Genomic DNA, 56393 nt, shown 5'->3' on the forward strand with positions numbered 1-56393 from the left:
TGCGGGTCGCAGATGCGGTAGGACTGGAGCCGCTTGTCCTGGATGACCAGCATCTCGCCCGGGGCCACCGACCGGATGGCCTCGGCCTCCATGAGGTCGAAGGCGCAGGTCTCGGAAGCGATCACGTAGGCGTCGCCCATGCGCCCGAGCATGAGCGGCCGCACGCCATGGGGGTCACGCACGGCAATGATCTTGTCGTTGACCAGAAGCAATATGGAATACGCGCCCTTGACCTTGTTGCAGGCCTTGATGACCGCCTCTTCCAGGGAACACGAGCCCAGGAACTTGGCGATCAGGTGCACGAACACCTCGGAGTCGATGGTGGTCTGGAAGATGGACCCCGTGGCCTCAAGCTCCTGACGCAACTCCAGGGTGTTGACCAGGTTGCCGTTGTGGGCAATGGCCATGTGGTAGTCGCCGAAGCGCACCAGAAAGGGCTGACAGTTGCGCAAAAGCGAGGCGCCGGTGGTGGAATAGCGGATATGCCCCACCGCCACCGTGCCCTTGAGCTCCTTGCCCAGATGCCGCTCGGAGAAGACATCGGCCACGAGCCCCATGCCGCGCTGTTCGCGGATACGGGTGCCGTCCCAGGTCACGATGCCGGCCGATTCCTGCCCCCGGTGCTGGAGGGCGTAGAGGCCGAAATAGGTCATCCGCGCGGCCTCGGGATGGCCGTAGATGCCGAACAGTCCGCAGTATTCCTTTTTCATGATGCGCCGTGGTCGGGACTAATTGCCCGCGTAATATTCCTGCAAGCTTTTGACGGTAAGCCCCTGCCCGCCCCCCATCTCCCGGATGGCCTGGGCCATGGCCTTGGCCCCGGCCGCCGTGGTCGTATAGGGGATGCCGTAGAGAAGCGCCGTCTGTCGAATGACCATAGAGTCGCGCACCGTGCGCTTGTCCGAAATAAGGTTGATGACCAGGTCGATTTCCCGGTTCTTCATGTGGTCGACCACATGGGGCCGGCCCTCGAACACCTTCATGACCGGGGTCACGGCGATGCCCTTGCCTTCGAGATAGGCGGCCGTGCCCTTGGTGGCCATGATCCTAAATCCCACCTGGCTGAGGATACGCGCCGCGGGCAGCACGTCGTCCTTGGCCCCATCGGCCACGGAAATAAACACCGTTCCCGACAGGGGAAGGTTCTGTCCCGCGCCGAGTTGGCTTTTCATGAAGGCCAGCCCCACCGAGGCGTCGACGCCCATGACCTCGCCCGTGGAGCGCATTTCCGGTCCGAGAAGCACGTCCACGCCCGGAAAGCGGTTGAACGGGAAGACCGATTCCTTGACCGCGTAGTAGCCGGTCTTGCGCATGGTCCAGGGAGCCAGATCCTTGAGCTTCTGGCCCATGATGACTTGCGTCGCGAGTTTCGGCAGGGGCACGCCCGTGGCCTTGGACACGAAGGGCGAGGTGCGCGAGGCCCGGGGGTTGACCTCAAGGATATAGATATCGCCGTCCTTGACCGCGAACTGGATGTTCATGAGTCCGATGACGCCCAACTCCTGGGCCAGGGCCACGGTCTGGCGCTCAATTTCGGCAACCAGCTCCGGCGACAGGCTGTGGGGCGGCAGCACGCAGGCGGAGTCGCCCGAGTGGATGCCGGCCTCCTCGATGTGCTCCATGACGCCGGCCACGTAGGTGTCCGTACCGTCGGAAACGGCGTCCACGTCCACCTCGATGGCGTTGACCAGGAACTTGTCGATGAGGATGGGGTGCTTGCCCGAAGCGACCACCGCCACCTTGAAGTAGTTCTCCAGGTCGCCCCGGTCGTAGACGATCTCCATGGCCCGGCCGCCGAGGACGTAGGAGGGGCGCACCACCACGGGATAGCCGATCTTGTCCGCGATGACGGTCGCCTCGTCCACGGTGAACGCCGTGCCGTTGGCCGGCTGGCGCAGCTTGAGCTTTATCAAAAGCTCCTGAAAGCGCTCGCGGTCCTCGGCCCGGTCGATGCTGTCCGGCGAGGTGCCGAGGATGCGCACCCCGGCATTTAAAAGCGGCACGGCCAGGTTGAGCGGGGTCTGGCCGCCGAACTGGACGATGACGCCCTCGGGCTTTTCGGTTTCGATGATGTTGAGGACATCCTCGAAGGTGAGCGGTTCGAAATAGAGGCGGTCGGAGGTGTCGTAGTCCGTGGACACGGTTTCGGGGTTGGAGTTGACCATGATCGACTCCACGCCCATGGCCCGAAGCGCGTAGGAGGCGTGGCAGCAGCAGTAGTCGAATTCGATGCCCTGGCCGATGCGGTTAGGGCCGCCGCCGAGGATGACCACCTTGCGGGCGGGCTTGACCGCCACTTCGCGGCCGGTCTCGTAGGTGGAGTAATAATACGGCGTGTAGGCCTCGAATTCGGCGGCGCAGGTGTCGACCAGATAATAGGTCGGGGAAACGCCCATGTCCTGGCGGAGCTTTCGCGCGTCAAGCGGCGAGGCCAGCCGCAGCAGGCTTGCGATCTGCGGATCGGAGAAGCCGTCTTTCTTGGCGGCCAGCACCAGTTCCCGGCACTCCGGATCGCCGGCGGCGACCTTTTCCCTGGGGAAGGTCTCCAGCACGGACTCCATGTCCACGATTTCCTTGATCTGGCGCAGAAACCACGGATCGATCCAGGTGGCGTCGAAAATCTCCTCCAGGCTCACGCCGCAGCGCATGGCCTGGCGCAGCTGGAAGAGGCGCTGGGAATTGGGCTTGCGCATGTCGGCCAGCAGCTGCTCGCGGTCGGGCTCGCAGGACACCGCGTCCGGACCAAGGCCCGTGGCCCCGATCTCGAGGGAGCGCAGGCCCTTTTGCAGGGCTTCCTTGAAGTTGCGGCCGATGCTCATGGCCTCGCCCACGCTTTTCATGGCCGTGGTCAGGTAATCCTCGGAGCCGGGGAACTTCTCGAAGGTGAAGCGCGGGATCTTCACCACGCAGTAGTCGATGGTCGGCTCGAAGGAGGCCATGGTCTCGCGGGTGATGTCGTTGGGAATCTCGTCGAGGGTATAGCCGACAGCCAGCTTGGCCGCGATCTTGGCGATGGGGAAGCCCGTGGCCTTGCTCGCCAGGGCCGAGGAGCGCGACACGCGCGGGTTCATCTCGATGATGACCATCTCGCCGTCCGCCGGGTTGACGGCGAACTGGACGTTGGACCCGCCGGTTTCCACGCCGATCTCGCGCATGATGGCGATGGCGGCGTTGCGCATCTTCTGGTATTCGTCGTCGGTGAGCGTCTGGATCGGAGCGACGGTGGCCGAGTCGCCGGTATGCACGCCCATGGGATCAATGTTCTCAATGGAACAGATGATCACGCAGTTGTCGGCCCGGTCGCGCATGACCTCGAGCTCGAATTCCTTCCAGCCGAGCACCGAGCGCTCCAGCATGATTTCGCTCTTCATGCTGCAGGCCAGTCCCCGCGCGGCGATCTTCTCCAGATCTTCCATGTTGTAGGCCACGCCTCCGCCCGTGCCGCCGAGCGTGAACGCCGGGCGCACGATGATGGGGAAGGCGATCTTCTTGCCCCACTCGCGCACGTCGTCCATGGTATGGCAGATGCCGCTCTGGGGGATGACGAGGCCGATATTTTCCATGGCCTCGCGAAAAAGCTCCCGGGATTCGGCTTTTTTGATCACGTCCAGGGACGCGCCGATCAGCTCCACCCCGTGCTCGGCCAAAACGCCGGACTCGGCCAAAGCCACGGCCGTATTGAGCCCGGTCTGACCGCCAAGCGTCGGCAGCACGGCGTCGGGTTTTTCCCGGGCGATGATGCGGGCCACCGTGCCGGGCTCGATGGGCTCGACATAGGTGCGGTCGGCCAGCTCCGGGTCGGTCATGATGGTGGCCGGGTTGGAATTGACCAGGACCACCTCGTACCCCTCTTCTTTGAGGGCCTTGGCCGCCTGGGAACCGGAATAGTCGAACTCGCAGGCCTGTCCGATGACGATGGGCCCGGAGCCGATGATCATGATCTTCTTGATATCCGTCCGTTTGGGCATGAGTGTATTTTTTGTAGAGGGTGGAACGAAAAAAGCGGAACCGGCAACAAGTAAGCCACTTCGGCCCGATGGGCAAGGAATTTAGGAAGGGGGGCGTGCAAGAGGGGAACCCTATACAAGGAGTGCCCCCTCCCGCAACGGCCCCTGCCCCTTATGCGGCGCTTTGCCTCCGACGTTTCTTGACTTCCCGGCGGCCTTGTTTCAAACAGGCGGTTTCTCCGGCATCGTATGGACGCCGGGACAAGCGCAAGGAAACCAGGCCATGAGCAGCGACTATAAAAAGACCCTGAAACTTCCCAAGACCTCCTTTCCCATGAAGGCCAACCTCAAGGAAAAGGAGCCGGAAACCCTCAAATTCTGGGCGGAAAACGACATCTACCGCCAGATGCTGGCCGCCCGCGAGGGCGCCCCCCGCTACGTGCTCCACGACGGGCCGCCCTACGCCAACGGCCACCTGCACATGGGCCATGCGCTCAACAAGATTTTAAAGGATATCATCGTCAAATCCCGCCACATGGCCGGCAACCAGGCCCCGTACGTGCCGGGCTGGGACTGCCATGGGCTGCCTATCGAGCACAAGGTGTCCCAGGAGCTCAAGGCCAAGGGCAAGACGAATCTGCCGGCCGTGACCGTGCGCCGGCTGTGCCGGGACTACGCCACCAAGTTCGTGGATATCCAGCGCAAGGAATTCAAGCGTCTGGGCGTCTTCGGCGACTGGGACGATCCCTACCTGACCATGCGCCCGTCCTACGAGGCGGCAACCGCCCTGGCCCTTTGCGATTTCGTGGAAAAGGGCTCGGTCTACCGGGGCAAAAAGCCCATCCACTGGTGCCTGTCCTGCCAGACCGCCCTGGCCGAGGCCGAAGTGGAATACGCCGACGAGACCTCGCCCTCGGTCTTCGTGCGCTTTCCCCTGCCCGACCCGAAAATAAAAGACGTCTTCCCCATGGCCGATCCGGCGAGGACCTACGCCGCCATCTGGACCACCACGCCCTGGACCCTGCCGGACAACATGGCCGTGGCCGCCCACCCCGAGTTCGACTACGCGCTTATCGCGGCGGGCGACGCCCAGTACGTGCTGGCCGCCGAACTCCTGGAAAGCGTGCGCGAACTTTTCGGCTGGACCGACGCCACCGTCCTGGCCACGGCCCCGGGCTCGGCGCTCGAAGGACTCAAGGCGCGCCATCCTTTTTATGACCGGGAGTCGCCCTTCGTCCTGGCCGACTACGTGACCCTCGACGCCGGCACCGGCCTTGTCCACACCGCGCCGGGCCACGGCCGCGAGGACTACGACACGGGGCTTCGCTACGGCCTGGACGTGCTCTCGCCCATGGACGACGCCGGCCGGTTCCTGGACGTGGTGCCCTATTTCGCCGGGCTGACCGTGTGGGAGGCCAACCCCAAGGTTATCGAAAAGCTCAAGGAAGTCGGCAATCTTCTGGCCGAGCGCAAGATCCGCCACTCCTATCCCCACTGCTGGCGCTGCAAGGAGCCGGTCATCTTCCGGGCCACCACCCAGTGGTTCATTTCCATGGAGGTGGGCGACCTGCGCAGCCGCGCCCTGACCGCCATCGACAGCGAGGTGGAATGGATTCCCTCCTGGGGCAAGGAACGCATCCATAATATGATCGCCGGCCGGCCGGACTGGTGCATCTCGCGCCAGCGCACCTGGGGCGTGCCTATCCTGGCCCTTATCTGCGAGTCCTGCGACACGGCCTACAACGACGCGGCCTGGATGCGCTCGGTGGCGGAAAAATTCGCCGGCCACGAGCGCGGCTGCGACTACTGGTTCGAGGCGGACCTGGCCGACATCGTGCCGGCCGGGCTCACCTGCCCCAACTGCGGCGGGACCCACTGGCGCAAGGAGACCGACATCCTGGACGTGTGGTTCGACTCGGGCACGAGCTTTGCCGCGGTGCTGGAAAAGCGCCCGGAACTGGCCTTCCCGGCCAACCTGTACCTGGAGGGCTCGGACCAGCACCGGGGCTGGTTTCACAGCTCGCTTCTGGCCTCCCTCGGCACGCGCGGCCTGCCCCCCTACCGGCAGGTGCTCACCCACGGCTACGTGGTCGACGGCGAAGGCCGCAAGATGTCCAAGTCCCTTGGCAACGGCATTGAGCCCCAGGAGATCATCGACAAGCACGGCGCGGAAATCCTGCGTCTGTGGACGTCGGCCGTGGACTACCGCGACGACATCCGCATCTCCGAGGAAATCCTGGCCCGTCTGGTCGAGGCCTACCGCCGCATCCGCAACACCTGCCGCTTCGTGCTCGGCAACCTGTCCGACTTCGACCCGGCCGTAAACGACGTGGCCCCGCAGGCCATGCTGCCCCTCGACCGCTACGCCGTGGACACGGCCGCCCGGGCCCACGCCCGCATGGCCGAGGCCTACGAAGCCTACGAATTCCACAAGGTCTTCCACGCGCTACACAACCTGTGCGTCACCGACCTTTCAGCATTTTATCTCGACATCCTGAAAGACCGGCTTTACGTCTCGGCCAAGGATAGCCGGGAGCGCCGCTCGGCCCAGGCGGCCCTGTGGCGCATCCTGCGCGTGCTTGTTCGCGACATGGCCCCGATTCTCTCCTTTACGGCCGAAGAGGTCTTTCGCCATACGCCTGTCTGCCAGCGGGGCGACGGCGTTTCGGTCTTCTCCCTGCCGCCCCTCGACACGGCCGGCTGGGAGCTCGATCCGGAGTTGCGGGAAAAGCTCGACCTGGTGGCCACGCTTCGCGGCGAGGTGACCCGGGCCATCGAGCCCAAGCGCAAGGCCGGCGACGTGGGACACTCCCTGGAGACGGCGGTAACGCTGTACCTGCCCGAGGCCGTGGGCGCATCGGTGGCGTCGCTCGGCATGGACCTGCGCGAAGTGTTCATCGTGTCCCAGGCGACGCTGGCCCCGGCTTCCGGGGTTCCGGCCGAGGCCGTACCCTGCGAGGGCGTGGAAGGCGCGTTCGTGGGCGTGGCCCGCGCCACTGGCGAGAAATGCGCCCGCTGCTGGGTGTACGACAAACTGGGCACCGAGCCCGAGTATCCGGACCTGTGCCCGCGCTGCGCCGCGGTCATGGCGACCGAGGCCAACTGACCCATGCGTCCAAGTTTCAAGATCGCGATTCCCCTCGCCTTGGTGCTGATCGTCCTCGACCAGGCCGCCAAGCTGTGGATCGTCGGCAACATGACGCTCTACACCACCCGGCAGGTCATCCCCGGGTTCTTCAATATCGTCTACGTGCTCAACCGCGGCGCGGCCTTCGGTTTTTTGAACCGCAACGACATCAAGTGGCAGACCTACTTCTTCTTCGCGGCCACGGCCCTGGCCGTGCTCATCATCTTCCATCTGCTGCGCATGGCCAAGGACGACAACAAGCTGCTCATCATCGGCCTCGGCTCGATCCTGGGCGGGGCCGTCGGCAACCTCATCGACCGCATCAAGACGGGCGAGGTCGTGGACTTCCTGGATTTCCACTATAAAGCCTACCACTGGCCGGCCTTCAATGTGGCCGATATCGCCATTTTTCTCGGTTCGCTGGCGCTCCTTGCGGCCTTTTACCGCATGCGCCGCCCCTCTTCCCGCAAATAACGGGCGCACCGCCGCCAACATCCGAAACGAGGTCCGCATGCCCCCCTTGCCAGCGCTGCCGCCCATGACCACCGGCCAGTTGGTTTTCGCCCTCGCCATTTTGGCCCTGGCGATCCTTCCCAATTACATCGCGATATGGCAAAGTTTTCACCGCGTGTTTCCAACCCCCCTGGAGAGGATGTTCTGGTTTCTCCTGGCCATCTTCGTCCCCGTACTCGGGGGCGTGGTCTACCTCATCTGGGGACGCAAGCGAGGTCGCAAGCCGTTATGAAGACCCGTCACAGCAAAGGTACATTTCTGGCCGCAGCCATGCTCACCGCCCTGGTCGGCGGCTGCGCGCCCAAGCCCAATACCCCGGCCCCCCTCAACACGCCCGCCGACATGTGGGCGGAACTGGAGAACACCAAGGGTGAACTGCGGCGATTAAACGCCAAGGTCGAGGAGCTCTCCCAGCAGGTGCAGGCCAACAAGAACGACCCCGAGTTGTCCGGACGCGTGGCCCGACTGGAAGGCAACGTCAGCCGCATCGCCTCCCAACTGGCCATCGACCTCGGCCCCGCCGCCGGACCGGCTGCCGCCGCGCCCCAGGCCGCCGCCCAGCAGCCCCAGGCGGGCTATGCCCAACAGCCGCAGGCCGGTTACGCACAGCCGCAAACCGGCTATGCCCAGCAACCCCAGGCCGGCTACGCGCAGCAGCCCCAGACGGGTTACGCGCAGCAGCCGCAAGCCGGGTACGCGCAACAGCAAACCGGCTACGGCGCGCCCACCCCGGGCGGCGCGGGTCCGGACGAGTCCGAACCGACCATCCCGCCCTACACAGCCCCGGGCACAGCGGCCGCGCCGGCCGCCCAGGCGCCGGCCGTTCAGGCCCAACCGCCGGCGGTCCAGGCGCAAAGCCCGGCCGACGCCGTCTATGCCAAGGGCCTTTCCAGCTTCAACGCCCGCCAGTACCAGCAGGCGCTGGGGATTTTCCAGGAATTCGCCCGCAATTTCAAAACCAGTTCGCTGATGCCCAATGCCCTCTTCTGGACCGGCGAGTGCTATTTCCAGCTCGGCGACTTCGCCAACGCGGCCCTGGCCTACCAGGAAGTCATCGAGAAATACCCCAAAAGCCCCAAGCATGCCGATGCGCTGTTCAAACGCGGCGTGGCCTTCATGAAGCTCGGCAACGCCGGCGCGGCCAAATTGTCCTTCAAGGAAGTCATCGACAAATATCCCGATTCCGCCTTCGCCACCCGGGCCAAATCCATGATGCCCAAGTAGCGCCGGCCAACAAGCGACGGAACGCATGGAAACTCCTCAAGAAAAAACACTGCGGAAGATCATCTACCTGACCTTCCCCCCCGAATCCTCGAACAAGCCCGTGGTCTGCGATCTGGCCCGGATCTACGGACTGGTGTTCAACATCTCCAAGGCCCAGATCACCCCGCGCCACGAGGGCCAGATGACCATGGACATCACCGGGCCGAGGGAAGCCTTCGAGGCCGGCATGGCCTACCTCAAGGAGCATGGCGTGGGCGTGGTGCCGGCCGCCCAGCGCGTCTCCAGGGACGAGGAGCGCTGCATCCACTGCGGCGTGTGCACGGCCCTTTGCCCGACCAAGGCGCTTATGCTCAACATCGAGACCCGGCTGGTGGAATTTCACGAAGACACCTGCTCGGCCTGTGGCATGTGCACCAAGGTCTGCCCGGTGGCGGCCATGGAGATTTTACTGGAAAACGGCGTCATGTAGCCGGCGGGGGGGAAGCCTGCGTGGAAGAAAAACGGGCCTTCATGCGTATTCCCACGCGCCTGGCCGGCTATCTGCGGCCGTTGCCGGGACCGGACGACATCCAGATCTTCCGGGAATCGCCGTTTCTCGGCGGCGGCTCGGGAGCTTGCCACGATCCTCGCGAGGCGGGCATGAGCGAGGCGCTGCACGCCATGCTGTGCTCGATCAACGCCAAGCTCGACATGCTGCTCTCCATGCAAAGCCGCGACGAACTCACGGCCGATTTTCCGGTGACCCTGGAAATCCTTGAGATAAGCGGCGCTGGCGTGCGGTTTGTGGCCTCGCAGGAACTGGACGTGGACCAATACGTGGAGGCGGTCATCGTGCTGGCGCGGTTTCCGCTCCGCATGGCCGGCGCCGTGGGGCGCATCCTGCGCCATGAGGATGACCTGGATGGCCGCGTCGTTTACGCCCTCGATTTCACACGCATCCGGGAACGGGATCTGGAAAGCATCGTACAATTTGTCTTCCAAAGCCAGCGCGACGACCTGCGCGGAAAGAAATGGGACTAACGCCGCATGATCAATGACGAAGAACTTCTCGAACGCATGTTGGACAGGCTTCTCACCGAGGTCGTCCCGGACCTGCGCCGCAGCATCAGCGCCAGCATTGAAAAGGAAGTCGCCAAGACCCTGTCCCGTTCGCTTTTGGAAAGCGAGTTCCATCAGCGCCTAAACGAGGAGATGCGTCAGGGCCTCCAGGATATCTACAAGGAAATCAACCAGGCGGCCAAGACCGAGGGCGAAGCCCATGCCGACGACCGCCAGCAGGCCGACCAGCTGTTCCAGGAAGCGGCCCAGCAGCTCGACAAGATCCTTGAGACCACGGAAACCGCCACCACCGAAATCATGGACATCGTGGAAAAGCACCTGGACCTGCAAGCCGACGCGGCCGGACTCCTCGGGACCATGCAAAACGGTGTGGCCGACCCCGAAGCCGTGGAAAAACTGCGCGCGGGCAACGCAGCCCTCGGCGAAGACCTCATGCGCATCATGACCACCCTGAGCTTCCAGGACCTCACCGGCCAGCGCATCAAACGCATCATCACCGCCATCAAAAAGGTCGAACAGATCGTGCTCGACCTCTACCTGTCCACGGGCATCCAGCTCAAGGCCCGGGCCGAAGCCCCGGACAAGACCATCTCCGAACTCCAGGCCGAGGCCAAACAAAAGGTCTCCGAACTCAAAGGCCCCCAGACCAAGGTCCAACAAGGCGCGGTGGACGACCTCCTCGCTCAGCTTGGGCTGGATTAGGGGGAGAATGGCAAGAGAAGTGCGAGAGGGGAAACCCTTTCAAAAGGGTTCTCCCCTCTCGCGCTCTCCCCTTCCTAAAGTTTTCGACTTTACGGGAGCAACACCGATAACATCCCATCACCATTGGAAGTCTTTGGAAAGGGGGCCGGGGGGAAACTTTTCTACAGAAAAGTTTCCCCCCGGTTCCATTTTATCCCTCGCCCTACCCTACTCCGTGGCGTGATGGTGGTGGGCCTGGTCGCCCAGGGGATGGCCGTGGACGTGGCGGTGGATGATGAAGTGCGGATCATGCACGAGCCTGCCCGCCTCGATGGTATAGAAGGTATCGGTCACCTCGAAGAGAAAATCCCAGTCGTGGGAAATGACGATCAGCGGCTTGCCCAGGCGCTTGAGGATATCCGCGATACGCTCCCGCGTCCCCGGATCGAGGCCGTTGGTCGGCTCGTCGAGTAAAAGCGCCTCGGGCTCCATGGCCAGCACCCCGGCCAGGGACACGAGCTTTTTCTCCCCGCCCGAAAGCCGGTGCGACAGCCGTTCGCCAAAACCGGCCAAGCCGAGCATGTCCAGGGCATGTTCGGCCGCCTCCCGGGCGCGCGACGGCGAGAGACCGCAATTGAGCGGCCCGAAGGCCACGTCGTCGAGCACGGTCGGGTAGATGATCTGGTCGTCGGCGTTTTGCAGAAGCAGTCCGACACCTCGCCGCACGGCCCGGAAATCCTTTTCCGTGGCGGCGAGGGCCCCTTTGTAGTGCACCTCGCCGGCATCGGGCCGGACAAGCCCCATCATCACGTGCAACAGCGTGGTTTTGCCCGAGCCGTTGGGCCCGAAAAGTCCGATTCGCTCTCCGGCCGAAAACGTAAAATCGACATCGGCCAGCACCGGACGGTCGCTGCCGGGATAGGCGTAGCCCACCCCGGAAAGGCGTAGCAGCGGCGCATCAGAAGACATATCCCCTCCGCAAAACGAAATCGAGCGCGCCGGCCGCCGCGGATACGACCAGACACAGGCTCAGAAAAACCATATCGCCGCGCCGGGCCGCAAACCGGTCCAGACTGGGAAATTCGCCGTGGAACCCGCGCAGCAGCATGGCTTGGTAGACTCGCTGGGAACGGTCGAAGCTGCGCACCAGCACCATGGCGACCAGGGCGGCATAGGTACGGTAGGTGCGCGCGTCCGTGGCCGGGACAAAGCCCCGCAGCCTCGCCGCCGTGGCCAGCCGGGCGTACTCCTCGGCGATGACGTGCAGGTAACGGTAGGTGAAAAGAAAAAGAAAGGAAAATTTGGCCGGCACGTGCAGCGCCGTCATGGCCCGCCCCAGGGCCGGCACCGGGATGGTGGCGACCAGGGATACGATGCAAAAAAAGATGGCGTTGGTCTTGACCGTGATGACGGACGCCAGGGCCACGCCTTCCCGGGTCGCCGTGAAGCCGAAAAGCCGCCAGCCAGCCTCTCCCGGCGCGGTAAAGGGCAACACGAACCACAAGAACAGCACAAAGGCGTTGACCGCGACAAACCGGCCCCAGACCACCCGCCAGGACGGGCGGGCGGCAATGGTCAAGAAAAGCCCGCAGACAAGCACCAGCCCGGCGGCGGCCGGTGTTGCGGCCAGGGCGGCGACCACGGACAGGGCCAGGCAGGCGACGAGTTTGGAACGGGGGTCCAGGGAGTGGATGGACGAGGTTCCCCGGGCGAGCGGTTCGTCGATCATGCGCCCCGTCCGCCCTTGCGACAGCGGACATAGGCCAAAAGCCCGGCAATGCCGACCAGCCAGCCGATGCCCCCGGCGATCCCGGCCAGCCCCGGGCCTTTTTCCTCCTGATCCAGCAGCATCTTGCGGATGGGCGCGATCTTGACTTCAACGGCCTGCTCCACCACGGCCTGCAAGGCGGCCTTGTCCATGGGCACGACCGCGGCGGAGGCTGCCGGAGCAGGCGCGGCGGCTGTCACGGCCGGCGTAGCGGGCGTGGGCGCCGTTGCCGTCGCAGCGACGGGGGCGGCCGGGGCGGCGCTTTGTTCGGCCGGGGCGGCGGACAGATATTCCTCGGCCTTGACGCTCGTATTGTTCTGGTGGCCCTCGCCTGCTTTGAGGGTGATGTCGAGATCGGCCTTCTCGTTGCGGGCGGCCGTGGGCACGGGAAAGACGAAATTGCCCTTGTCGTCCGTCTTGCCGGTCAGATAGACCTGCCCGGTGGCGGCGTTTTTGACGGTGATCTCCCCGAAGCGCACCCGGTCGGAGCGGCTGTAGCTGCACTCCACATGCACATCGTTGCCCTCGACATAGGCGAACACGTTGACTCTGTGGGCCAGGGCCGGCGCGGCCGCACCCAGGCAAAGCGCCAAGGCTATAATGAAAATATGCTTATATTTCATAAAGATAATCCCTTATACGAGAGGGGAACTCCTTTGAAAATGGTAGTAGCCCTCTTGCGCTCTCCCCTTCCTAGAGTTTTTAACTTTACGGACGCAACGCCGATAACATCCCCTCACCGTTAAAAGTCTTGGGAAGGGGGGGCCTGGGGGGAAACCTTTCTCCAGAAAGGTTTCCCCCCAGTTCTTCCCAACTCACCCAGCCAGACGGATGGCCAGCATCTCGGGGCGCACCTTGGCCAGGAAGGCCACGGCCATGGCCGTCAGCACCCCTTCGATGAGCATAATGGGGATATGGGCGAGCAGAATCACCTTGGCCGTGCCGATAAACGCCTCGCCGGAAAGAGCAAGCGCGCCGGCGGTCAGGCAGCCGGCCAGAAGCACCGCGAAAAAGCCGCAGCAAAAGGCCCCCACCGCCCGCTTGGTGCCCCCGGCCCGCAGCAGCGGCCCGAAGACCAGGAAACAAAACACGGCCGGCAGCGCCATGTCGCAGGTGTTGACGCCAAGCACCACCAGCCCGCCGAACTGAAACAGCACGGCTTGCAAAAGGAGCGCCACACAGATGGCCGGAAAGGCGGCATAGCCGAGAATCGCGCCGATCAGGCCGTTTAATATCAGGTGGACGCTGACCGGTCCGATGGGCACATGGATGAGCGAAGCAACGAAAAAAGCGGCCGAAAGGATAGCCACGGTCATCAGCTTGTCGTAGTCCAGGCGCTTGAGGCCCACAGCCATGCCCACGGCCGTGATCGTCCAGCCGCCGGCCAGCACCGGCCCGGAAAGCACCCCTTCGGAAATATGCATGCTGCCCGCCTGTCGCGCCAATGCGCGCACGGTTATGGGAGACGCGGCCGAGACGGTCCCGGCCGGACTCCCGGATCGTCAAGCGAAAATCCCGCAAACGAGTCGCAAGGCCTTACTTCTTCTTGTGCTTGGGATCAACGAACTTGGCCCACATGACGGCCCCACGCTCCACCTTCTTGGCCACGCCGTCCTTTTCGATGGTCTGCGGCGCGTCGGTCAGGGCGGCGAATCCCCACCAGCCGGCAAAGGGCACGGCATAGGTGAAAACGCCGTTGGCGTCTGTCTTGACCACCTGGGTCACCAGATATTCGTTAGGCGGGGTGTAGGCATTGTCCTTGTTATAGTATTCCACTTCCACATCGACCCCGGCGGCCGGCTTCCCGTCCACGAGCAACTTGCCCGTGAAGACGTTGCCGACATAATTGCCGAAGGGACGCGAGAGGGGAATGATCTCGGCCGGCAGCCCCACGGGCTCGTCCCAGCCCTCTTCCTCGCCGAAGGCCGGCACCACGACCTTGGTCAGGTGCTCGATGTACTTGTCCTCGGCCGGTTCGAAATAGGGCTCGGGCACCACGTAGAAAATTCCCACGCCCGGCCGCTTGAAGGTATATTCGGACTTCCAGGCGTCATGGTCCATGACCTTAGTGGGCTTCAGCGTCGCCAGCAGATCGGTCTTCTTGCCGCCGTCCACCACGCCGAAGGCCTTGGGCTTGGCCATGTTCATGCCCTTTCCCTCCATGGGATGGGAAAAGGACACGACCAGATCCACCTTGGCTTTTTCCTTGCTCGTAACCACATCCTGGGACGGGATGACCATGCCGAAATGGGCCAGGGCCGGTGCGGCCGTCAGCACCACCGTCGCCAGCGCGACAAGAACGCGGGAAATGGATACCATGGAGCCCCCTTTTTTATGGAAGATTACCAATACATAGTAAGAACAAAAAAATCATAACACGCAGCAAGAACGCATGGCAACCATTGGCATACGGAAATTGTCGGGAAAGAGGCACCCTCAGAAGGTAAGCGCCAGGGACAGCGCGCAGTCGGGCTGCGCGGCGGGGCGCAGTTCCGCCGCCAGGCGCAGGCGGGACACGGGCCGAAACGTCACGGCCAGATACGGCGCGACAAGGCTTTTGGGTTCGTAGCCATATTGGCCGGGCCGGGCATTGAGCGCCAGGATGGCGGCCAGGGCCGTTCCCGTGGCCCCGCCGGGATCGATGTGGTGGGTGAGGCGCTTGTCCAGGCGAAACGCGGTGAGCGTCGCCCCGGCGGCCACCGCCACCTTGCCCCAGTCGTAGCCCAGGGCCAGCGTGGCCTCGTGACTCTGCCAGGAAAAGGTCGCATCGCGCTGGGACGGCGGCGTGCCCGTGCCCGAGGAACTCACCACGTCCTCGCGGGCCTCGGGCGCGTTGGCGATAAAAAGCTCGTAGCGGGCCAGCAGAAAAGCGCCATACCCCGGCTCCCGGCGCAGGAGCAGCCGGACGGAAGGCCCCCAAAGCAGGGCCGGCCGGGTTTCCCAGGCTTCATAATAGCCGATGCCGATGTTCTTGGCCTCGAAACGGCCGATGGACGTGCCCAGGTGGAAACCCGGGGCGACAACGACGTGTCGCGAGTCCAGCAGACGCCAGGAAAGCGCTACATAGGCCCGCGTCTCGGACCAGTTGCGGGTCCAGCCGCCGTGTTCCGGCAGGATGCCGGCCGAGGGGTTGGAACAACGGGGTTCGCCCAGGTCCCGATAGCCCAGGCTGCGGTAGACGGCGGCGATTTCCAGGCGTTCGTCGGCAACGGCGGGACAGACCATGGCGGCGAAAATCCCCCAGGCGAGGCCTGCCGCCGCCAGGATGCGCCTTGCCGTTCCGGTCATGATCGCCGCGCCGTCAGGAGCCGGGCCGGGTAGGCGTCCCTTCTGCCACCGGAGAGCCGGTCACGTCGGATCTGCCGTTCGTCCGCCCCTGGGTACCGTCCGGGGCGGCACCGGGGAAAAACGCCGTTTCCACCGGCGCAGTCGGGAGATAGTGCGCGAACCAGTCGCGATTGCGGACCATGAGGTCACGGATCAACGAGGGCTCGGTCACGTCGTGGCCGCTCCGGGGATAGGCGGCCAGCTTGGTCGGCACCCCGAGGCGCGACAGGGCGGTGTAGAGCTCGAGGGACTGGGTGAACGGCACCCGCTCGTCGGCCACGCCGTGCTGAAAGAGCGTCGGCGTTTTGATGGAGGCGGCGTACTTGAGCGGCGAATGGTCGAAAAGCGTCTGGAACCGTTCATAGGCCTCGCCGCCGAAATACAGCGGAATGAAATCGGGCAGGTCCATGCTGCCGGATTGGCTGACCAGATCGGTAATGCCCGCGCCGATGGAGGCGGCGGCGAAGCGGTCGGTGTGGCCGATGGCCCAGGCGGTCAGGAAGCCGCCATAGCTCCAGCCCATAACGCCCATGCGCTTGGGATCGGCCAGCTTGCGCGCGACCAGGGCGTCGAGCCCGCTTTGCAGGTCGGCGAAGTCCACTCCGCCCCAATCGCCCCGGATGGCCATGCGAAAAGCCGGTCCATAGCCGTCCGAACCCCGGACATTGGGCTGGAAAAGGGCGTAGCCGCGCTCACTGAAAACCGCCAGCGGGTAATAGTTGAGCGCCCCCAGATACTGCCGGTCGGCGGCCACGGCCGGCCCGCCGTGGAGCTCGACCAGAAGGGGCGGCGGCCCGGCGCCGGGGGTGACGGGATAGGTGTAGAGGCCCTCGAGGACGGTGCCGTCGGAAGCCTTCCAGCGCACCACCTCGGTTTTGCCCAGGCGGTAGCCGGCAAACTCCCGGTTGACCGTGGACACGGCTTTGGGCGCGAAACGGGCGGCCGGGGTCAGGTAGGTCTCCGGAGGCAGGTCGCTGTCGACCAGCACCATGCCCAGGGTATTGCCCGAGGCGGAAACGGCGGCCTGGGACACCATGCGGGGGGTATCGGACACCACGCGCGGCGCGGCGCCGGAAACAGGCAGGGCCAGAATCACCGCACCCGTGCCTTCGACCTCGCGCACATAGACCGCGCCGCCGCCAGCCGACCAGCCGATCATTTCCGGGCGGGCATTGGGCGTTGCGGCCAGTTCCCGGGCCGGGCCGCCGGTCGTGGGGACAACCATGACCCGGGCGGCGCTGTAATAAAACCCCGGCGCGCTAGTCGCCACGTAGGCCAGCCATTTGCCGTCCGGAGAAAAGCTCGGACCGGCCTCCGAAGCGGCGGTCGCGGCCACGGGCACGACGCGCCCGGTTTGCACATCCACCATGGCAATGTCGGTCTGGGCCGCGTCCTGGGGCTGGGCCCGGCCGGAAACGGTATTGCCGCGACGACCGCGCGGCGGCGCGTCGGGAGCAACCGTCTCGAAAGCGATGTGGCGGCCATCCGGGGAAAAGACGAATCCCCCCACGTCGCGGTCGGTCACAAGTCCCCGAAGCGTCCCCTGCCCGGTAAGCGGCAACAGATACAGCCCCGCAGCGCCGCCCTCCTCGTCCAGGACGTCCACATCCGCGTCGCAACCGGCTTCCCGGCCGCCGGAAGCGCCGCCCATGACCACGGTCATGGCCAGTTCCTTCCCGCTGGGCGCAAAGGCCAGATCGAGCACATCGCCCCGGCCGTGGGTAAGACGGTGGGCGTGACCGCTTGCCAGGGGCAGGAGCACGGCATCGGTCGTATCGTCGGTCTGGACAAGATAGGCAAGGCGGGAGCCGTCCGGGGAAAAGGTCGGCTTTTCGCAGACCTCCCGTTCCGGCGTGACGGGGCGCGCCAGGGCCTTGGCCGCGTCGGCCACGTACACACGCGAGCGCAAATCGCCGCCCTGCCCGTCCATGACGGCCCGGGTGACGGTGAAGGCTGCGCGCTTGCCGTCGGCGGACAGGCGCAGGTCGTCGATCATGGCCACCCGCAGCATGTCGTCGATGGTGAAAGCCTTTTCGGAGCAGATGGCGGGCGCGGCGCAGGCACAAAGAAAGGCCACGGCCGTCAGCACGGCACGGAGACGGAATCGGAAAGCGGCAGGCATCGGTTCGAACTCACCTCGCTTGGGCGATGGCGCACTGTACGGTGTGCCGGGATAGGGGTCAAACCGGAAAAAAAAGCCCCCCTGCCGGGGGGCTTATGGTGCCATCGGAATCCGTGCGCACCCGTTCCGGGGAAAAGCCCGAAACTTTAGATGCGGATACCCGCGTCCGGCGGCCGTCGGGACAGCCAGAGGTCAAACAGATAGCGGGTAAAAAAGATCGCGGTGAACATGGACGCCACGGTACCCAGGATCAAGGTCACGGCAAAGCCCCGGATGGGACCGGTGCCGAACTGGTAGAGCACCATGGCCGCGATGATCGTGGTCACGTTGGCATCGAAGATGGTGAGTGTGGCCCGGTCGTAGCCGGTGTCCACGGCCTTGCGGGCCGAGAGCCCCAGGCGCAGCTCCTCGCGTATTCGCTCGAAGATGATGACGTTGGCGTCAACGGCCATGCCGATGGTCAAGATGATGCCGGCAATGCCGGGCAGGGTCAGGGTGGCCCCGAACCCGGCCAGACCGGCCATAATCAGCACCATGTTGAAAAGGAGGGCCAGATCGGCAACGAAGCCGGCCAACCCGTAGTAAAGGATCATGAAGCCGACGACGACGACGCCGCCGACCAGGGCCGAATACACGCCCTGCTCGATGGATTCCTGGCCGAGGGAAGGACCGACGCTGCGTTGCTCCAGAATGCTGACCGGGGCGGGCAACGCGCCGGCGCGCAGTACGATGGCCAGGTCGCGGGCTTCCTCGGTGGAGAAGTGGCCGGTGATGCTGGCCCGGCCGCCGCTGATCTTTTCCTGAATGGTCGGCGCGGAATAGACCTTGCCGTCCAGGACGATGGCCAAGCGCTTTTTCACGTTTTCGCCGGTCACCCGCTCGAACTGGCGCGAACCGCTCGGGGTGAACGACAAGGCGACATAGGCCTGGTTGTTGCGGTCGAAATTGGCCCGGGCGTCGGAAATGTGCTCGCCGGTCATGACCGCGTCGGAACGCAGGACAATGGGGCGCTCGAGATAGGAGCCGTCAGGGTTGCGGTGGCGCAGGACGGAAAGTTCCTCGCCCGGGGGCAGGACGCCCTTCTGGGCCTTGTCCAGGTCCGCGTTGTCGTCCACAACCTTGAACTCCAGGTGCGCGGTCTTGCCGATGAGCTTGATGGCCCGCTCGGGATCGTGCAGGCCCGGCAGCTGGATCTGGATGCGGTTGTCCGACTGTTTGCGGATGTCCGGCTCGGACACGCCGAATTCGTCGATGCGGTTGCGGATGGTCTTGACGGCCTGATCAACGGTCATGCGGGTCAGCTCGGACGCGTAGCGCGGGGTGAAGGACAGCTTGTAGGTAAACTTGCCGTCCGGGCCGCTTTCCACGTTGTCGACGACCAGCACGTTGAAATGGTTGGCGAGCATCTCGTCAAAGGCCTGCCGCTTGTCGCCCGAAGCCAGGACGAGCTGGAGGCGCTTGCCGTCGGCCGTGGTCTGGGGGCGCAGCACGGCGATGCCGTCGTCCTTGGCCTGGTCGCGCACGTCCCGACCCATCTGGACCAGGGAGTTGGCCAGGGCCTTGTCCACGTCCACGCCAAGGGTGAGATGGATGCCGCCCTTGAGGTCGAGGCCGAGGTTTATCACGTCATCAGGCAAGAACTTGCCAAGGAAAGACTGTTTGACCGTGCCGATGGACGGCAGCATGTAAATCAGGCCCAAAAAGGCCACAAGACTGATGACGGCCAGCCGCCAACGCATATTTCCAGACATGGGCGAGGCTCTCCTTGGGAGGCTTACGCTTCGGGGAAACACTCAAGGCGAAGGGTTGCCGGCCAGCAGCCCTTCGCCGTGCGCGCCGGGAAGAAAAACACCCGGCGCCGTCAAAAACGCTATTCCTTGGCCTTGCCCTTGGCTTCGGCCTTGGCGGGAGCGGCCTGGGGCTCGCCGGGACCGGAGACAAAGCTGCGGTTGATCTCGATGGTGAGATCCTTGGCGATCTCCACGGTCAGCTTGTCGCCGTGGACTTCCATGATGCGGCCGTAGATGCCGCCGCCGGTCAGGATATAATCCCCACGGCCGAGATTGGCGAGGTAGGCGCGGTGCTGCTTGGCCTTTTTCTGCTGCGGACGGATCAGCAGAAAATAGAAGATGGCGAACATAATGATCAGCGGCAAAAATGCGGTGATGGGATTGGCCGCCCCCTCGCCGCCGCCGGCGGGGGCGGCGCCCATGGCATGCGCCAGGCTCGGAAAAAGCATGCTGCCTCCAGATAGGTTATTGGCCCGAATCGTGCGCGCAAGTGCGGACATCCGCGTCCGGCGCGGCCTCGGGCAAGGGCTGTCGCGGAAAAATGGATGGTCTAAAAATGCCGCCGCGTCAAGGTTTATCCGTCCATGGGCTCTTCCGGCCGGTCCCGGCCGTCGGCCAGGGGGTGCATTCCCGGGCCGGAGAAAATCCCAGATTAAAGGCCTGCCGGGCATCGGCCAGGGCCACCCGGTGGCGGCGACCGATGCGCCCGGCGTCGGGACAGCCAGGGGCATGGAACCGGCGCGAGGCGGCATTGCCCGCATATCCGCCCGCCGGCGGCGGCAGGCGCAGGATGCGCGGCCAAAAGCCCCTGCCCTGCTCCATGGCCCGCCGTTGGGCCGACAGAAGGCGCTGCACCAACGAATCGGGCAGATCCGGATACCAGAAGAAAAAGGCCGCCCCCGCCGCCAGCATCCGCTCGGCTACGGACGCGCCGTCCGGCAGGATCAGATCGCCGAGCGCCCGACCAAAACGGTCCGAGCCCCGTCCAACCGGCATGAAGCGCAAGGCGACGCCCTGGGTCAGGCTCGCGAGCTCGCGCCGGGAGGCGGCGGCGTAATACTGGGCCGGAGCGGCGCCATGGGCTATCTCCGGGGCGTCGATGCCGGCTAGGCGCACCCTGCGGCCGTCGGTCAGCTGTACCGTGTCCCCGTCGAAGACCCGGGCCACGGACACGACATCCCGGGCCGCGCCAAGCCTGGGCACAAGCAGCAACAACGCCAGGGCACAGACCGACACGAGAAGCGGCCACGCCCCGCGCCGTCCCGCCCGTTCGCCCCGCGGCCACGGCAAACCGACCGATACAAATGCAAACCGGCCGCCGCACAAGTCGCGACAGCCGGTTCCTGCAAACGATGTTCGCGGCACGCTACTTGATCGCGCCGGGAATGAAGCCGATCTTGTCGATAGCGTCCTTGATGGCGGCTTCGGAAGCCTCGCCGTCAAAGGTGGCCTGCCCCTTCTCCAGATCGACCGACACGTTGGACAGGCCCGGCACCTCGGTCAGGGCCTTGGTCACGGACGCGACGCACTTCGGACAGTGCATGCCGCCGACTTCCACGGTTTTCATGCGACCTCCTCGGACTGGTCGGCGATGTAGGCCATGGCCTCCCCGAAATCCAGGGTTCCGGTGTAGATGGCCCGGCCGGTGATCACGCCTTGAAGCCCTTTTTTGGAATACGGGAAAAGCATTTTGACATCGCCCAGGGTGGCCACGCCGCCGGCCACGAGCACGGGCAGATCGGTGAGGTCGAGCAGGCGCTCGAGCGCCTCGAGGTTGACCCCGGTCTGCATGCCGTCGCGACTGATGTCGGTGTAGACGACAAAAGCCGCACCCTGCTCGGCCAGACGCGGCACGACCTCTTCGACGGTCAGTCCCGCGTCCTCGACCCAGCCCTTGACCTTGAGCTGGCCGTTCACGGCATCGAGGGACACGCCGACGCGGCCCGGATGGGCGGCGCAGATGGCGGCGAAGGCGTCGGGATCGGCCAGGGCCAGGGTGCCGATGATAAGACGCCGCACGCCGGCGTCCAGATAGGCGGCGGCGACCTGCGCGTCGCGGATGCCGCCCCCGAGCTGGACCGGGATGGAAAGCCCGGAGCAGATGCGGGAAATCAGCTCGAAATTGCGTGGCTTGCCGCTAAAGGCCCCATCCAGGTCGATCAGATGCAGCCACAGCGCCCCGAGCCCCTCCCAATGCCGGGCCATGGCCTCGGGATCGGGAGAAAACACGGTCACTTCGTCGGCCAGGCCCTGCTTGAGGCGCACGCACTGGCCGTCCTTGATATCGACGGCCGGAAACAGGATCACAGGCCAAGCTCCTTGATGCCCTGCTTGAGCCCTTCCTGGGCCAGCTCCATGGCCGAAAGCCAACGGCCGTTTCGGGACACGAACTTTTTGGCTTCCAGGATGTTGGAGGCCAGCGTCTGCTGGGTTTCGTTGAAATGGAAGGTTTTGACGATGCCGCCGGTGCGCACGTTGACGAGGGTCAGGCTCAGGTTCACGCTGGCGGGCTTGGTGGCGCCGATCTCGGAACCCTCACGCGCAGTCCAGTCGATGACCAGGGGCACGAGCACAAAGTCCGCGCCGGCGCATTTGCCGATGTTCTGCCAGTACCGCATGGTGGCCAGTCGGCCCGTCTCGTTGCCGCGCTGCGCGGAATGGGCGCAGGTGTAGGCCATCTTGGACGGGACGAAATGCTGGCTCGAGCCGGACAGGTCATTGTCCAGGGCGGCGTCGAGCTGGACCGGGACCGCCTCGGGCACGGACCGCATGGACGGCAGATAGCCCGTGGGCAGATCGGCGTCGGTGGCCGGGATGGCAAACGGGACAACGACAAAGGTCTTGTTCAGAAAAGCCACGGCCGAAGTGGCGGCGTCGCCAGGGGTCGGGGCCTTGGCCATCGGCGCGGTGCGACGCACGCATCCTGCCGACAGGGAGATGACGGCCGCAAACACGACAACGAGATAGGCCAACGATTTATTTCGCATCAGTCCAGGCTCCCCTTGGTGCTCGGCACCCTGGTTCCATCGGCGGTCGTCGCCCGGCGCAGGGCCAGTCCCAACGCCTTGAAGGCCGCCTCCACCAGATGATGGCCGTTTTGTCCGTATTCGTAATGGATATGCAGGTTGGCGCGAATCGTAAAGGCCAGGGACTTGAAAAATTCCCGCCACAGATCCCGTTCCTCGCCCGCGATCACCGGCGGCAACGCATCGCCCCCCCGGTAAACGAGATAAGGCCGGCCGGACAGGTCGACCACCACTTCGCAAAGCGCCTCGTCCATGGGCACCTTGGCCACGCCCACCCGGGCGATGCCGGCCCGGTCGCCAAGGGCCAGGCGCATGGCCTCGCCCAGGCAAATGGCCACGTCCTCCAGGGAATGGTGGGCATCCACCTCCAGATCGCCCCGGCAGGAGACCATGAGGTCGAAACGACCCCAAAAGCTCAAAAGCGACAACATGTGGTCGGCGAACCCGACCCCGGTATCGACCGAGGCCGTCCCCGTCCCATCGAGGTCGATGCGGACGGAGACCTTGGTTTCGCCGGTCTCCCGGACAAATTCGCCGAAGCGTTCCCCCATGGCGTTCCCCGACCGCCTAGGCGGTCGGAGCCTCCTTTCCCGAGGCCTGGGCCTCGGCCTGTTTCGTCGCGGCCTGGGCCGGCTTGGCTTCGGCTTCGACCGGCGTGGCGTTCGCGGCGGCGCTCGCCTCGGCCGCATCTCCGGCCGAATTTTCCGGATACAGTTCTTTCTGAGCCTCGCTCTGGCGCTTTTCACGCTCGGCCCGATCCACTTCGGCCTCGAAGGTGGATTTGACGTCGTTGCTCATACGCCGGAATTCGGCCATGCCCTTGCCGAGCGTGCGCATGAGGTCGGGCAGCTTGGAAGGACCGATGACAATAAGGGCCACGATCAGGATGACCACGAGCTCCGTGGAACCGATGCCGAACATAAAGTCACTCTTTTCGCCGGCCCGGGCCGACGGGATTGCAGGTCTCGACGGTTATTCCCATTCGATGGTGCTTGGCGGCTTGGACGACACGTCGAAGACCACGCGATTGACACCCTTGACCTCGTTGATGATCCGGTTGGACATGGAGGCCAAGAGCTCCGAGGGCAGTCGAGACCAGTCCGCCGTCATGGCGTCGAGACTGTCCACGACCCGGATGGCGGCCACGTTTTCATAGGTGCGCCCATCGCCCATGACCCCGACGGTTTTGAGCGGCAGCAAAACGGCGAACCCCTGCCAGACCTTGCGGTACCAGCCCGAGGCGGCCAGTTCGCTTTGGACGATCTTATCCGTTCGGCGCAAAATCTCAAGCCGTTCCTCGGTTACTTCGCCGATGATGCGGATGGCGAGCCCCGGTCCGGGGAAGGGATGGCGCCAGATGATGAAGTCGGGCAGGCCAAGCTCCGCCGCCACCTTGCGCACCTCGTCCTTGAAAAGCTCGCGCAGGGGCTCGATCAGCGTGAGCTTCATGTGCTCGGGCAGCCCGCCCACGTTGTGGTGGCTTTTGATGACCGCCGAGGGCCCCCGGAAGGACACGGACTCGATGACGTCGGGATAAAGCGTCCCCTGGGCCAGGTACTTGACCTTGGGGAGCTTGGCCGCCTCGGCCTCGAACACCTCGATGAAGGTCGTGCCGATGATCTTGCGTTTTTTCTCGGGGTCGGTCACGCCGGCCAGCCGATCGAGGAAGAGCTTGGCGGCCTTGACGTAGTACAGGTTGAGGTCGAAGTGCTCGCGCAGGTAGGCGGCCACCTCCTCGCCCTCGCCCAGACGCAGCAGGCCGTTGTCCACGAAGATGCAGTGGAGTTTTTTGCCGATGGCCTTGTGCAGCATAACCGCGACCACGGTGGAGTCCACGCCGCCGGAAAGCGCGCACACGACCTCGTCGTCGCCGACCTGCTTTTTGAGCGCCGCCAGCTCCGTTTCCACGAAGGATGCCATGGTCCAGCCCGGGGTCAGCCCGGCAATGCTGAAAAGGAAGTTGTGCAGGATGCGTTCGCCGTCGTCGGTGTGGGCCACCTCGGGGTGGAACTGCAAGGCGTACATGCGCCGTTCGACGTTGGCCAGGGCGGCGATGTCCACGTTTTTCGTGCGCCCGGCCACGACAAAGCCGTCCGGCGGCGCGATCACCTTGTCGCCATGGGACATCCAGACCGTGTGGCCGGCCTTGGCGTCGAGTCCGGCGAAAAGCGGCACGTCGGCCAGGACGGAAAGCTCGGCCCGGCCGTATTCGCGGTCGGTGGAGGCGGCCACCGCCCCGCCCGGCTGGCTATGGGCCAGAAGCTGCATGCCGTAGCAGATGCAAAGCGTCGGCAGGTTCAGGTCGAAGACGGCCGGATCGAAGGGCGGGGCGTCGGCGTCGGTGACGCTCGACGGGCCGCCGGACAGGATAAGGGCCGACGGGGCCATGGCCGCGACGTCCTTGGCGGTTACGGTGCAGGGATGAATTTCCGAATACACGCCGGCCTCGCGCACGCGACGGGCGATCAGCTGGGTGTACTGGGACCCGAAATCCAGGATGACGACTTTGTCGGGAGCTGCCATTTAGTAGGTCTCCACGCGATAGTTGGGGGCTTCCTTGGTGATGATGACGTCGTGGACATGGCTTTCGCGCAGGCCCGCCGGCGAAATGCGCACGAATTGCGCCTTCTGCTGCAAATCCTCGACAGTGGCGCAGCCGCAGTAGCCCATGCCGGAGCGCAGGCCGCCGACCAGCTGGTAGAGGCTTTCGGTGACCGGGCCCTTGAAAGGCACCCGGCCGACGATGCCCTCGGGCACGAGCTTTTTGGACTTCTCCTGGAAGTAGCGGTCGGAGCTACCTTCGCGCATGGCGTCGATGGAGCCCATGCCGCGATAGATTTTGTAGGTGCGGCCCTGGTAGAGCACGGTTTCGCCCGGGCTCTCCTCGGTGCCGGCGAAAAGCCCGCCCATCATGACCGTGTCGCCGCCGGCGGCCAAGGCCTTGACGATGTCGCCGGAAAACTTGACGCCGCCGTCGGCCACCAGTCGCTTGCCGGCCTCGCGGCAGGCCCGGGAGGCCTCCATGATGGCCGTTACCTGGGGCACGCCCACGCCCGCGACAACCCGGGTGGTGCAGATCGAACCCGGCCCGATGCCGACTTTCACCGCGTCGGCCCCGGCCGCGATCAGCGCCTTGGCCCCCTCGTAGGTGCCGACGTTGCCGGCGATGAGCTGGCAGTTCGGATGGTCGCCTTTGATGGCGCGGACAGCCTCGAGGATGTTCTTGGAATGGCCGTGGGCGGAATCGAGGACCAGGAAGTCGGCCCCGGACGTCAGCAGGGAGTCGGCCCGCTCGTCGCGGTCGGCCCCGACGCCGATGGCCGCGCCCACGCGCAGGCGGCCGTGCTCATCCTTGCAGGAATTGGGGTATTTGCGGATCTTCTCGATGTCCTTGATGGTGATAAGCCCGCGCAGCTTGTTGTTCTCGTCGACGACCAGCAGCTTCTCGATGCGGTTGGCGTGCAGGTGCGCCTTGGCTTCCTCGAGAGTGGTGCCCACGGGCACGGTCTTGAGGTTCTCCTTGGTCATCACGTCGCCGACCTTGGTCACGGAGTCCTTGACGAAGCGCACGTCGCGGTTGGTGACGATGCCGACCAGCATGTCGCCGTCGACCACGGGCAGGCCGGAAATGCTGTACTCGCTCATGACCACCAGAGCCTGCTCCACGGTCATGTCGGGCGGCACGGTGATGGGGGAGATGATCATGCCGGATTCGGATTTCTTGACCTTCTCCACCTCGAGCCGTTGCTCGGCAATGGTCATGTTCTTGTGCACCACCCCCACCCCGCCGCTACGGGCCAAGGAGATGGCCATGCGCGATTCGGTGACGGTGTCCATGGCGGCGCTGACAAGGGGGATGTTGAGCCTGATTTCGGGCGTCAGCCACGACGAGACGTCGGCCGCGTCCGGCAGGACTTCGGAATAGCTCGGCAATAAAAGCACGTCGTCGAACGTGAGCCCGGTCTCGATGATCTTTTCCATATGGAAACTCTCCTGGTTGTCGGGGCGCGTCTAGTCCAGACCGAGATAGGCCGAGCGCACCTTGGGATCGTTTAACAGATCCCGGGCCTGGCCCTCCAAGGTCAGACGCCCGGTTTCGAGGACGTAGCCCCGGTGGGCGATCTGCAAGGCCATCTGGGCGTTTTGTTCCACAAGCAGGACCGTGACGCCATCCCTATTTATCTGCTGGATAATCTCGAAAATATTTTCAACCACCAGCGGCGCGAGCCCCAGGGAGGGCTCGTCGAGCAGCAGCAGCTTGGGCCGGGCCAGAAGCGCCCGGCCAATGGCCAGCATCTGCTGTTCGCCGCCGGAAAGCGTACCGCCCATCTGGGTGCGCCGTTCCTTGAGCACCGGAAAGAGGTCGTAGACCTTTTCCTCGTCGGCCCGAAGCCCGGCCTTGTCCCGGCGCAGATACCCGCCCATGAGCAGGTTCTCCTTGACCGTGAGCCGGGGGAAGATCATGCGCCCCTCGGGCACCTGGGTGATGCCGAGGGACACAATGCGCTCGGTGGTCAGGCGCGTGGTCTCCTGGCCGAGAAAGGTCACCTTGCCACGTTTGGGCGGCGTGACGCCGGAAATGCTCATGAGCGTGGTGGTCTTGCCCGCGCCGTTGGCGCCGATCAGCGTGACGATCTCGCCGGCCTCGATGCGAAGCGACACCCCGCGAAGCGCCTGGATGTTGCCGTAGAAGGTGTGGATGTCCTCGATCTCAAGCATGGACCGCCCCCTTGCCGAGATAGGCCTCGATGACGTCCGGGTTGGACCGGACCTCCTGGGGGGAGCCGTCGGCGATTTTGATGCCGTGGTCAAGGACCACGAGGTGCTTGCAGATGCGCATGACGAGCTTCATGTCGTGCTCGATGAGGATGACCGTGATGTCGCGGGCCAGGATGGCATGGATGAGGTCGACCAGGGAGTCGGTTTCCTTGGGGTTCATGCCGGCGGCCGGCTCGTCGAGGAGCAGGAGCCTCGGGCCGGTGGCCAGGGCCCGGGCGATCTCCAGGCGGCGCTGGTCGCCGTAGGAGAGGCTTGCGGCCGGGGTCAGGGCCTCTCCGCCGAGGCCGACGAAATCCAGGCATTCCATGGCGGCATCAACGATGCCGCGTTCCTCGGCCCGCTGGGACTTCGTGCGCAGGACCGCGCCGAAAAAATTCGCCCTGGTGCGGCAGTGCCGGCCGATGCGCGCGTTGTCGAGCACGGTCAGCGAAGAAAAAAGCCGGATGTTCTGAAACGTCCGGGCCACGCCGAGCGCGGTCATGCGCTCGGGCTTGCTGCCGGCCACGTCGCGCTCGGCCCCAGAACCGCTAAACAGGATCCGGCCCTCGGTCGGCTTGTAGATGCCGGCCACGCAGTTGAACATGGTGGTCTTGCCCGCGCCGTTGGGGCCAATCAGCCCCAGGATAGCCCCCCGCTCCACGGAAAAGGAAACGTCGGAGAGGGCCATGAGCCCGCCAAAGCGCTTGCTTACGCCGTCCACTTTCAAGATCGCATCCATATTACGCCGTCCGCCGCGCGGCAAGCTTTGCCCGCAATTCCTTGATCAGTCCGCTTTGCATGGTCGACGCGGCCACCTGGGTGAAAATCCCGCCCGGGCGGTAGCGCATGATCAGCACCATGATGAGGCCATAGGCCAGAAACCGGGTCTCGGCCGGCAGGCCGAGCCTCGGCAGCGCCACACGCAGCACTTCGCCGAGGGCAATGAGGATGACCGCGCCCACCAGGGCTCCGTTGATGTTGCCAAGCCCGCCGAGGACCACCATGCACAAGACCAGAAAGGATTCCCAGAACTTGAACATGTCCGGTGAGATGAAAAGCGTCCAACGGGCGAAAAACGAGCCGGCCATGGCCCCGATGCCGGCCGAAACGGCAAAGGCGATGACCTTGTAGACCAGCAGGTTCACGCCGCAGGAAGCGGCGGCCATGGAATCCTCGCGGATGGCCAGCCAGGCCCGGCCCAAGCGCGAATCCTCCAGCCGGCGCATGAGGATGTAGACGAAAAGCACCATGAACATGCCGAGATAGTAGTACGGCACCTCGCCCCGGAAGGCGTAGCGCCACCGGCCGTCGATGCCGAGAAGCGAGGCCAGCCAAGTGAAGTTGATGTCCACAGGCGCGATGCCGGGAACGCCGAGCGGGCCGCGCGTCAGCCAGATTTCGTTGGTGAGGAAAAGGACCACCAGTTCGGAAAAGCCGAAGGTGACGATGGCGAAGTAGTCCCCGACAAGACGCAGGGTGGGCACGCCGAGCATGATCCCGAAAAAGGCCCCGTTTAACGCCGCCAAGGGCACGATCAGCCAAAACGACATGTTGTAGTGGATGGTGAGGAGCCCGGCGGTATAGGCCCCGATGCCGTAGAAGCCCACGAAACCGAGGTCGAGCAGGCCGCAGAAGCCGGGCAGGATGTTGAGCCCCATGGCCAGGACCATGTAGACCATGATGAGGACGAGCACATGCAGGACGTACACGTCCCGGAAGGGCATGAGCGGATAGGCCAGGGCCGCCGCCGCGATCAGGTATTTGAGTGTGTTTAAGGCGCCACGCATGGGAATATTCCGGTCGGTTCGGGTCGGCCGGCGTCCCGGCCGGCCGGGTTAAGCCTTTTCCACCATGGACCGGCCGAGAAATCCCGACGGCCGGAAGATGATGACCAGGATCATGACCGCGTAGGCCACGCCGTCGCGGTAGGGAGAGGAAATGTAGCCCGCGCCGAGGGTCTCGGCGATGCCGAGCACCACCCCGCCGAGCATGGCCCCGGGCACCGAGCCGATGCCGCCGAGCACCGCCGCCGCGAAGGCCTTGACGCCGGCCAGATAGCCCATGGTCGGGTACATGGTGTTGTAATACATGGACACCATGACGCCGGCCACCGCGCCCATGCCCGAACCGATGGCGAAGGTGAACGAAATGACCCTGTTGACGTTGATGCCCATGAGCGCCGCGGCGGTGCGGTTCTGGGCCAGGGCCCGCATGGCCGTGCCGATACGGGTCTTGGTGATGATGAGGTTGAGCGCGACCATGAGCAGCAGGGCCACGACGTAGATGATGACCTGCATCCAGGAAATGGTCACGTCGGAAAACGTGAACGCCGGCTCATTGAAAAAGGCCGGCAACGCCTGCCGGGGAAACGGCAGCGGCCGGCTGCCCCAGATGATCATGGCCAGGTTTTGCAGGAAGATGGACATGCCGATGGCGGTAATGAGCGCCGCCAGGCGCGGGGCCTCGCGCAACGGCCTGTAGGCGATCACATCGAGCAGGACGCCGATGGCGGCCACGGCCAGCATGGCCAAAACCACGGCCAGGGCGAGCGGCATGCCCGTGGAAATAAACGACAAGGTCAGGAACGCCCCGAGCATGTAGATTTCGCCGTGGGCGAAATTGATCAGCTCGATGACGCCGTAGACCATGGTGTAGCCCACGGCGATCAGGGCGTAGATGAGGCCCAGGGTGAACCCGTTGACGAGCTGCTGTTCAAACAACGTCCGCTCCGAAACGCTTGAGGTTATGTGGGACGGGCTTTAACGCGAACAGGCTGGATGATATCCAGCCTGTCCGTGATCCGTCATCCGTCTCGTTGCCCCGCCTAGTTCATCTGCTTGGGGGCGGGAACGAACTTGCCGTCCTTGACCATCTTGACGAAGGCGGGTTTCTGGCAGTCGCCGTTGGCGTCGAAGTAGTTGACGCCGGTGACGCCCTTGTAGCCCTTTTCCGGGGTATTCATGCCGGCCAGATAGGCGCGGATCTTGGCCCGGTCGGGGCCGACCTTGGCGATGGCCTGGACCATCATACCCGCCGCGTCATAGGCGTTGGCGCTCATCCAGTCAACTTCGCGATTGTACTTGGCCTTGAAGTCCTTGATGAACTTCTTGGCGTCCGGGCCGGCGGTGTCGGCCAGGAAGGGGGCGGTCAGGTAGGTGTCGTCGGCCGCCGCGCCGCCGAGCTTGATGTAGTCAGCGTTGTCGAAGCCGTCGGCCCCGAACTTGGGCACGTTAAGCCCGATCTTCTTGGCCTGGTCGGCAATGAGCGCGCCTTCGGGATAGTAGCCGGCGATGAACATGGCCTGGGGCGCGCCGCCCTTGAGCTTGGTCAGCTGCGGGGTGAAATCCTGGTCGCCTTTTTTGTAGGCTTCTTCGCCGACCACGTTCAGGCCGAGTTTCTTGGCCTCTTTGACGAAGGCGTCCTTCAGACCGATGCCGTAGTCGTTGTTCTCGTAGAAGACGGCGACCTTTTTGAGCCCCATGACCTTGTCGATGTAGTCGGCCAGGAACTTGCCCTGAAAGTCGTCGCGGTACACGTTGCGGAACGACCAGACCTTGCCCTGCTCGTCCTTGTTCTTGTCGCTGATGGAAATATTGGTGGCCGTGGGGGAGATGGCGGCGATGCCCTCGCGCACATAGGTGGGCAGGGCGGCCAGGTGGGCCGAGGAGCACAGGTGGCCGACGATGCCGACGATCTCGGGATCGTTGACGATGGAGGAGGAAACCGTGGCGGCCTCGCGGGGCTCGCACTGCTCGTCGAGGTAGACGGCCTCGATCTTCTTGCCGTTCACCCCGCCGGCGGCATTGACTTCGTCGATCTTCATGGCCACGCCGGCCTTGACATTCTCGCCAAATCCGGCGGCGCTGCCGGTATAGGGCGAAGGCACGGCGATCTTGATGGTATCGGCGGCCTGGGCGCTGCCCGCCGAAACGCCCAGGGCCAGGCCCAGGGCGGCCATGAATACCGCCATACGTTTCACATTCCTGCCAAACATTGCTGCTCCCTCCGGTTGCGGTTGACGTCCAGCCAAAACCCTTTGCGCCAGCGCAAGAAAGGCCGACGAGGCCCCAAGCTTCTTATGCGGCATCCGGCAACATTCACCAAAACGTCATGAAATGCAATGGGTCGCTATGCGCAACGGCTCCGGGGCCGCAACCTTCGCGCCGTCGGGAAACATGCGGACGCGGCCCGGCCGAGGGACCTTCGCCGGGAGGCGCCCGCCTCTTCTTACTGCGAAACCTTGCTCTCCAGTTCGCGCTGGGCCGTGGCCCGGGTGTCCGGATCGACGTCCGGGGCGGCGAGAACGGTCTTGAAGGCTTCGGCCGCCTTGTCGGGCGCCTTGAGGGCGTACTTGTAGAGCAGACCCAGGTTAAAAAGGGCCCGGAAGTCTTTGGGATGCTTGGCCAAAACGCCTTCGAAGGCCGCTTTGGCTCCGTCGATGTCCTTGAGATTATACAGGACCACGCCCATGGCGTTTTGGGCCTCGGGGTCGTCGGGGCGGACCTTGGCCACCTTGTCCAGAAAGGTCTTGGCCCGATCGAAGGCGCCCATGGCCATGAAACGCTCGGCCATGGTCAGTTGCAGCTCGGGGTCGTCGGGGTTTTCCTTGAGCTTTTGCATCAGCGCCATGATTTCCTTCATGGGGCCGTTCATGGCCTGGCCCATGGCCTCGCCCATGCCGCTTTTCGGCTGCTGGCGCACTTCAAGGCTCGGGCGCTGCATGCGGTAGATAAACGAACCCACGAATATGACGGCCAGGGCAAAGCCCAAAAAGGCCAGGACCATGCGGCCCGAGGCGTTGGGCCCGCCGGGCCGATCAGTCGTCGTCACCTAAGACCTCCAGGCGTTTGAGACGGCGTTCCAGCCGCTTCTGGGTGCCGGCCAGAAAGGCCACGTAGCAGCCGATGCCGACCCAGAAGATGATGTTGGCCGCGAAGAGATAGACTTCCTTTCCCATATCAGTTCCTTATCGCTCCGTGGCGCACCAAGGCGCTTATGGCCGCGCCGGAAGCCAGTTGCCTGGTCCGGGCCAGAAGCAGGGCCAACCACAAAAAGCCCATGGTCACGAGGTTGGCCACCATGGCCAGCCACATTTCCGGCTCCATGCCGCCGCCCTGCGGGCCGAAGACGGCCGGATGGATGCTGCGCCAGTAGCGGGCCGAAATGAACACCAGCGGCACATCGAGGAACGCCACGATGCCGAGCACGGCCAGGACCGCGTCCCGGCGGCCGCCGCCGATGTCCGAGGCGCGAAGCAGCAGGTAGGCGGCGTAGACGAACCACATGACAAGCGTGGTGGTCAGCCGCGGGTCCCAGGTCCACCAGACGTTCCAGATGGGCCTGGCCCAGCACATGCCCGTGGCCAGGGCCAGGCCGGAAAAAAGGACGCCCATCTCGCAGGCCGCGCCGGCAAGGCGGGCATAGGCGGCCCGGCGTTTGACCAAATAGAGGATGGAGGCCACGAAGACCACGAAAAAGCTGACAAACGACCACCAGGCCATGGGCAGGTGGGTGTAGAAAATCTTTTGTACCACCCCCATGGTTCGCTCCACCGGGGCGAAATACCAGATGGCGTACTGGGCCGGGATGGACAGGACGGCGGCGACAAGGGCACAGATACGGATCATGGGCAGGTTATTCCTCGCCGGTATACAAAAACGGGAAAAGGACCAGGGCGGCGGCGGTAAAAACAGCGTCAAACGCGCCGACAGTCCCGGCCCAGGCGGAAACCGCCTCGAAGCCCCGGCCGGATATCACGGTTTCGAGCAACCGGATGCCGGCCAAAAGCACGGGCACCAGCAACGGAAACAAAATCACCGTCAGCAGTGATTCCCGGGCCGAACGGCCGACGGCAAGCGCGCCGAGAAGCGACCCCAGGGCACAAAGCCCCCAGTCCACGGCAGCCACCACGACAAGTCCGGTCAAAAGCGACCCGACCACGTGCTGGCCCAGAAAGGCCACCGCTGCGGGGGCGAATACCATCTGACAGCAAAAAAGCAACACCCAGCCGGCAACCGCCTTGCCGAGCCACACGGCCTGGACCGGGCACGGGGCCAGAAGCAGGCCCAGTCGCGCGCCCTCGGCCTCTTCCAGGCCGTAGAGGAAATTGAAGATCAGCACCTGCCCGAAGGCCGTGGCCAGCCAGAAGACGGCGGCGGCGGCCAGGGGCGGCGACATCTCGCCCGGCTCGCGCGACAGGCTCATGATGAAAATGAGGAGCAGGCCCAACAGCACGGTCTGCACCAGTCCCTGGGCTCCGGAAAGCGACAGGGACAGGTCCTTTTTGGCGATGGCGACCGCGGCCTTCAGCATGCCGCCTCCCGGGCCAGCTCGGCCGGATCGAAGCCCTCGGCCGGGCCGTCGTAGGCGATGCGTTTTTTGCGCAGGCACACGACCCGGTCGCTTGCCGGCAGGTCGGCGGCCACGAAATGACTGACCCAGACCACGGCCGCGCCGGCGGCGGCGGACTCGCGGATGGCCCCGTGCAGCATGGCCGCCGAGGACGGATCGAGGCCCGAGGCCGGCTCGTCGAGAAGAAGCAGTCGGGGACTGGTGAGAAACACCCGGGCGAGGCTCAGGCGCTGGGACATGCCGCGCGAAAAAACACCGGCTTCCTCGTCGGCGAACCGGGAAAGCCCCACCCGCGCAAGGGCCGCGTCCACGGCGGTCGGATCCCGGGGAAGCCCGGAAAGCGACTGCCAGAAGGCCAGGTTGGCCCGGGCGGTCAGGTTGGGGTAACTGAGGGTCTTGTGGCCGACGTACCCGATCTCGCCGGGGGCCAGATCGGAAAGCGCCTCGCCCTCGCTTGGCGGCATGAGCCCGGCCACGATACGCAGGAGCGTGGATTTCCCCGCGCCGTTTGGCCCCACAAGGAGCGTGACGCCGCTTGGCGCGATATCCAGGTCGATGGCCCTGAGCACCGGCCGTTCGCCGAAAAAACGGCTCACCCGGCGCAGACGCACCAACGGCGCGGCCATGACCTTAACTCCGCTCCCCTGCTGTCTCCTTGGGCCGGCGCAGGCTCAAAAAGGGCGCCAGGCTCATGAGCGCGCCGCCGATCCAGACCCAGTTGACCAGCGGATTGACGCTGATCTTGATGCTGGCGGCCTTTTTGTCGGTAACGGATAAAAGCGTGGCGTAGAGCTCGTCACCCAGGGAAGGAATCGTGGACACCTCGGCAAAGGGCTGCTCGAAGCCCTTGTAGATGCGCCGCTCCGGCGTAAGCCGTCCCACCGTCCGGCCGTTTTTGGTCACGTCGATGACGGCCCGGGCGATGCTCACGGCCGGGTTGGTCTCCCGTTCCAGATCGGTATAGGTCATGGTAAAATCGCCGATGCGCATGGCGCGTCCGGGCGTCAGCACAACCTCGCGGCTGATCTGGTAGGGCCCGGAAAAGGCCACGCCCAGGGTGAGCAGGGCCAGCCCCAGATGGACGCAGTAGGCCCCAAGCGCGCCGGACCGACTTCTGGCGTGACGCTGGCGGATAAAGACATACGCCACGCACACCATGGCGGCTATGGCGCAGGCGCCGCCGAAAAGGGCCAGGGGCAGATGCACGCCCGAGGCATAAAGCACGGCCCCGCCACCGACGAAGCCGCCGGCAACGATGGCCAGCCCCAGCTTGTCGCGCACCCCCTCGGTCCAGGAAAGAAGCGGACACATGGCCACCAGAAAGGTGGCCATGGCGAAAAGGGGCAGGCACACGCGGTTGTAAAAACCCGCGTCGAGACCGACCGGATTGGCGCTCCACAGCTTGCTGATAACCGGCCACATGGTGCCGAGCAAGACCACGGCGGAAAGCGCGAGCATGAGCCAAGCCAGGACCACGAGGAACCCCGGGACGCTGAAAAGGCCGGCAAGTTGCTTGCCCCGGCCGGCGAAATAGGGCGCGCCGGCGACCAGCACCGAGGCCAGAAGCACCAGGGCGAAGATCATAAAAAGCAGGATCGGGTCCCCTACCCCGCCCTCGCCAAAGGCGTGGAGCGAATCCACCACGCCGCTGCGCACGAGGTAGGTGCCGAGGATGCAGGAGATGAAGGTGACCACGGCCAGGGCCACGTTGGTCTTGGCAAGCGCCTTGGTGCGGCGTTCGACAATGGCCGTGTGGAGAAACGCCGTGCCGACCAGCCAGGGAATCAGCGAGGCGTTTTCCACCGGGTCCCAGGCCCAGTAGCCGCCCCAACCGAGTTCCATGTAGGACCACCAGCCGCCAAGGACGATGCCGGCGGTGAGAAAGAGCCAGGACAGGATGGCGGTGTTGCGGGCGGTCGCGACAAAGGAGCGCGTCTCCCCCACCAGCCAGGCGGCCAGCCCCAGGCAGGCCGGCACGGCAAAGCCGGCGTAGCCAAGGAAAAGCAACGGCGGGTGGAAGATCATGCCCGGATTTCGCAACAGCGGATTAAGCCCCCTGCCCTGGGCCGGCGGCGGCACGGCTTCGAGAAACGGATTGCTCGGGCCGGTCAGAAGCAGCAGGAAAAAGGCCTCGATGGCGAAAAAAAACATCCAATAGGCATATTTGGTGGCCGGAGAAAGCTTCTTGTAGGACGGGGCCAGGGCGAATCCCCCCCCGAAAACGGCCAGCACCAGCATCCAGAACAGCATGGAGCCGGCCTGCCCAGCCCAAAAAGCCGTTACGGCGTAAAAAAGCGGCAACAGGGTGTCGGTGTATTCCGCCACGTAGACAAAGGAAAAATCGCGCCGCCACAAGGCGATGGTCAAGATGGCCGAAGCAAGCAGCGTGGCGACGAAAACGACCAGATGGGCCCGTTCAAGCAGCGCAAGACGGCAGTAGTCGCGCCGCCAAAGCCCGAAAATCGCCGTCGCCGCCGCGGCCAGACACAGCAGCATGGCCACGAGCAACGCAAAATACCCTGTAGCGTGCATCAAGACTCCTTACGTAGGAACAAAAAACGCCGCCACCGGAGCACATCCAGCCCCCGGGGCGACCATTGCCATGCCGCCGCAAAATGACAGGCCGATCGGAAGCCGCCTGTCAGCCGCGATTTTCCTTCTGGTACTTCGACGGGCACTTGGTCATCAGCGTGTTGGCGGCGAAATCGCCCGAGGCCGGGTTGACCCCGCCCTCCACGATGACTTCCGCGCCGGGCTTGAACGTATCGGGCACGGCCCCTTTGAAATCCACCCGGATGGTCTTGGCGGCCTGATCCTTGTCCACCAGCGTGAAGGTCACGCCCATGGCGTCCTGGGGCCTTTGTATGCCGCTGGCGGCCACGGTGCCGAAAAGCCGGGCCTTGGTCAGGTCGGCCGGTTTCATGGCCAGCGCCTCGGAGACGTTGAGAAAATAGGACGTATTTTCTCCCAGGCCCGAGTACAGCAGATAGCCGAGGCCGCCCAGAAAAAGGACCAGGGCCACAAGGTAGACGGGGGCGTTGTTTTTTTTCGCCATGGCAAATTCCGCGTTTGGCTGCGTGCGTTATGCGGCGGGCGTGTCCTTGGGGTCGCGCATGGTGCGCAGAAGCTCCTCACGCCTCGTGCGGGCCAGCTCCCGCATGTCCGCCACCTGATCGGTTTCGTCAACGATTTCCTTGCCGAGGATTTCCTCCAGCACATCCTCCAGGGTGACCACCCCGGATACCCCACCGTATTCGTCTAGAACCACGAAGAGATGCATACGCGATTCCAGAAATTTTACCAGCACCCGGTCAAGGGGCATGGAATCCAGGACAAATCGCACCGGCTTCATGAGGTCGGACAGGCGCACGTCGTCCTGGTCGTTGGCCAGGGCCTCGAGGACCTCCCGGCGGTAGACGATGCCCACGATGTTTTCCGGGTCATCGGCGTCGAAAACCGGAATGCGGCTGTGGGGCCAGACCGCCCGGCGATCGCCCCGGGCCTCGGCCACGGTCATCTGGGCCGACAGGGAAAACACCACCGTACGCGGGGTCATGATGTCGCTGGCGGTTTTCCGGTCGAGGGACAGGATGTTTTTGATGGAGAGTTCCTCGAGGGGCTTGATGATGCCTTCCCGGCGGGTCAGGCTGACCACGGCCCGCAGGTCCTCTTCCGAGGACATGGGGTCCTTGCGCCGGTTCGCGACCAGCCCGGCGAGCAGCCCCCCGGCCCAGATGATGGGGAGCAAACCGAGGATCAGGTACTTAAGCGGCGCGGCAATGCCCGTCGCGACCGAACGGCTGTAGGCCACGCCCACGGTCTTGGGCAATATCTCGCCGAGGGTGAGGATGACCACGGTGAAAACGGCGGTGAAAAGCCACAGCTCATCCGGGCCGAAGACCGTCGACGCCGCCGCGCCGGCAACCGCCGCCCCGGCCGTATTGGCGATGGTGTTGAGCGTCAGGATGGCCGTGATGGGCTTTTCCACATTGGAGCGCAGGGTGAAAAGCAGTTCTCCGGCCGGCCGGCCGTCCTTGCGCAACCGCTCGATCCAACTCCAGGGCACGGAATAGAGCGCGGCCTCGCTCATGGAGCAAAAGGCCGAGATGAGAACCGCCGCCGCCACGGCGACAACGAGGGTCAGCATAGGCCGCCCCCATTGCTCGGGACGGCGCGCGAAGACGGAGGTTGGGGGGGATCGAGGGTATCGGCGGCCTTGGCTTTCGGGGCGCGGTCGTGTTCCATGGAAGGGGTAAGGCTCCTCGCGGCACTGCGCGACATGACTTTGTTTCTTTTTCCCAATTACGGATTTCAGTCGATTTGTAAAGCGCCGACGGCCGCCAGCATCAGGGGGCCTTGGCCACGGCGTCGGTTTTGATGCGGAAATGGCCGTTTATGGTCGGCAGGATATAGCGCTCGGTGTACTCGTCGATAACCAAGTTCGGCTTTTCCTTCTCGATAAGCGCCGTGTCGAAATAGCGAAAGGCCGTCTCGGTCTGGGGTTTGAGCCAGATGTAAAGCCCCTTGTCGAAGGACTCGGCCATAAACGGCAACAGTTCCCACCAGAAGGAATCGTGGAACACGATGACGTTCGGCAGCTTGGGGTCGCCCGTATAGGAATACTGCGGCGTCTCGAAGTACGGCGCCGGCATCGGTCCGTCATAGGTCATGCCCCGGGCCTTGTACCAGTCCTTGTTGACGAACATGATGCGGTCTTCCTTGAGGTGGCCGCCAAGCCCCAGCATGTTGGCCAGGTCCCCGGGCAGCCAGTTGAAACGCTCGACGGAAAACCGGGACCGCGTCAGCGGCTTTATGGCCGGGAAATCCTTAACCAGATGGGGCACGATCGCCTGGTAGGCCGCAAAGGCCCCGTTGGCGTTCCAGTGGCTGTCCGTGGAATAGAACACCTGTTCGTTCTTCTTCGCCTCCATGAGGGCCTGGGTCACGTTGACGATGTCGACCTTGGTATGCTCCTTGACGTAGGCGGAGAAGCGATCCAGGTGCGTGTCCTCGAAGACCGGACGCAAGGCGTCGGGCAACTTTTCGGGATAGACGGTATTTTTGTTGGGAGCCACGATGACCAGGTACTTGATGCCCCGGGCGGCCAGCCATTCCCGCCGGCGTTCCATCTCCTGGGCGATAAGGGCCACGGCATTCTTGGGCAGGCCGTAGGGGGAACGGGCGTCCTCCAGGATGTTGCGCGCCCCGTCCTGGGCCAGAAACAGCCAATGATCCTTGCCGACCACGACCTGGGATGAGGACGAGGACGACGCCAGGATGAAGGTGTCGAGGTAGCTCTCCCAGGTGATGAGCAGGCCGCGCAGGCTGTAGTGGCGCTCCAGGTAGCCGTGGCGCACCGTGTTGAACCACGGCACCCAGGTGCCGGGGTCCAGCTTGAGCGTGGGCAGCTTCCTACCGCCGGCCTCGCCGATGATGGTCATGGGCGCGAATTTAAGGACCCTGTCGATCGAGGGAAGCGCGAGCAGGGCCACGAACAGGAGGCAGGAAAGGAAGGCCACGGTACGATGGGCGGAAGCGGAAGTCGTGGTGCTTTGCAAGGGAATGTTCCAGGGATGGCGCGGGACTATCGGGCCCAGGCTGCTTCGAGGGCATCCTCGCGCTGTTTGAGTTCGCGCAGCACGGCCTCGCTGACCAGACCGTCGATGCGTTTTTTTTGCCGCCACCGCTCTCGTATATCCGAGGCGGACACGTCAAGTCTGGCCACGGGCACGAAACTGATGTGGCGGTCCTCGGGCAGGGCCCAGACCGCTGGATCGTCGGTGGGCTCGGCCCCCATGGCGGCGGCGTTACCTTTCAGAAAAACGGTGAAAACCTCAAGCCCCAACCCTTCCCGGGCATGCACGGCCAAGCTGGCCATGCGGCCGAGCCCCAAACCGTTTTTCCAGGTGGAAAGGCCGAGCAGATCGCCCATGCCGAGGATGAAGCAGAATTCCTCGCCCGGCCGGGCATCGCGCAGTTCTGCCAGGGTGTCGCAGGTGTAGGACGGCCCGGGCCGGTCGGCCTCCATGGCGTTGACGCGAAATCCGTCGACGGCCGCGACCGCCAGACGGCACAGCGTCAGGCGCAGCCCGAAATCGAGCATGGGCTCGCCGGACTTGTGCGGCGGTCTGGCGGCGGGCACGAATTCCACCCCGGCCAGGGACAGGGCTTCGGCCACCTCGATGGCGGCGCGCAGGTGGCCGATGTGCACGGGGTTGAACGTGCCGCCGAAAATGCCGATCACGGGTCGCGTCATTGGGGTTGCACCAGGGGGCCCGCCGGGAAAAATCAGCCCCGCACCTGGCCGTTGCCGAGCGTCACGAACTTGGCGCTGGTCAGCTCCACAAGGCCCATGGGGCCGTAGGCATGGAGCTTGGAGGTGGAGATGCCGATCTCGGCCCCAAGCCCCAACTCGCCGCCGTCGTTAAACCGCGTGGAACAGTTGACCCCGACCATGGAGGCGTCGGCCCGGCGCAGAAACTCCATGGCCCGGCCATGGTGCTCGGTGACGATGACCTCGGTGTGGTTGGAGCCGTAGCGATGGATGTGGGCCAGCGCCTCGTCCATGGAATCCACCACCTTGACGGCCAGGATCAGGTCGTGAAACTCGTGGCCGAAATCCCCGGGCGCAGCCGGCGCGGCCCCCTCGCCAAGCAGCGGCAGGGCGCGCGGACAAGCCCGAAGCGCCACGCCGGCACGGCGCAGGGCCGCCCCTACCCGGGGCAGAAATTCCGGCGCGACGTCGGCGTTGACGAGCAGGCACTCCAGGGCGTTGCATACCCCGGGGCGCTGGGCCTTGGCGTTGACCACCACCTTTTCGGCCATGGCCAGATCGGCCCCGGCGTCGACATAGGCGTGGCACACGCCCTTGAAATGCTTGAGCACCGGCATGGTGGCGGCGTCCACCACGGCCCGGATGAGCCCTTCCCCGCCGCGCGGGATGATGACGTCGATAAACTGGTCGAGCTTGCACAGCGCGGCCACGGCGGCCCGGTCGCTCGTGGGCACGAGCTGGGCGGCGTCGGCGGGAAGGCCGGCGGCGGCCAGGGCCTCGCGCAGCAGTGCGGCCAGGGCCTTGTTGGACTCCAAGGCTTCGGAACCGCCTTTCAAAATCACGGCGTTGCCGGCCTTGAGGCAGAGGATGGCGGCGTCGATGGTGACGTTGGGCCGCGATTCGTAGATCATGCAGATAACGCCCAGCGGCACGCGCATACGCCCGACGAGCAGGCCGTTGGGGCGCGGCCGCATGGCCTCGATGCCCCCCACCGGATCGGGCAGGGCGATGATCTCGCGGCAGGCCCCGGCCATGGCGTCCATGACGGCCGGAGTCAACGTCAGGCGATTTAAGCGCGGCGCGTCCATGCCGGCGGCCGTGGCCGCTGCCACGTCCCGGGCATTGGCGGCCATGACCTCCTCGCGGCGGGTGGCGAGCAGATCGGCCAGGGCGGCCAGAAAAGCATCCTTGGCCGCGCCGGAAGCCCCGGCCAGAAGCCGGGAGGCGTCCTTGGCCCGGACGGCCATCTGTTCCATGTCGGTTGCCACGCTCATGGGACCTCCCCGTGTCATGTGACGGCTGGCATCGCAAAAGGTTGCTTTTTAGCCGTCACGGGGCGGTTCCGTCAATGACCGTCGGCAACGGCGGCCAGCACCACGCCCGTGACGGTCTTGCCCGAGCGGGTGCGCACCTTGGGCGTATCGGCAAAGGCCACCCGGTAGCCGGCCGCCGCAAACAAGTCATGAAGCTCGTCCAGGGTGAAATGGTGGGCCGTATAAAGCACTTTGTTCCCGTCCCGGACGACAAAGCTGCCGGCCTCGCCCGTTTCGGGCAACCCGGCCTCGTAGCGGGCTGCGTAGTACGGCAAATCCCAGTTTTGCAGGAAATCGGCCACGCACAGCACCTTGCAGCCGACCCGGCGGGCCTCGGCCAGGACATCCAGACGGGTCTGCCGGGGATTGAGCGTGGTCAGCACGGCATGAATGATGCCGGCGTCGAAGGCGTCGTCGGCAAAGGGCAATGCGGCAAGCTCGGCCCGCGCCACGCGATAGCCCCGGTCCGCGGCCACGGCGAGACTCGGGAAATTGCGGTCCGCGCCCACGGCGAAGCGGCCGGTCCCGGCCATCTCCCCGAGCATCCGGCCCGCGCCGCAGCCCAGGTCCAGTACCCGGTCGTGGGGTTTCAGATAGGCCGCCACTCGCGGATCGAGGGTCAAACTTGAAGGAACGCTTGAGGTTTTATCCCAGTACATCTTCTCCTCCTTTTCCGTATAAGCACTCGCCGCCCTGCCCCCTCAACCCCTTTTGAAAGTTTTTGAAGGGGGTTCAGGGGGAAACTTCTTTCAAAAAGTTTCCCCCTGACCGCCGGAGGCATTCATTCCCGCTCCACTCCTTCCCCGCGCCTAGCCCTGCTCCTCGAAAAACCGCACCGCGTTTCGCAGTTCAGCGAAGTTGGAGATGTTGTAATGGGCCTCGACGCCATCCATGGATTGCTGGCCCTGGCCCGAAGCGAAAAAGACGGTGCGCAGCCCGGCCTGGCGCGCGCCGTAAATGTCGCGGTACATGTCGTTGCCGACGAAGAGCAATTCGTCGGCGTACAGATGCATGCGCTTTATGGCCAGGGCGAAGATGCGCGGATCGGGCTTGCGATAGCCGAGGTCGCCGGAGACGATGATGGGGTAAAAGTACGAGTCGATGCCGACCATGCGCATTTCGGGCAGGGCCCAGGCCGTCTGCGCGTCGGTCAGGGCGGCGAGCCGGTAGCGCGGGCGCAGTTCGTCGAGCACTTCGCGCACGCCGGGATAGAGTTCCAGGCAATTGAGCGCGATGCCCCTATAGAGCTCGGCCAGAAAATGCGGCAGCACGGCCAACTTGTTTTTGGGGATCGTCACCCCGGAGCGGCCGGCCCGGTCCAAAATGAATTCCCGCCATACAGCCACGGCGTCGAACTCCGGATACTGCTCCCCGCCGCGCCGGCGCTGGTCCTTTAAAATCTGGTAATAGCCGTCGCGCACGTCGCCCCGGTTGGTGCGGATGCCGTAATATTTGAGCAGGTGGCTGATGGAGCGGTAGATCTGCTCGTTGCCCTCGTCGGTTTCGATGTGGACGAGAGTGCCGTTGATGTCGAAAATGATGCCCCGCACCTTCATGCCAAGCCTCCCTTCAAAATGGTCTTGCCCTCCTGGATGAGCCGCTTTCTGTAGGCGTCGTCGAGCCAGTGGTTGCGGGCGATGCGCAAAAGCGTCAGGCCGAGGTAAAACGGCAGCCGTGCCGTTATGGCGTCGAAGGCCCGCTTGCGGTCGGGAAAATGTCCGGCGTATTCCCACAGGAAATGGCCGATAAAGGGTTCCGAGCGGGCGGGGCTGCCCGTCGTCAACATAAAGCAGTGCTTGAGCTCCCCGCAAAGCCGCCCCACGTCGTAGACCCGGTCGTCGCGGTGCATGCGCTCGAGGTCGATGGCGCATACGTCCCGGCCGTGGCCAAAGAGGAAATTGGAGGGCGTGGCGTCGCCGTGGACGCAGACCTGGACGTCCTGCCACAATTCGGGCCGGGCGGCGTAGGCCTGGCCGAGTTCGCGCAGCCGGTCGATCCGCCGGGGCGAGGCGACACCCTGGCCGGCGAGGTAGGCCAGCACCCGCTCGAAGTAGGCCCGGGTTCGGGCAAAATCCACCCGCTCGCCCCCGGCCGTGCCGTTGTGAAGCCGGGCGAAAAACCGGGCCAGGCCGGACAGCTTGGTGAAAAGCCTGTCCGAACGCCCCGCCCGGGCGGCTTCCTCGATGACGGCGTCGAGCTGCTCGCCGGTGACGTGTTCCACCACGAGCAGGTCCCCGAGTTCGCGATTGGCACCCAGGGGACGCACAACGGTATCCGGCGGCCCGGTAAAGCCGAGGCTTCTCACGTATTCGAGATTGCGATATTCGTTTTGCGCGGACTGGGGAGCGTTGCTGCCGTTTAGGCCCCTGGCACGGGCGTAGAACTTGCCCACCACCCGGGCCCCGCTCCATTTGTCCTCGTAGAGGTAGACGTCGCTTTCGGCCGAAACACGGTAGACCCGCCAGCGCGGTTCGCGCTGGGTCGCCACGAGCTGGGGCAGGATGCAGTCGCGCAGATAGCCCTGCAGGGGATCGCTTGGCGAGAGGTGTCCGAGGGAGACGCGCATCAAAAAACCACGTGGCGGCCGGTTTGGCGAGCCGGGCTGCCGCCGGGCCGGCTCATCGGGAAAGTAGTATTAAACCACAGGCCCGCGCGCAATGGAAATCGCCAGTCGGAGTTCCCATGCCCCTTCTCCCCTTTGCCCGGGCCAGCCAACCGCCGCGCTCCGTCCCGCTGTGGGGCCGCACTCCCGGCGACGGGCCGGGCAAGGCGGGACAGCCCGGCCGGATGGTCGAGCCCCGGGCCGGGACCGGCCTGCTTGACGACCCGCTCCTTCGCTGCATCGCCTGCCGCGCCCCGGTCACGTCGGAAAGCCGGCGCATCACCGTGGCCGGCGACCACCGCCATGTATTCGCCAATCCGTACGGCCATATTTTCGAGATCGGTTGTTTTGGCGCCGCGCCCGGCTGCCTGGGGGCGGGGCCGGTGACGTCGGATTTTTCCTGGTTTCCGGGAACACGATGGCAAACGGTGTTGTGCGCGGTGTGCCGGCTCCACCTGGGCTGGCGCTATGTCCCCGTTTCCGGAGGATTTTTCTTCGGGTTGATCCTGAGCAGGCTGGTGTCCGGTCCAGCCGCATCCGAGGACTGATCCTGTGAAAAAATGCGCATATTCCGTCCTGGCCAGTTAGATTTAACTTGACTAAACTGACCAGAATAGCATTTTTTGACTTAAATGCAAACGGAAAAAGGGCCGTCGGCCGACACGGCTTCGACCCGAGGAGCGTTTCGTGAAAGCCACAGGCGTTTTTTTGGAGACAAATTCGGCAGATGACCTGATCATAAAGCACAAGCCCAGGTTCGTGTTCGACAACCCCGACCTGGCCCATGCCGACCGCATCGCCTGCGCCGTGTGCGAGATGGAAGTCACCCGGGCGAGCCTGCGCATCGCCGTCGGTGGGCACCATCGCCACACCTTCCCCACAGCCAAGGGCGTCGACCAGGAATTCGGCTGCTTCTCCCTGGCCCCCGGCTGCCGCGTCATCGGGCACTTCAAACTGGATTTCTCCGGCGAGGACGACGGACTGTGGCAGACGGCCTTTTGCGCCGCCTGCGGCGCCCACCTCGGCTGGTATTACCTGTCTTCCAACGGATTGGGCTTTTTCGGCCTGATCCAGGACCGCCTGCTCGCCCTGCCGGAAGACCTGGCGGGCCAGCCGGAATAACCTCCCCGCCCGGGTGCGCGGCAACCGTTGGCCGGAAAGTTTTGCGCCGATGGTTGCCTGCGCCCCTGGCGTGGCTATTTTAATTCCAACTCCGAAAGGAGGAAATCAAGCCACAAACGGGAGCGTCACCGCAGCACGAGCAGCGGCCCGTGGGGAGCCCCCATGGACAGACATATCACGCTTTTCACCACCAATCCGCCGTTTCATCTCACCTACGACATGGACGAAGCGGCCGAAACGGGCACCGCCCCCCGCCCCGTCATCACCAATCCGGCCCTGGCCCATGGCGACCGGTTCGTCTGCTCCCAGTGCGGGGCCGCCATCACCAGTTCGGCCCTGCGTATCGCCGTCGACGGCTCACATCGCCACCTCGTGCCGTCAGGCTTCGGACCGGACCAGGAAATCGGCTGTTTCTCCCTGGCCCCGGGCTGCGCCGTCATTGGGCATTTCGCCATGGATTTCGCCAAGCCCTCGCAAGGCCAATGGCGCATGGGCGTGTGCGCCACCTGTGGCGCGCACCTCGGCTGGCATCACCATGCCGACGACGGCACCGGCTTCTTCGGCCTGATCCTCGACCGTCTGGACGTCGGGGACGACGCGACGGAACAAGAAGACACGTAACCCGCTCGTTTTGCGAACGCAAAAAAAGGCCGGAGGCTTGCGCCCCCGGCCTTTGTCGTCAGAAGGTCCTTTCGCGGGTCAGACCTTGGAAACCGTGATCACATCCTCGAACTCGGCCATGACCTTGAAGGTCTTGCCCTCGGATTCGACGCAGTAGTCGCAGCCGGGGAAAAGCTGGGTCGTCGGCGTGAATGCATCGCCGACATAGAGGTCCTTGGCCTCGCCATTGGTCTCGAACCGGATGGTCGTCCCATCGCCAAGCGTCACCATTTGTTCGTGGTCGATGCTGACAGGCAGATCGGCTTCGGTGAACTCGCTCATGGCAGCCTCCAGGGTTTGCGGTTTCAGACGTTGCTTTACCCGCGCGGGCGGGCCGAAATACGTGTTTTGCGATTTCAGGCTACGCCCATTCCCGGCGGCTGCCAAGAGATTGCGCTTTTTATCACGAGTTACCAGCCAAGTACGTAGCCGAAAATCAGCGGGGCCACGATGGCGGCGTCGGAGTTGATCATGAAACGCGGCGTGTCCACGTCGAGCTTGCCCCAGGTGATCTTCTCGTTGGGCACGGCCCCGGAATAGGAGCCGTAGGACGTGGTCGAGTCGCCGATCTGGGCGAAGTAGGCCCAGAAAGGCGTATCCTCGAGCTGCAGGTCCTGGATCAGCATGGGCACGGCGCAGATGGCGAAATCCGCCGCGATGCCGCCGCCGATCTGGAAAAACCCGACCGGAGTGTTGGTCCTGGCCTGCTCCTGGTACCACTTGGCCAGAAGCTCCATCTGCTCGGTGCCGTGGCGCACGGCCGAATGGTCTTTCAGGTGCCCCCGGATGACCTCGGAGCAGAAGATGTTGCCGAGCGTGCTGTCCTCGAAGCCGGGAGTGAAAATGGGCAGGCCCTTTTCCTTGGCGGCCAGGACCCAGGAATGCTCGCGGGGAACCTGGAAGAACTCGGCAATGTCGGGCTGATCGAGCAGCGCGTACATGAATTCGAAAGGAAATTTCGGCGTACCGGCCTCGGTCGCCTCGGCCCAGAGCTTGGAGATGCGGTGCTGCACCTGCCGCATGATCCCCTCGGGGATGCAGGTGTCGGTCACACGGTTGAACCCGGCCTCGTAGAGCTCTTTTTCCGCTTCGGGCGAGAGGTCCCGGTATTCGGGAACCATCTTGTATTCATTATGGTTGAAGAGGTTGAAAAGGTCCTCCTCAAGATTGGCGGCGGTGCAGCTGATGGCATGGACCTTGTCCTTGCGGATCATCTCGGCCAGGGAAATGCCGAGTTCGCAGGTGCTCATGGCTCCGGCCATGGACAAAAACATCTTGCCGCCCTTGCCGAGCAGATCGTTCCAGGCCTTGGCGGCGTCGAGAGTCTCACGGGCGTTGAAGTGACGGAAATGGGTTTCCATGAAACGGGATATGGCGGCCATCATAACTCCTTCGGTTGTATCGGGGCGGGCTGTTTGGCGAGGAACTCCCGCACCACGTGATGCCTGGGCAGTGGGCGAATGTGCCTCGATAACGTAAGGCCCAGGACGCGAGAACGGGAAGCATAGCCGCTCTTTGCCCCACCGTAAAGCGGGAGCGCGGCCCGGTCCTCCCGCGCCAGGGCCGCTACAGGCTAAGCAGGGAGCGCAACGCGGCCTTGATGCCGTCCTTGTCGATGCCGCAAAGCGCCCGCAACGCTTTTTGCGCGCCGTGTTCCACGAAGTCGTCGGGCAGCCCCAGCCGGCGCACGGTGAGCCCGGACAGCGCCCCGGCATCGGACAGCATTTCCAGTACGGCCGAACCGAAACCGCCTTGCAGCACGTTTTCCTCGGCCGTCAGCCACAGGGGGAATTCCCTGGCCAGGGCCAGCAACTGCTCGCGCGGCAGCGGCTTGACAAACCGGGTGTTGAAAACCGCCACCTCGCGCCCGGTCTCGGCGGCCAGTTCGTTGGCCGCGACCACGGCCGGCATGACCCGGCTGCCGATGGCCACGACCAGGGCGTCCGCGCCCGGACGAACCATCTCCCCCCGGCCGATGGGCAGAGGCTCGGGCTTTTCCGGCAGGGGCAGGCCCTCGCCGGCGCCCCGGGGATAGCGGATGGCCACCGGGCCGGGGTGGACGAGCGCTGCGGCCAGCATGCCCGGCAAATCCGCCTCGCTGCCCGGAGCCATGACCGTCAGGTGGGGGATGTGGCGCAGGTAGGACAGGTCGAAGGCCCCGTGGTGGGTAGCCCCGTCCTCGCCCACCAGACCGGCCCGGTCGAGGCAGAAGGTCACGGGCAGATTTTGCAGGCACACGTCGTGGACGATCTGATCGTAGGAGCGCTGTAAAAAGGTGGAATAGACGGCGACCACGGGCTTGAACCCCTCCTTGGCCAGACCGGCGGCAAAGGTCACGGCGTGCTGCTCGCAAATGCCGACGTCCACGAAGCGTTCGGGCATGGCGGCGGCGAAATCGGACAGCCCCGTGCCCTCGGGCATGGCGGCGGTAATGGCCATGATGCGCTCGTTGTCCTTGGCCAACGCGGTCAGGGCCCGTCCGAAGACCTGGGTGTAGCTCGGCGGGCACACGCCCGGCTTTTCCACCAGCCCGGTCTCGGGCTCGAAGCAGCCCACGCCATGAAAATAGGTGGGGTTCTTCTCGGCCGGGGCGTAGCCGCGCCCTTTTTTGGTCAGCACGTGGACCAGCACCGGGCCCTCGATCTCGCGCACTTCCTTGAACACCTGGGTCAGGCGCGCCGTGTCGTGGCCGTCGATGGGGCCGAGGTAGTTGAAACGGAAGGCCTCGAACAGCATGCCGGGCGTGAAAAAGCTTTTGAACGATTCCTCGCCGCGCTTGACGTAGCCCATGACGTCGCCGCCGAAGGGGAACGAACTGATCCAGTTCTCCATGTCCTTTTTAAACCGCTTGACCCAGCGCTGGTTGAGCTTGCGGCTTAAAAAAAGCGAGAGCGCGCCGACGTTCTTGGATATCGACATCTCGTTGTCGTTTAAAACGACAATCAGCCGCCCGCCCCAGCCGCCGGCCTGGTTGAGGCCCTCGTAGGCCAGTCCGGCGGTCATGGAGCCGTCGCCGATGATGGCCACCACGTCGTGGTCCTCGCCCTTGAGGTCCCGGGCCATGGCCATGCCGAGGGCGGCGGAGATGGAGGTGCTCGAATGGCCCACGCCGAAATGGTCGTAGGGGCTTTCGGCCGGCCGGGGAAACCCGCTTATGCCGTGCAGGGTGCGCAGGGTATGAAAATTCTCCTGGCGGCCGGTCAGCAGTTTATAGGCGTAGGCCTGATGGCCCACGTCCCACACCAGCTTGTCCCGACCGGGGTCGAACACGGAAAGCAGGGCCAGGGTCAGCTCCACCACGCCGAGTGACGGGGCCAGATGGCCGCCGTTCATGGAGACCGTGCCGATGATGACCTGCCGGATCTCCTCGGCCAGGGCGGTCTTTTCCTCCGGCGACAACCCGGCCACGTCACGGGGATTTTGAATCCGGGGAAGGATGTGAAGCGCCGTGTCCGAAAGTACGGTCATCTGCTGGTCCTTTTCTTGTGACCGCCGCGCGACGCCAAAAGCGGGCAGCGGCAGCACGGCTTCGTTGCCGGCCATCACCAGACGTCGTGATGGACCCGGTCGGGCCGGTAGCGGTCCTTGGGCGCGGGCTGCTCGGCCGGATGGCCGATGACGAGCAGCGCCATGGGGGTTGTCGTCTCCGGCATCTTCAAAAGCGCCCGAAACGCCGCCACCCGTTCGGGCAGCGGATAAATGCCGGTCCACACCGCGCCAAGCCCCAGGGCATGGGCGGCAAGCAGCATGTTCTGGGCGCAGGCCGACGTGTCCTCGATCCAATAGCCGCCGCATTTGTCCAGGGCCTGATCGCCGGCGACCAGGATGGCCACCGGGGCGTTTTTGGCATAGGCGGCGTAGGGGTTGATGCCGCCGACCTTGGCCAGGATCGCCTTGTCGCGCACCACCACGAACTGCCAGGGCTGCTCGTTGCAGGCCGAAGGGGCCTGCATGCCGCAACGCAGGATCTCCTCGACCTGGACGTCCGTCACCGGCTCGGCGGTGTAGGCACGCACGCTACGCCGGGTCTTGATGGCGGTTATGGCGTCCATGGCGGCCGGTTTGTCCCCGGCCCAGGCCGGCCTGGCCGCAAGGAGCCCCGAAACCGCCCCGGCCAAAAGTCCAAGCACCTTTCTCCTGCCCATGCGTCCTGCCTTGCGGATCATGTCGCCTCCCGGCGCGGCAAAAGGCTTCGCGCCTATTGGACCCGAACCACGATATAGCGGGCCAAATCCCGCAAAAAATCCGCCGCCGACCCCTCGTAGGCGGCAATGGCGGCCAGGGCCGCATCCACACGCTGCCCGGCCAGCCGCCGGCTCTCGTCCAGCCCGACCAGACTCGGATAGGTGCTCTTGCCCTGCTCCCGATCGCTGCCCACGGGCTTGCCCATGGTGTTCGCGTCGCCAACCTCGTCGAGGATGTCGTCGACGATCTGGAACGCCGCGCCCACGGCCTCGCCGTACTCCCTGGCCCGGCTGATGCCGTCCTCGGCCGCGCCAGCCAGGATCGCGCCGCACACGCACGAAGCGGTAATGAGCGCTCCGGTCTTGAGCGCCTGCATGTGGGCCAGCTCGGCCAGGGACACGCCCTGGCGGGCGGTAAATTCCATATCCAGCATCTGGCCGCCAACCATGCCGGCCGCGCCCGCCGCCCGTCCCGCCTCGGCCAGGGCCGGCAGCACCAGCTCGGCCGCGACGGCCGGCCAGCAGCGGCTCATGCAACCAAACGCCTCGGTCAAAAGCGCATCGCCGGCCAATATGGCCCCGGCCTCGCCAAAGACCTTGTGGTTCGACGGCCGGCCCCGGCGCAGGTCGTCGTCGTCCATGGCCGGCAGGTCGTCGTGAATGAGCGAATAGGTGTGGATGAGCTCGAAGCCGGCGGCAAACGGCATGACGCTGGCCCGGGACGCGCCGAAAAGCTCGGCAAAGGACAGGCAAAGACACGGCCGCAACCGCTTGCCCCCGGCCATCAGCGAATATTCCATGGCCGACAGCAGCCCCTCGGGCACGCCGCGCTCCCGCATGCGCGCGCCGAAGCGCTCCCGGATGTACACTTCCACTTCGGCCGCCTGGGCGGCCAACCGTTCCTTCACCGTCACGCGAGTTCCTCCCCGTCTTCGCCGTCCGTCTCGGCAAGCCGCGCATCCTCGACCTCGAAAGGCTTAAGCGCGCCGTCCTCGCCGGCCAGCGACAACTCCAGCTTGGCCGCCTCGAGCCGCTTGCGGCATGCGGCGACAAGCCCCATGCCTTCCTTGTACAGGGCCACGCCCTTTTCCAAGGGAACATCTCCGGCTTCCAGCCGCGCGGCGATACGTTCCAGGCGCTCCAGCGCCTTTTCAAAAGACTCTTGCTTGCCCGCGGTCATGCCTTCTCCCCGTTGCGTCCAGCATCGTCCGAATCCGCCGGTGCGGGCGCAACGTCCGTTATCCGCGCCTTCACGCGGCCTGCATACACCATGATGGAAAGGTTGTCGCCCGGCCGCGCATCCCCTGCCCGGCGCAGGAATTTCCCGGTGCGCTCAAGAGTCGTCAGACTGTAGCCGCGCGCCAGCGGCCCCATGGGGTCAAGCCCGGCCAACTCGGCCGCGGCCAGTTCCAGCCGGTTTTCCCGCCCGGCCAGAAAAAATCGAAAGGCATTGCCGAGCCGCTCCGTCCGGCGGGAAAGCGCCTCGTCCCTGGCTTCCAGGCTGTGCGGCCCGTACTGCCCCGCCATCTTGGCGGCAACCGCGTCCAACCGGGCGGCAAAATTTCCCAGCCAGCCGTTCCCGGCCCGCATAAGCCGCGCCGCCGCACCGGCAAAGGCCTCATCGAGCCGCGCCAGACGCTGCCGGGGCGACAGCCAGGCAAGCCCCCGGGCCAGGGCGACAAGCTCCCGCTCCCGCGTGGCGACAAGCCGCGCCATGCCGCGCCGCGCCGCCATCTCCAGATCATCCAGGCGCTGGGTCAGCTGGGCCCGCTCGGGCCACAAAAGCTGGGCGGCATGACTCGGCGTGGCGGCCCGAACATCGGCCACCATGTCGGCAATGGTCACGTCGACCTCATGGCCCACGCCGGTGACGACCGGCAGCGGCGAGGCGAAAATCGCCCCGGCCACCTCGGGCGTATTGAAGGCCCACAAATCCTCCAGCGACCCGCCGCCGCGAATGAGCACCAACACCTCGGCCCAGTCGTCGGACACCGCCCGCAGCATGGCCCGGACAATCCCCACCGGCGCGGCGTCGCCCTGGACCAGCGTCGGATAGATCCGCACCGCCGCGCCATGCCCCCGCTCCCGGCCGATGCGGATGAAATCGCGCACAGCCGCCCCCGTTGGCGCGGTCACCACCGCCACCCGCAGCGGATGACGCGGCAAGGCCCGCTTGCGCTCCTGGGCAAAATACCCCTTGGCCGCCAGCTCCTTTTTGAGCGCCTCGAATTCCTGCCACAGCCGGCCCTCGCCCACCTCCTGCACCAGCTCGGCCACCAGCTGATACACGCCGCGCGGGGCATAGACCGTCAGCCGCCCGGCAACCATGATCTCCATGCCGTCGGCCAGACTCTTCGCCAGCGACTTCTCGAAAACCTCACCCGTCAGCGGGTCGTACCGCTCGCCCCCCGCCAACGCCTTGCCGCCCTGCGCGCCCCGAAACCACACCACCGCCAAAGACGCCTCGGCATCGCGCAACGAAAAATACAAATGCCCCGAGCCCGGCCGCGACAAATTCACCACCTGCCCGCGTACCCAGACAAAGGGGAACTCGGACTCGACGACGTCCTTCACCGACCGCGTCAGTTCGCTTACTTCAAATACGTGCGGCATTGTGGTGTGGAGGGGGAAAGAAGGGAAGGCATCCGGGGGAGGGAACCCCTTTTTGAAAAAAGGGGTTCCCTCCCCCGCCGCCGCTAATCCAGGCCCCAGCCCTGGCGCACGCCTTCGCGCCAGGCGATAAAGGCGTCCATGAAGCCGGTAAGCGGCAGTTCGCCCTTCTCGCCGGTGCGGCGGTCCTTGGTTTCGACGATGCCCCGGGCCAGGCCCTTGCCGCCGAGGGTGAGCTGAATGGGGAAACCCATGAGATCGGCGTCCTTGAATTTGACGCCCGGGCGTTCCTCGCGGTCGTCGAGGAGCGTTTCGATGCCGGCGGCGGTCAGGGCGTCGTAGAGTTCGTCGGCCTTGGCGCTGGCCTCGGCGTCCTTGGCGTTGAGGTTCAAGAGCGCGACCTCGAAGGGGGCGATGGCCGGCGGGAAGATGATGCCGGATGCGTCGTTATTTTGTTCGATGCAGGCGGCCACGATGCGCGAGACGCCGATGCCGTAACAGCCCATGATCATGAACTGTTCCTTGCCGGCCTCGTCCAGGAAGGTGGCGTTTAACGACTTGGAATACTTAAGTCCCAGCTTGAAAACGTGGCCGACTTCGATGCCCTTGGCGAAGGCGAGGGGCGCGCCGCATTTGGGGCACGGGTCGCCGGGCGCGACCTGGCGCAGGTCGGTGAAGGAAACGATCGTGGCGTCGCGGCCGAGGTCCACGTGGCGCAGGTGGGCGTCGGCGGCATTGGCCCCGACGATCCAGTCGGCGGCATTGGCGAGTTCCCGATCGGCGTAAACGGGGATGCCGGCGAGTCCCACCGGACCGGCGAAGCCGACCGGGGCCTTGGTCGCGGCGGTGACTTCCTCGGGGGAAGCCAGACGGATGTCCTGGGCGCCAAGGAGGTTCTTGAATTTGACCTCGTTGAGTTCGCGGTCGCCGCGCACAAGGGCGGCCACGGTCTTGCCGTCGGCGACGTAGAGCAGCGTCTTGACGATTTTCTCCGGAGTGACTCCGAGGAAAGCGGCCACCTCTTCCACGGTGTGCTGACCCGGGGTAGCCACGCTTTCGGCTGGCGGACAGGGGGCGGCCTCGCCATGGGGCGGACAAACGGCCTCGGCCTTTTCCACGTTGGCCCCGAAGTCGCAGGCGTCGCAGTAGGCGATGGTGTCCTCGCCGGTCTCGGCCAGGACCATGAATTCGTGGGAGAACGAGCCGCCGATGGTCCCGGAATCAGCCGAGACAGCCCGAAATTTGAGTCCCAGGCGCTCGAAGATGCGGGTATAGGCCTTGAACATGGCCCAGTAGCTGGCGTCGGCTCCGGCATCGTCCTTGTCGAAGGAGTAGGCGTCCTTCATGACGAATTCCCGGCCGCGCATGAGCCCGAAGCGGGGGCGGATCTCGTCGCGGAACTTCGTCTGGATCTGGTAGAGGTTGATGGGAAGCTGGCGGTAGGAACGGATTTCGTGGCGCACGAGGTCGGTAACGACTTCCTCGTGGGTGGGGCCCAGGCAGGATTCGCGGTCATGGCGATCGACGAAGCGCAGGAGTTCGCGGCCGTAGAATTCCCAGCGGCCGGATTCCTTCCACAGGTCGGCCGGCTGCACGGCGGGCATGAGGACTTCCAGGGCCCCGGCCCGGTCCATCTCCTCGCGCACGATGCGGGCGACGTTGTTGAGCGCCCGAAGCCCCAGCGGCAGATAGGTATAGATGCCGGCGGTGAGCTTGCGGATCAAGCCGGCGCGCAGCAAAAGCTTATGGCTAATAACCTCGGCCTCGGCCGGGGTTTCTTTGAGGGTCGGGGCATAGTAGCGGCTCAGTCGCATGGGGTTTCCTTTTTTTCGGTGAGATAACGGTCCAGTTCGTCCATGAAGGCGGGAATGAGGTTGTCCGCGCCACGCACCTTGCCGAGCACCCGGCCCTTGCGGAAAATGATGCCGCAGTCCCGGCCGCCGGCGATGCCGATGTCGGCCTCGCGGGCCTCGCCCGGACCGTTGACCACGCAGCCCATGACGGCCACGGTGAAGACGTCGGTCACGCCGCGAAGGCGCTCCTCCACGGCCTCGGCCAACCCGACGAGGTCGATTTCGGTGCGGCCGCAGGTGGGGCAGGAGATGATTTCCGGGCCCCGGGCGCGGATGTCGAGGGAACGCAGAATTTCGTAGGCCACGCCGATTTCCGTGACCGGATCGCCGGTGAGCGATACCCGCAGCGTGTCGCCAAGGCCCTCGGACAGCAAAATCCCCAGGCCCACGGCGGATTTGACCGCCCCGCGCATGGGCGTGCCGGCTTCGGTCACGCCGATGTGCAGCGGATAGTCGACCTTTTTCGCCAGCAGGCGATAGGCGGCCACGGTGCGGGGCACGGAGGAGGATTTGAGCGACACCTTGATGTCGTAAAAGCCCCGCTTTTCCAGATAGGCGATGTGGGTCAGGGCGCTTTCGACCATGGCCTCGGGGGTGGGACCGCCGTATTTGCCGAGCAGATCCTTTTGCACCGAGCCGGAATTGACGCCGATGCGGATGGGCGCGCCGTGGTCCTTGGCCGCCGCCACCACCGTGTCCACGGCCGCCTCGGAGCCGATGTTGCCGGGATTGATGCGAAGCGCCTCGATGCCGGCGGCAAGCGCCGCCACGGCCAGGCGGTGGTCGAAATGGATATCGGCCACCAGCGGCACGGGCGAGGCGTCGTGGATGGGTTTCAACGCCGCGGCAGCGTCCTCGTCGAGCACGGCCAGGCGCACGATCTCGCAACCGGCGTCGGCCAGAGCCCGGATCTGGGCCAGGGTGGCCGGCACGTCGCGGGTGTCGGTATTGGTCATGCTCTGGACGCGCACGGGATTGTCGCCGCCGACGCCGACATTGCCGATGGTCAGGGCACGGGTGGAGTGCCGTTTGGGAGCTTGCGGGATGTCGCGCATGGAATGGGGGGTTGCGGGTTGGGAAAAACGCGGACGGAAGGAATTACTTGCCCTGGGTCACGCGGGTTACGGTAAGGTAGACGTCCTCCCCGGACGTTTTGGCCACGGTGCCCTCGATGTGGCACGGCGTGTCCTTCTTGCCCAGGGCGAAGAGCTGCTCGATAACGTCCTTGGCGGTGACGTCGTCGCAGATCATGTAATTTTTCTTGTCGTTGCCCGTAAACGACAGGCAGATGGTCTGCGTCTTCGGGAACTGCATGACGCCGGACACCCGGCCGTCAAGGGTTATGGGTTGCGCCGCCAGGGCCGGAACGCCGCACAACAAGCCGGTCAGGACCAAGGCCCACAGGATACTTCGCATCAGTCGAACCTCCAAAACCCCTCCAGGCGGACCGCGCCTACGAGGAAACCTCATCGCCGCCGCGGGCGGACGATTTCCCGAAAAGCGTCAGCAGCCAGATACAGCAGGTTACGGCCGCCGCCTGATACACCACGTCCTGGCCCATGACCCAGACCAGGGCCGTGCGCGGCGCGCCCTCCGGGAGGCGAAACACCCAGCGCACCACGGCGTCAGGCAGGTAATCGCCCAGCGGCCAGTCGAGCCACAGCCCATCGCGCCACGCCACGAAAAGTTTCATGCCGCACAAGGTGTATAAAGCCGCCAGACTGACCCATAGGCAGCCCCGGCCGAGGACGTCACTTCGGGTTGTCATGAAACCGCCCGTATCAGGTCGCCGTTTTGCGGTAGCGGCACTATAGGTGGGGCGGGCCGGCCTGTAAACGCCCGTGGGGCGTCTTTCTCCCCGGGAGGGCGTCGCGGCTCAGCCGCCGTGGCGCGCGGCAAGGTGCTCCATGGCCGCTTGACGGTCCGCAAAGCGGGGGGCGCGGCCGGTGACGCCGAGCCGGTCGAGCACCTTGGCGAAATTGTCCGAAAGGCCGCAAATCGCCGCCGGGCGGCTGCTCCCCTCCTCCGTGGCCTGCAACAGCAGGTCGAGGCCGGCGCCGTTGATCGAGGCGTCGGGACTGA

Annotated in this window: 60 protein-coding genes (2 of these 60 cut by a window edge); 10 read left to right on the forward strand and 50 right to left on the reverse strand. The window is 64.9% G+C overall.

The window, feature by feature from the left end; genetic code table 11:
* Both purF and carB read right to left on the reverse strand, forming a co-directional pair.
* Window positions 1-710, reverse strand: the 5' portion of a protein-coding gene (gene purF / locus K9F62_18380; protein UJX40636.1) for an amidophosphoribosyltransferase. It extends 706 nt beyond the left edge of the window; 710 of the gene's 1416 nt are visible here — the first part of the coding sequence; it begins with the start codon at window positions 708-710; its stop codon lies beyond the left edge, outside the window.
* An 18-nt stretch (window positions 711-728) separates the two neighbouring features.
* Window positions 729-3968, reverse strand: coding sequence for a carbamoyl-phosphate synthase large subunit (gene carB / locus K9F62_18385; GenBank protein ID UJX40637.1), 3240 nt, complete (start codon window positions 3966-3968; stop codon window positions 729-731).
* A gap of 262 nt (window positions 3969-4230) precedes the next feature.
* On the opposite strand from carB, the gene ileS reads away from it, so the two are divergent.
* The 7 genes from ileS to K9F62_18420 are packed head-to-tail and all read left to right on the forward strand — an operon-like array spanning window position 4231 to window position 10572.
* A complete protein-coding gene (gene ileS, locus K9F62_18390) occupies window positions 4231-7053 on the forward strand; it encodes an isoleucine--tRNA ligase (protein ID UJX40638.1) in 2823 nt (940 codons plus the stop codon).
* Between the two features lie 3 nt (window positions 7054-7056).
* Window positions 7057-7548: a signal peptidase II gene (lspA, locus tag K9F62_18395; GenBank protein UJX40639.1), complete on the forward strand. Its 492-nt coding sequence runs from the start codon at window positions 7057-7059 to the stop codon at window positions 7546-7548.
* A 37-nt stretch (window positions 7549-7585) separates the two neighbouring features.
* Window positions 7586-7819, forward strand: coding sequence for a PLDc N-terminal domain-containing protein (locus K9F62_18400; GenBank protein UJX40640.1), 234 nt, complete (start codon window positions 7586-7588; stop codon window positions 7817-7819).
* Entirely contained in the window at window positions 7816-8811 is a 996-nt protein-coding gene (ybgF, locus tag K9F62_18405) for a tol-pal system protein YbgF (GenBank protein ID UJX40641.1), read from the forward strand. Before K9F62_18400 ends, ybgF begins: the two co-directional genes overlap by 4 nt.
* A gap of 25 nt (window positions 8812-8836) precedes the next feature.
* Entirely contained in the window at window positions 8837-9280 is a 444-nt protein-coding gene (locus K9F62_18410) for a 4Fe-4S dicluster domain-containing protein (GenBank protein UJX40642.1), read from the forward strand.
* A gap of 20 nt (window positions 9281-9300) precedes the next feature.
* Window positions 9301-9831, forward strand: a complete 531-nt coding sequence (locus K9F62_18415; protein UJX40643.1) for a PilZ domain-containing protein — start codon at window positions 9301-9303, stop codon at window positions 9829-9831.
* A gap of 6 nt (window positions 9832-9837) precedes the next feature.
* Window positions 9838-10572, forward strand: a complete 735-nt coding sequence (locus K9F62_18420) for a protein phosphatase CheZ (GenBank protein UJX40644.1) — start codon at window positions 9838-9840, stop codon at window positions 10570-10572.
* Window positions 10573-10779: 207 nt separating this feature from the next.
* Here K9F62_18420 and K9F62_18425 read toward each other — a convergent pair whose 3' ends face one another.
* The 36 genes from K9F62_18425 to K9F62_18600 form a co-directional block, all read right to left on the reverse strand.
* Complete coding sequence (locus K9F62_18425; GenBank protein UJX40645.1) at window positions 10780-11520, reverse strand: energy-coupling factor ABC transporter ATP-binding protein; 741 nt, start codon at window positions 11518-11520, stop codon at window positions 10780-10782.
* Window positions 11510-12280: a cobalt ECF transporter T component CbiQ gene (cbiQ, locus tag K9F62_18430; protein ID UJX40646.1), complete on the reverse strand. Its 771-nt coding sequence runs from the start codon at window positions 12278-12280 to the stop codon at window positions 11510-11512. The genes K9F62_18425 and cbiQ overlap by 11 nt, the downstream gene beginning before the upstream one ends.
* Window positions 12277-12942, reverse strand: coding sequence for a hypothetical protein (locus K9F62_18435; GenBank protein UJX40647.1), 666 nt, complete (start codon window positions 12940-12942; stop codon window positions 12277-12279). The genes cbiQ and K9F62_18435 overlap by 4 nt, the downstream gene beginning before the upstream one ends.
* Window positions 12943-13134: 192 nt before the next feature.
* Window positions 13135-13743, reverse strand: a complete 609-nt coding sequence (cbiM, locus tag K9F62_18440; protein ID UJX40648.1) for a cobalt transporter CbiM — start codon at window positions 13741-13743, stop codon at window positions 13135-13137.
* Window positions 13744-13855: 112 nt separating this feature from the next.
* Window positions 13856-14638: a DUF4198 domain-containing protein gene (locus K9F62_18445; protein ID UJX40649.1), complete on the reverse strand. Its 783-nt coding sequence runs from the start codon at window positions 14636-14638 to the stop codon at window positions 13856-13858.
* Between the two features lie 117 nt (window positions 14639-14755).
* Window positions 14756-15607, reverse strand: a complete 852-nt coding sequence (locus K9F62_18450; GenBank protein UJX40650.1) for a hypothetical protein — start codon at window positions 15605-15607, stop codon at window positions 14756-14758.
* 13 nt (window positions 15608-15620) lie between these two features.
* Window positions 15621-17768 carry a S9 family peptidase gene (locus tag K9F62_18455; protein ID UJX40651.1) on the reverse strand — a complete coding sequence of 716 codons (2148 nt, stop codon included), beginning with the start codon at window positions 17766-17768 and terminating at the stop codon, window positions 15621-15623.
* Between the two features lie 146 nt (window positions 17769-17914).
* Window positions 17915-19519 carry a protein translocase subunit SecD gene (gene secD, locus K9F62_18460; GenBank protein ID UJX40652.1) on the reverse strand — a complete coding sequence of 535 codons (1605 nt, stop codon included), beginning with the start codon at window positions 19517-19519 and terminating at the stop codon, window positions 17915-17917.
* 119 nt (window positions 19520-19638) lie between these two features.
* A complete protein-coding gene (gene yajC, locus K9F62_18465) occupies window positions 19639-20007 on the reverse strand; it encodes a preprotein translocase subunit YajC (GenBank protein UJX40653.1) in 369 nt (122 codons plus the stop codon).
* Window positions 20008-20125: 118 nt separating this feature from the next.
* The gene (locus K9F62_18470; protein ID UJX40654.1) at window positions 20126-20848 is read right to left on the reverse strand and encodes a thermonuclease family protein; all 723 of its coding nucleotides are present in this window, start codon (window positions 20846-20848) and stop codon (window positions 20126-20128) included.
* Between the two features lie 76 nt (window positions 20849-20924).
* Window positions 20925-21125 carry a heavy-metal-associated domain-containing protein gene (locus K9F62_18475; GenBank protein ID UJX40655.1) on the reverse strand — a complete coding sequence of 67 codons (201 nt, stop codon included), beginning with the start codon at window positions 21123-21125 and terminating at the stop codon, window positions 20925-20927.
* Window positions 21122-21865 (reverse strand): 1-(5-phosphoribosyl)-5-[(5-phosphoribosylamino)methylideneamino]imidazole-4-carboxamide isomerase, encoded by a 744-nt coding sequence (gene hisA, locus K9F62_18480; GenBank protein UJX40656.1) that lies wholly within the window; start codon window positions 21863-21865, stop codon window positions 21122-21124. Before hisA ends, K9F62_18475 begins: the two co-directional genes overlap by 4 nt.
* Complete coding sequence (locus K9F62_18485; protein ID UJX40657.1) at window positions 21862-22545, reverse strand: hypothetical protein; 684 nt, start codon at window positions 22543-22545, stop codon at window positions 21862-21864. The genes hisA and K9F62_18485 overlap by 4 nt, the downstream gene beginning before the upstream one ends.
* Complete coding sequence (hisB, locus tag K9F62_18490) at window positions 22545-23135, reverse strand: imidazoleglycerol-phosphate dehydratase HisB (GenBank protein ID UJX40658.1); 591 nt, start codon at window positions 23133-23135, stop codon at window positions 22545-22547. Before hisB ends, K9F62_18485 begins: the two co-directional genes overlap by 1 nt.
* Before the next feature lie 16 nt (window positions 23136-23151).
* On the reverse strand, window positions 23152-23505 hold the full coding sequence (tatB, locus tag K9F62_18495) for a Sec-independent protein translocase protein TatB (GenBank protein ID UJX40659.1): 354 nt from the start codon (window positions 23503-23505) through the stop codon (window positions 23152-23154).
* Window positions 23506-23556: 51 nt separating this feature from the next.
* On the reverse strand, window positions 23557-25107 hold the full coding sequence (gene guaA / locus K9F62_18500) for a glutamine-hydrolyzing GMP synthase (GenBank protein UJX40660.1): 1551 nt from the start codon (window positions 25105-25107) through the stop codon (window positions 23557-23559).
* Complete coding sequence (gene guaB / locus K9F62_18505) at window positions 25108-26565, reverse strand: IMP dehydrogenase (GenBank protein ID UJX40661.1); 1458 nt, start codon at window positions 26563-26565, stop codon at window positions 25108-25110. It abuts the gene before it with no gap.
* 30 nt (window positions 26566-26595) lie between these two features.
* Window positions 26596-27303, reverse strand: a complete 708-nt coding sequence (locus K9F62_18510) for an ABC transporter ATP-binding protein (GenBank protein ID UJX40662.1) — start codon at window positions 27301-27303, stop codon at window positions 26596-26598.
* Complete coding sequence (locus tag K9F62_18515; protein ID UJX40663.1) at window positions 27296-28081, reverse strand: ABC transporter ATP-binding protein; 786 nt, start codon at window positions 28079-28081, stop codon at window positions 27296-27298. Before K9F62_18515 ends, K9F62_18510 begins: the two co-directional genes overlap by 8 nt.
* 1 nt (window position 28082) lies before the next feature.
* A complete protein-coding gene (locus K9F62_18520) occupies window positions 28083-29129 on the reverse strand; it encodes a branched-chain amino acid ABC transporter permease (GenBank protein UJX40664.1) in 1047 nt (348 codons plus the stop codon).
* Between the two features lie 48 nt (window positions 29130-29177).
* The gene (locus K9F62_18525; protein UJX40665.1) at window positions 29178-30062 is read right to left on the reverse strand and encodes a branched-chain amino acid ABC transporter permease; all 885 of its coding nucleotides are present in this window, start codon (window positions 30060-30062) and stop codon (window positions 29178-29180) included.
* 104 nt (window positions 30063-30166) lie between these two features.
* Window positions 30167-31336 (reverse strand): ABC transporter substrate-binding protein, encoded by a 1170-nt coding sequence (locus tag K9F62_18530; GenBank protein UJX40666.1) that lies wholly within the window; start codon window positions 31334-31336, stop codon window positions 30167-30169.
* Between the two features lie 233 nt (window positions 31337-31569).
* A complete protein-coding gene (locus tag K9F62_18535; GenBank protein UJX40667.1) occupies window positions 31570-32172 on the reverse strand; it encodes a tetratricopeptide repeat protein in 603 nt (200 codons plus the stop codon).
* A complete protein-coding gene (locus tag K9F62_18540) occupies window positions 32159-32299 on the reverse strand; it encodes a CcmD family protein (protein UJX40668.1) in 141 nt (46 codons plus the stop codon). The genes K9F62_18535 and K9F62_18540 overlap by 14 nt, the downstream gene beginning before the upstream one ends.
* A gap of 1 nt (window position 32300) precedes the next feature.
* On the reverse strand, window positions 32301-32969 hold the full coding sequence (gene ccsA / locus K9F62_18545) for a cytochrome c biogenesis protein CcsA (GenBank protein UJX40669.1): 669 nt from the start codon (window positions 32967-32969) through the stop codon (window positions 32301-32303).
* 7 nt (window positions 32970-32976) lie between these two features.
* Window positions 32977-33654, reverse strand: a complete 678-nt coding sequence (locus K9F62_18550) for a heme exporter protein CcmB (protein UJX40670.1) — start codon at window positions 33652-33654, stop codon at window positions 32977-32979.
* Window positions 33648-34319: an ABC transporter ATP-binding protein gene (locus K9F62_18555; GenBank protein ID UJX40671.1), complete on the reverse strand. Its 672-nt coding sequence runs from the start codon at window positions 34317-34319 to the stop codon at window positions 33648-33650. The genes K9F62_18550 and K9F62_18555 overlap by 7 nt, the downstream gene beginning before the upstream one ends.
* A 4-nt stretch (window positions 34320-34323) precedes the next feature.
* Window positions 34324-36225 carry a cytochrome c biogenesis protein CcsA gene (gene ccsA / locus K9F62_18560; protein UJX40672.1) on the reverse strand — a complete coding sequence of 634 codons (1902 nt, stop codon included), beginning with the start codon at window positions 36223-36225 and terminating at the stop codon, window positions 34324-34326.
* Between the two features lie 109 nt (window positions 36226-36334).
* Window positions 36335-36748: a cytochrome c maturation protein CcmE gene (locus K9F62_18565; GenBank protein ID UJX40673.1), complete on the reverse strand. Its 414-nt coding sequence runs from the start codon at window positions 36746-36748 to the stop codon at window positions 36335-36337.
* A gap of 27 nt (window positions 36749-36775) precedes the next feature.
* Complete coding sequence (locus K9F62_18570) at window positions 36776-37840, reverse strand: hemolysin family protein (GenBank protein UJX40674.1); 1065 nt, start codon at window positions 37838-37840, stop codon at window positions 36776-36778.
* A gap of 199 nt (window positions 37841-38039) precedes the next feature.
* Entirely contained in the window at window positions 38040-39251 is a 1212-nt protein-coding gene (locus tag K9F62_18575) for a hypothetical protein (protein UJX40675.1), read from the reverse strand.
* Window positions 39252-39277: 26 nt separating this feature from the next.
* Complete coding sequence (nadD, locus tag K9F62_18580) at window positions 39278-39949, reverse strand: nicotinate (nicotinamide) nucleotide adenylyltransferase (protein UJX40676.1); 672 nt, start codon at window positions 39947-39949, stop codon at window positions 39278-39280.
* 32 nt (window positions 39950-39981) lie between these two features.
* Complete coding sequence (locus K9F62_18585) at window positions 39982-41241, reverse strand: glutamate-5-semialdehyde dehydrogenase (GenBank protein UJX40677.1); 1260 nt, start codon at window positions 41239-41241, stop codon at window positions 39982-39984.
* A 71-nt stretch (window positions 41242-41312) separates the two neighbouring features.
* Window positions 41313-41939 carry a class I SAM-dependent methyltransferase gene (locus tag K9F62_18590; GenBank protein UJX40678.1) on the reverse strand — a complete coding sequence of 209 codons (627 nt, stop codon included), beginning with the start codon at window positions 41937-41939 and terminating at the stop codon, window positions 41313-41315.
* 150 nt (window positions 41940-42089) lie between these two features.
* Window positions 42090-42836, reverse strand: coding sequence for an HAD family hydrolase (locus K9F62_18595; protein UJX40679.1), 747 nt, complete (start codon window positions 42834-42836; stop codon window positions 42090-42092).
* Window positions 42833-43846 (reverse strand): aminoglycoside phosphotransferase family protein, encoded by a 1014-nt coding sequence (locus K9F62_18600; GenBank protein ID UJX40680.1) that lies wholly within the window; start codon window positions 43844-43846, stop codon window positions 42833-42835. Before K9F62_18600 ends, K9F62_18595 begins: the two co-directional genes overlap by 4 nt.
* A 116-nt stretch (window positions 43847-43962) precedes the next feature.
* On the opposite strand from K9F62_18600, the gene K9F62_18605 reads away from it, so the two are divergent.
* The 3 genes from K9F62_18605 (at window position 43963) to K9F62_18615 (ending at window position 45625) form a co-directional block, all read left to right on the forward strand.
* On the forward strand, window positions 43963-44430 hold the full coding sequence (locus K9F62_18605) for a hypothetical protein (GenBank protein UJX40681.1): 468 nt from the start codon (window positions 43963-43965) through the stop codon (window positions 44428-44430).
* A gap of 139 nt (window positions 44431-44569) precedes the next feature.
* Complete coding sequence (locus K9F62_18610) at window positions 44570-45004, forward strand: hypothetical protein (protein ID UJX40682.1); 435 nt, start codon at window positions 44570-44572, stop codon at window positions 45002-45004.
* Between the two features lie 162 nt (window positions 45005-45166).
* A complete protein-coding gene (locus K9F62_18615) occupies window positions 45167-45625 on the forward strand; it encodes a hypothetical protein (protein UJX40683.1) in 459 nt (152 codons plus the stop codon).
* A 78-nt stretch (window positions 45626-45703) separates the two neighbouring features.
* Here K9F62_18615 and K9F62_18620 read toward each other — a convergent pair whose 3' ends face one another.
* The 12 genes from K9F62_18620 to K9F62_18675 form a co-directional block, all read right to left on the reverse strand.
* Window positions 45704-45946: a hypothetical protein gene (locus tag K9F62_18620; protein UJX40684.1), complete on the reverse strand. Its 243-nt coding sequence runs from the start codon at window positions 45944-45946 to the stop codon at window positions 45704-45706.
* A 128-nt stretch (window positions 45947-46074) separates the two neighbouring features.
* Window positions 46075-47046 (reverse strand): deoxyhypusine synthase family protein, encoded by a 972-nt coding sequence (locus K9F62_18625; protein ID UJX40685.1) that lies wholly within the window; start codon window positions 47044-47046, stop codon window positions 46075-46077.
* Window positions 47047-47230: 184 nt separating this feature from the next.
* The gene (gene dxs, locus K9F62_18630) at window positions 47231-49132 is read right to left on the reverse strand and encodes a 1-deoxy-D-xylulose-5-phosphate synthase (GenBank protein ID UJX43247.1); all 1902 of its coding nucleotides are present in this window, start codon (window positions 49130-49132) and stop codon (window positions 47231-47233) included.
* Window positions 49133-49206: 74 nt separating this feature from the next.
* Window positions 49207-49830 (reverse strand): nitroreductase family protein, encoded by a 624-nt coding sequence (locus K9F62_18635; protein ID UJX40686.1) that lies wholly within the window; start codon window positions 49828-49830, stop codon window positions 49207-49209.
* Window positions 49831-49862: 32 nt separating this feature from the next.
* On the reverse strand, window positions 49863-50762 hold the full coding sequence (locus K9F62_18640) for a polyprenyl synthetase family protein (protein ID UJX40687.1): 900 nt from the start codon (window positions 50760-50762) through the stop codon (window positions 49863-49865).
* Complete coding sequence (xseB, locus tag K9F62_18645) at window positions 50759-51028, reverse strand: exodeoxyribonuclease VII small subunit (GenBank protein ID UJX40688.1); 270 nt, start codon at window positions 51026-51028, stop codon at window positions 50759-50761. Before xseB ends, K9F62_18640 begins: the two co-directional genes overlap by 4 nt.
* Window positions 51025-52461: an exodeoxyribonuclease VII large subunit gene (gene xseA / locus K9F62_18650; protein ID UJX40689.1), complete on the reverse strand. Its 1437-nt coding sequence runs from the start codon at window positions 52459-52461 to the stop codon at window positions 51025-51027. Before xseA ends, xseB begins: the two co-directional genes overlap by 4 nt.
* Before the next feature lie 83 nt (window positions 52462-52544).
* Window positions 52545-54272, reverse strand: a complete 1728-nt coding sequence (locus tag K9F62_18655; GenBank protein ID UJX40690.1) for a proline--tRNA ligase — start codon at window positions 54270-54272, stop codon at window positions 52545-52547.
* Complete coding sequence (ispG, locus tag K9F62_18660) at window positions 54263-55366, reverse strand: flavodoxin-dependent (E)-4-hydroxy-3-methylbut-2-enyl-diphosphate synthase (GenBank protein ID UJX40691.1); 1104 nt, start codon at window positions 55364-55366, stop codon at window positions 54263-54265. Before ispG ends, K9F62_18655 begins: the two co-directional genes overlap by 10 nt.
* A gap of 43 nt (window positions 55367-55409) precedes the next feature.
* A complete protein-coding gene (locus tag K9F62_18665; GenBank protein UJX40692.1) occupies window positions 55410-55727 on the reverse strand; it encodes a hypothetical protein in 318 nt (105 codons plus the stop codon).
* Window positions 55728-55764: 37 nt separating this feature from the next.
* On the reverse strand, window positions 55765-56079 hold the full coding sequence (locus K9F62_18670) for a hypothetical protein (GenBank protein ID UJX40693.1): 315 nt from the start codon (window positions 56077-56079) through the stop codon (window positions 55765-55767).
* A 108-nt stretch (window positions 56080-56187) separates the two neighbouring features.
* Window positions 56188-56393, reverse strand: the 3' portion of a protein-coding gene (locus tag K9F62_18675) for a response regulator (protein ID UJX40694.1). 520 nt of this gene lie beyond the right edge of the window; 206 of the gene's 726 nt are visible here — the last part of the coding sequence; the start codon falls outside the window, past its right edge — the gene reads right to left on this strand; the stop codon is at window positions 56188-56190.

The organism is Desulfovibrio sp. JY (assembly GCA_021730285.1).
Taxonomy (GTDB): Bacteria; Desulfobacterota; Desulfovibrionia; order Desulfovibrionales; family Desulfovibrionaceae; genus Solidesulfovibrio.

Coding starts and splice junctions, on each gene's coding strand:
- dxs (UJX43247.1), bottom strand. CDS start 49,132: ATGACCGTACTTTCGGACACGGCGCTTCACATCCTTCCCCGGATTCAA.
- secD (UJX40652.1), bottom strand. CDS start 19,519: ATGTCTGGAAATATGCGTTGGCGGCTGGCCGTCATCAGTCTTGTGGCC.
- K9F62_18515 (UJX40663.1), bottom strand. CDS start 28,081: ATGGATGCGATCTTGAAAGTGGACGGCGTAAGCAAGCGCTTTGGCGGG.
- ispG (UJX40691.1), bottom strand. CDS start 55,366: ATGCGCGACATCCCGCAAGCTCCCAAACGGCACTCCACCCGTGCCCTG.
- cbiM (UJX40648.1), bottom strand. CDS start 13,743: ATGCATATTTCCGAAGGGGTGCTTTCCGGGCCGGTGCTGGCCGGCGGC.
- K9F62_18665 (UJX40692.1), bottom strand. CDS start 55,727: ATGCGAAGTATCCTGTGGGCCTTGGTCCTGACCGGCTTGTTGTGCGGC.
- K9F62_18435 (UJX40647.1), bottom strand. CDS start 12,942: ATGAAATATAAGCATATTTTCATTATAGCCTTGGCGCTTTGCCTGGGT.
- K9F62_18530 (UJX40666.1), bottom strand. CDS start 31,336: ATGTTTGGCAGGAATGTGAAACGTATGGCGGTATTCATGGCCGCCCTG.
- K9F62_18455 (UJX40651.1), bottom strand. CDS start 17,768: ATGCCTGCCGCTTTCCGATTCCGTCTCCGTGCCGTGCTGACGGCCGTG.
- K9F62_18600 (UJX40680.1), bottom strand. CDS start 43,846: ATGCGCGTCTCCCTCGGACACCTCTCGCCAAGCGATCCCCTGCAGGGC.
- ccsA (UJX40672.1), bottom strand. CDS start 36,225: ATGCACGCTACAGGGTATTTTGCGTTGCTCGTGGCCATGCTGCTGTGT.
- K9F62_18565 (UJX40673.1), bottom strand. CDS start 36,748: ATGGCGAAAAAAAACAACGCCCCCGTCTACCTTGTGGCCCTGGTCCTT.
- lspA (UJX40639.1), top strand. CDS start 7,057: ATGCGTCCAAGTTTCAAGATCGCGATTCCCCTCGCCTTGGTGCTGATC.
- K9F62_18670 (UJX40693.1), bottom strand. CDS start 56,079: ATGACAACCCGAAGTGACGTCCTCGGCCGGGGCTGCCTATGGGTCAGT.
- K9F62_18585 (UJX40677.1), bottom strand. CDS start 41,241: ATGAGCGTGGCAACCGACATGGAACAGATGGCCGTCCGGGCCAAGGAC.
- K9F62_18450 (UJX40650.1), bottom strand. CDS start 15,607: ATGACCGGAACGGCAAGGCGCATCCTGGCGGCGGCAGGCCTCGCCTGG.
- K9F62_18550 (UJX40670.1), bottom strand. CDS start 33,654: ATGCTGAAGGCCGCGGTCGCCATCGCCAAAAAGGACCTGTCCCTGTCG.
- cbiQ (UJX40646.1), bottom strand. CDS start 12,280: ATGATCGACGAACCGCTCGCCCGGGGAACCTCGTCCATCCACTCCCTG.
- K9F62_18540 (UJX40668.1), bottom strand. CDS start 32,299: ATGGGAAAGGAAGTCTATCTCTTCGCGGCCAACATCATCTTCTGGGTC.
- K9F62_18420 (UJX40644.1), top strand. CDS start 9,838: ATGATCAATGACGAAGAACTTCTCGAACGCATGTTGGACAGGCTTCTC.
- K9F62_18655 (UJX40690.1), bottom strand. CDS start 54,272: ATGCGACTGAGCCGCTACTATGCCCCGACCCTCAAAGAAACCCCGGCC.
- K9F62_18400 (UJX40640.1), top strand. CDS start 7,586: ATGCCCCCCTTGCCAGCGCTGCCGCCCATGACCACCGGCCAGTTGGTT.
- yajC (UJX40653.1), bottom strand. CDS start 20,007: ATGCTTTTTCCGAGCCTGGCGCATGCCATGGGCGCCGCCCCCGCCGGC.
- hisB (UJX40658.1), bottom strand. CDS start 23,135: ATGGGGGAACGCTTCGGCGAATTTGTCCGGGAGACCGGCGAAACCAAG.
- K9F62_18590 (UJX40678.1), bottom strand. CDS start 41,939: ATGTACTGGGATAAAACCTCAAGCGTTCCTTCAAGTTTGACCCTCGAT.
- K9F62_18510 (UJX40662.1), bottom strand. CDS start 27,303: ATGCTTGAGATCGAGGACATCCACACCTTCTACGGCAACATCCAGGCG.
- K9F62_18410 (UJX40642.1), top strand. CDS start 8,837: ATGGAAACTCCTCAAGAAAAAACACTGCGGAAGATCATCTACCTGACC.
- ybgF (UJX40641.1), top strand. CDS start 7,816: ATGAAGACCCGTCACAGCAAAGGTACATTTCTGGCCGCAGCCATGCTC.
- guaB (UJX40661.1), bottom strand. CDS start 26,565: ATGGAAAAGATCATCGAGACCGGGCTCACGTTCGACGACGTGCTTTTA.
- tatB (UJX40659.1), bottom strand. CDS start 23,505: ATGTTCGGCATCGGTTCCACGGAGCTCGTGGTCATCCTGATCGTGGCC.
- K9F62_18605 (UJX40681.1), top strand. CDS start 43,963: ATGCCCCTTCTCCCCTTTGCCCGGGCCAGCCAACCGCCGCGCTCCGTC.
- K9F62_18445 (UJX40649.1), bottom strand. CDS start 14,638: ATGGTATCCATTTCCCGCGTTCTTGTCGCGCTGGCGACGGTGGTGCTG.
- K9F62_18595 (UJX40679.1), bottom strand. CDS start 42,836: ATGAAGGTGCGGGGCATCATTTTCGACATCAACGGCACTCTCGTCCAC.
- K9F62_18485 (UJX40657.1), bottom strand. CDS start 22,545: ATGCGAAATAAATCGTTGGCCTATCTCGTTGTCGTGTTTGCGGCCGTC.
- carB (UJX40637.1), bottom strand. CDS start 3,968: ATGCCCAAACGGACGGATATCAAGAAGATCATGATCATCGGCTCCGGG.
- K9F62_18425 (UJX40645.1), bottom strand. CDS start 11,520: ATGTCTTCTGATGCGCCGCTGCTACGCCTTTCCGGGGTGGGCTACGCC.
- K9F62_18625 (UJX40685.1), bottom strand. CDS start 47,046: ATGGCCGCCATATCCCGTTTCATGGAAACCCATTTCCGTCACTTCAAC.
- nadD (UJX40676.1), bottom strand. CDS start 39,949: ATGACGCGACCCGTGATCGGCATTTTCGGCGGCACGTTCAACCCCGTG.
- K9F62_18475 (UJX40655.1), bottom strand. CDS start 21,125: ATGAAAACCGTGGAAGTCGGCGGCATGCACTGTCCGAAGTGCGTCGCG.
- xseA (UJX40689.1), bottom strand. CDS start 52,461: ATGCCGCACGTATTTGAAGTAAGCGAACTGACGCGGTCGGTGAAGGAC.
- ccsA (UJX40669.1), bottom strand. CDS start 32,969: ATGATCCGTATCTGTGCCCTTGTCGCCGCCGTCCTGTCCATCCCGGCC.
- guaA (UJX40660.1), bottom strand. CDS start 25,107: ATGGCAGCTCCCGACAAAGTCGTCATCCTGGATTTCGGGTCCCAGTAC.
- xseB (UJX40688.1), bottom strand. CDS start 51,028: ATGACCGCGGGCAAGCAAGAGTCTTTTGAAAAGGCGCTGGAGCGCCTG.
- K9F62_18570 (UJX40674.1), bottom strand. CDS start 37,840: ATGCTGACCCTCGTTGTCGCCGTGGCGGCGGCGGTTCTCATCTCGGCC.
- ileS (UJX40638.1), top strand. CDS start 4,231: ATGAGCAGCGACTATAAAAAGACCCTGAAACTTCCCAAGACCTCCTTT.
- K9F62_18615 (UJX40683.1), top strand. CDS start 45,167: ATGGACAGACATATCACGCTTTTCACCACCAATCCGCCGTTTCATCTC.
- K9F62_18620 (UJX40684.1), bottom strand. CDS start 45,946: ATGAGCGAGTTCACCGAAGCCGATCTGCCTGTCAGCATCGACCACGAA.
- K9F62_18555 (UJX40671.1), bottom strand. CDS start 34,319: ATGGCCGCGCCGTTGGTGCGTCTGCGCCGGGTGAGCCGTTTTTTCGGC.
- K9F62_18635 (UJX40686.1), bottom strand. CDS start 49,830: ATGATCCGCAAGGCAGGACGCATGGGCAGGAGAAAGGTGCTTGGACTT.
- K9F62_18520 (UJX40664.1), bottom strand. CDS start 29,129: ATGCGTGGCGCCTTAAACACACTCAAATACCTGATCGCGGCGGCGGCC.